Annotated in this window: 52 protein-coding genes and 1 tRNA gene (1 of these 53 cut by a window edge); 26 read left to right on the forward strand and 27 right to left on the reverse strand. The window is 64.3% G+C overall.

Annotated features, from left to right (window positions below):
- Positions 1-228: 228 nt before the first annotated feature.
- Positions 229-936: a queuosine precursor transporter gene (locus tag ACSVIE_RS17165; protein ID WP_426005921.1), complete on the forward strand. Its 708-nt coding sequence runs from the start codon at positions 229-231 to the stop codon at positions 934-936.
- A gap of 96 nt (positions 937-1,032) precedes the next feature.
- On the opposite strand, the gene tgt is transcribed toward ACSVIE_RS17165, so the two are convergent.
- From tgt to ACSVIE_RS17205, 8 genes are all read right to left on the reverse strand, one after another.
- Positions 1,033-2,340, reverse strand: a complete 1,308-nt coding sequence (gene tgt, locus ACSVIE_RS17170) for a tRNA guanosine(34) transglycosylase Tgt (RefSeq protein WP_442424633.1) — start codon at positions 2,338-2,340, stop codon at positions 1,033-1,035.
- A gap of 60 nt (positions 2,341-2,400) precedes the next feature.
- A complete protein-coding gene (locus ACSVIE_RS17175; protein WP_442424634.1) occupies positions 2,401-3,108 on the reverse strand; it encodes an SRPBCC family protein in 708 nt (235 codons plus the stop codon).
- A 72-nt stretch (positions 3,109-3,180) separates the two neighbouring features.
- Positions 3,181-4,248 carry a DUF6707 family protein gene (locus ACSVIE_RS17180; RefSeq protein ID WP_442424635.1) on the reverse strand — a complete coding sequence of 356 codons (1,068 nt, stop codon included), beginning with the start codon at positions 4,246-4,248 and terminating at the stop codon, positions 3,181-3,183.
- 75 nt (positions 4,249-4,323) lie between these two features.
- Complete coding sequence (locus ACSVIE_RS17185; protein ID WP_426005925.1) at positions 4,324-4,863, reverse strand: NUDIX hydrolase family protein; 540 nt, start codon at positions 4,861-4,863, stop codon at positions 4,324-4,326.
- 66 nt (positions 4,864-4,929) lie between these two features.
- Positions 4,930-5,538 carry an RraA family protein gene (locus ACSVIE_RS17190; RefSeq protein WP_426005926.1) on the reverse strand — a complete coding sequence of 203 codons (609 nt, stop codon included), beginning with the start codon at positions 5,536-5,538 and terminating at the stop codon, positions 4,930-4,932.
- Positions 5,535-5,957: a RidA family protein gene (locus ACSVIE_RS17195; RefSeq protein WP_426005928.1), complete on the reverse strand. Its 423-nt coding sequence runs from the start codon at positions 5,955-5,957 to the stop codon at positions 5,535-5,537. The genes ACSVIE_RS17190 and ACSVIE_RS17195 overlap by 4 nt, the downstream gene beginning before the upstream one ends.
- Complete coding sequence (locus ACSVIE_RS17200) at positions 5,954-7,303, reverse strand: MFS transporter (RefSeq protein WP_426005929.1); 1,350 nt, start codon at positions 7,301-7,303, stop codon at positions 5,954-5,956. Before ACSVIE_RS17200 ends, ACSVIE_RS17195 begins: the two co-directional genes overlap by 4 nt.
- A gap of 156 nt (positions 7,304-7,459) precedes the next feature.
- The gene (locus tag ACSVIE_RS17205) at positions 7,460-8,632 is read right to left on the reverse strand and encodes a PucR family transcriptional regulator (protein ID WP_442424636.1); all 1,173 of its coding nucleotides are present in this window, start codon (positions 8,630-8,632) and stop codon (positions 7,460-7,462) included.
- Between the two features lie 162 nt (positions 8,633-8,794).
- On the opposite strand from ACSVIE_RS17205, the gene ACSVIE_RS17210 reads away from it, so the two are divergent.
- The 5 genes from ACSVIE_RS17210 to ACSVIE_RS17230 are packed head-to-tail and all read left to right on the forward strand — an operon-like array spanning position 8,795 to position 16,142.
- Complete coding sequence (locus tag ACSVIE_RS17210; RefSeq protein WP_442424637.1) at positions 8,795-10,129, forward strand: MFS transporter; 1,335 nt, start codon at positions 8,795-8,797, stop codon at positions 10,127-10,129.
- Entirely contained in the window at positions 10,126-11,742 is a 1,617-nt protein-coding gene (locus ACSVIE_RS17215; RefSeq protein ID WP_442424638.1) for a thiamine pyrophosphate-dependent enzyme, read from the forward strand. The genes ACSVIE_RS17210 and ACSVIE_RS17215 overlap by 4 nt, the downstream gene beginning before the upstream one ends.
- Positions 11,743-11,758: 16 nt before the next feature.
- The gene (locus ACSVIE_RS17220) at positions 11,759-13,156 is read left to right on the forward strand and encodes an aldehyde dehydrogenase family protein (RefSeq protein ID WP_442424639.1); all 1,398 of its coding nucleotides are present in this window, start codon (positions 11,759-11,761) and stop codon (positions 13,154-13,156) included.
- 8 nt (positions 13,157-13,164) lie between these two features.
- Complete coding sequence (locus tag ACSVIE_RS17225) at positions 13,165-14,877, forward strand: amidohydrolase (RefSeq protein WP_442424640.1); 1,713 nt, start codon at positions 13,165-13,167, stop codon at positions 14,875-14,877.
- 8 nt (positions 14,878-14,885) lie between these two features.
- A complete protein-coding gene (locus ACSVIE_RS17230; RefSeq protein WP_442424641.1) occupies positions 14,886-16,142 on the forward strand; it encodes a M20 family metallo-hydrolase in 1,257 nt (418 codons plus the stop codon).
- A gap of 12 nt (positions 16,143-16,154) precedes the next feature.
- On the opposite strand, the gene ACSVIE_RS17235 is transcribed toward ACSVIE_RS17230, so the two are convergent.
- Positions 16,155-16,877, reverse strand: a complete 723-nt coding sequence (locus ACSVIE_RS17235; protein ID WP_442424642.1) for a hypothetical protein — start codon at positions 16,875-16,877, stop codon at positions 16,155-16,157.
- A 78-nt stretch (positions 16,878-16,955) separates the two neighbouring features.
- Between ACSVIE_RS17235 and ACSVIE_RS17240 the strand changes: the two genes are divergently transcribed.
- Positions 16,956-17,549: a YdeI/OmpD-associated family protein gene (locus tag ACSVIE_RS17240; RefSeq protein WP_442424643.1), complete on the forward strand. Its 594-nt coding sequence runs from the start codon at positions 16,956-16,958 to the stop codon at positions 17,547-17,549.
- 44 nt (positions 17,550-17,593) lie between these two features.
- Here ACSVIE_RS17240 and ACSVIE_RS17245 read toward each other — a convergent pair whose 3' ends face one another.
- Positions 17,594-18,796 (reverse strand): glycoside hydrolase family 76 protein, encoded by a 1,203-nt coding sequence (locus tag ACSVIE_RS17245; RefSeq protein ID WP_442424644.1) that lies wholly within the window; start codon positions 18,794-18,796, stop codon positions 17,594-17,596.
- A gap of 91 nt (positions 18,797-18,887) precedes the next feature.
- Between ACSVIE_RS17245 and ACSVIE_RS17250 the strand changes: the two genes are divergently transcribed.
- The gene (locus ACSVIE_RS17250) at positions 18,888-19,685 is read left to right on the forward strand and encodes an SDR family NAD(P)-dependent oxidoreductase (RefSeq protein WP_426005942.1); all 798 of its coding nucleotides are present in this window, start codon (positions 18,888-18,890) and stop codon (positions 19,683-19,685) included.
- Entirely contained in the window at positions 19,685-20,968 is a 1,284-nt protein-coding gene (locus ACSVIE_RS17255; protein WP_442424645.1) for an acyl-CoA dehydrogenase family protein, read from the forward strand. Before ACSVIE_RS17250 ends, ACSVIE_RS17255 begins: the two co-directional genes overlap by 1 nt.
- A gap of 4 nt (positions 20,969-20,972) precedes the next feature.
- On the opposite strand, the gene ACSVIE_RS17260 is transcribed toward ACSVIE_RS17255, so the two are convergent.
- The 3 genes from ACSVIE_RS17260 to ACSVIE_RS17270 form a co-directional block, all read right to left on the reverse strand.
- A complete protein-coding gene (locus ACSVIE_RS17260) occupies positions 20,973-21,809 on the reverse strand; it encodes a DUF1684 domain-containing protein (RefSeq protein ID WP_442424646.1) in 837 nt (278 codons plus the stop codon).
- A gap of 194 nt (positions 21,810-22,003) precedes the next feature.
- Positions 22,004-23,380 (reverse strand): Ig-like domain-containing protein, encoded by a 1,377-nt coding sequence (locus tag ACSVIE_RS17265; protein WP_442424647.1) that lies wholly within the window; start codon positions 23,378-23,380, stop codon positions 22,004-22,006.
- Positions 23,381-23,466: 86 nt separating this feature from the next.
- Positions 23,467-24,003 (reverse strand): hypothetical protein, encoded by a 537-nt coding sequence (locus tag ACSVIE_RS17270; RefSeq protein ID WP_442424648.1) that lies wholly within the window; start codon positions 24,001-24,003, stop codon positions 23,467-23,469.
- A 367-nt stretch (positions 24,004-24,370) separates the two neighbouring features.
- Here ACSVIE_RS17270 and ACSVIE_RS17275 point away from each other — a divergent pair, with 367 nt between their 5' ends.
- The 8 genes from ACSVIE_RS17275 (at position 24,371) to ACSVIE_RS17310 (ending at position 33,853) form a co-directional block, all read left to right on the forward strand.
- Positions 24,371-25,966: a sigma-70 family RNA polymerase sigma factor gene (locus tag ACSVIE_RS17275; RefSeq protein ID WP_426005948.1), complete on the forward strand. Its 1,596-nt coding sequence runs from the start codon at positions 24,371-24,373 to the stop codon at positions 25,964-25,966.
- 106 nt (positions 25,967-26,072) lie between these two features.
- Positions 26,073-26,987, forward strand: a complete 915-nt coding sequence (locus ACSVIE_RS17280; RefSeq protein WP_442424649.1) for a PIG-L family deacetylase — start codon at positions 26,073-26,075, stop codon at positions 26,985-26,987.
- Positions 26,987-27,901 (forward strand): ATP-grasp domain-containing protein, encoded by a 915-nt coding sequence (locus tag ACSVIE_RS17285; RefSeq protein WP_442424650.1) that lies wholly within the window; start codon positions 26,987-26,989, stop codon positions 27,899-27,901. The genes ACSVIE_RS17280 and ACSVIE_RS17285 overlap by 1 nt, the downstream gene beginning before the upstream one ends.
- Positions 27,898-29,172 carry a glycosyltransferase gene (locus ACSVIE_RS17290; RefSeq protein ID WP_426005952.1) on the forward strand — a complete coding sequence of 425 codons (1,275 nt, stop codon included), beginning with the start codon at positions 27,898-27,900 and terminating at the stop codon, positions 29,170-29,172. The genes ACSVIE_RS17285 and ACSVIE_RS17290 overlap by 4 nt, the downstream gene beginning before the upstream one ends.
- Positions 29,169-30,293 carry a hypothetical protein gene (locus ACSVIE_RS17295; protein ID WP_442424651.1) on the forward strand — a complete coding sequence of 375 codons (1,125 nt, stop codon included), beginning with the start codon at positions 29,169-29,171 and terminating at the stop codon, positions 30,291-30,293. The genes ACSVIE_RS17290 and ACSVIE_RS17295 overlap by 4 nt, the downstream gene beginning before the upstream one ends.
- A gap of 22 nt (positions 30,294-30,315) precedes the next feature.
- Complete coding sequence (locus tag ACSVIE_RS17300) at positions 30,316-30,603, forward strand: hypothetical protein (RefSeq protein ID WP_426005956.1); 288 nt, start codon at positions 30,316-30,318, stop codon at positions 30,601-30,603.
- A 116-nt stretch (positions 30,604-30,719) separates the two neighbouring features.
- The gene (gene ppc, locus ACSVIE_RS17305) at positions 30,720-33,518 is read left to right on the forward strand and encodes a phosphoenolpyruvate carboxylase (protein WP_426005957.1); all 2,799 of its coding nucleotides are present in this window, start codon (positions 30,720-30,722) and stop codon (positions 33,516-33,518) included.
- Between the two features lie 29 nt (positions 33,519-33,547).
- A complete protein-coding gene (locus ACSVIE_RS17310; protein WP_442424652.1) occupies positions 33,548-33,853 on the forward strand; it encodes a hypothetical protein in 306 nt (101 codons plus the stop codon).
- On the opposite strand, the gene ACSVIE_RS17315 is transcribed toward ACSVIE_RS17310, so the two are convergent.
- Complete coding sequence (locus ACSVIE_RS17315) at positions 33,850-34,509, reverse strand: DedA family protein (protein WP_426005959.1); 660 nt, start codon at positions 34,507-34,509, stop codon at positions 33,850-33,852. The genes ACSVIE_RS17310 and ACSVIE_RS17315 overlap by 4 nt on opposite strands.
- Positions 34,510-34,562: 53 nt before the next feature.
- On the opposite strand from ACSVIE_RS17315, the gene ACSVIE_RS17320 reads away from it, so the two are divergent.
- Positions 34,563-35,102 (forward strand): O-acetyl-ADP-ribose deacetylase, encoded by a 540-nt coding sequence (locus ACSVIE_RS17320; protein ID WP_442424653.1) that lies wholly within the window; start codon positions 34,563-34,565, stop codon positions 35,100-35,102.
- A gap of 27 nt (positions 35,103-35,129) precedes the next feature.
- Here ACSVIE_RS17320 and ACSVIE_RS17325 read toward each other — a convergent pair whose 3' ends face one another.
- Positions 35,130-36,059 (reverse strand): RluA family pseudouridine synthase, encoded by a 930-nt coding sequence (locus ACSVIE_RS17325; protein ID WP_442424683.1) that lies wholly within the window; start codon positions 36,057-36,059, stop codon positions 35,130-35,132.
- A 151-nt stretch (positions 36,060-36,210) separates the two neighbouring features.
- Between ACSVIE_RS17325 and ACSVIE_RS17330 the strand changes: the two genes are divergently transcribed.
- Both ACSVIE_RS17330 and ACSVIE_RS17335 read left to right on the forward strand, forming a co-directional pair.
- Positions 36,211-36,846 carry an ArsR/SmtB family transcription factor gene (locus tag ACSVIE_RS17330; protein WP_442424654.1) on the forward strand — a complete coding sequence of 212 codons (636 nt, stop codon included), beginning with the start codon at positions 36,211-36,213 and terminating at the stop codon, positions 36,844-36,846.
- Positions 36,836-37,525 (forward strand): SRPBCC family protein, encoded by a 690-nt coding sequence (locus tag ACSVIE_RS17335; RefSeq protein ID WP_426005964.1) that lies wholly within the window; start codon positions 36,836-36,838, stop codon positions 37,523-37,525. Before ACSVIE_RS17330 ends, ACSVIE_RS17335 begins: the two co-directional genes overlap by 11 nt.
- A 126-nt stretch (positions 37,526-37,651) precedes the next feature.
- Here ACSVIE_RS17335 and yczR read toward each other — a convergent pair whose 3' ends face one another.
- Positions 37,652-39,109 carry a MocR-like transcription factor YczR gene (gene yczR / locus ACSVIE_RS17340; RefSeq protein ID WP_442424655.1) on the reverse strand — a complete coding sequence of 486 codons (1,458 nt, stop codon included), beginning with the start codon at positions 39,107-39,109 and terminating at the stop codon, positions 37,652-37,654.
- 60 nt (positions 39,110-39,169) lie between these two features.
- Here yczR and yczE point away from each other — a divergent pair, with 60 nt between their 5' ends.
- Complete coding sequence (gene yczE / locus ACSVIE_RS17345; RefSeq protein WP_426005967.1) at positions 39,170-39,799, forward strand: membrane protein YczE; 630 nt, start codon at positions 39,170-39,172, stop codon at positions 39,797-39,799.
- A gap of 50 nt (positions 39,800-39,849) precedes the next feature.
- On the opposite strand, the gene ACSVIE_RS17350 is transcribed toward yczE, so the two are convergent.
- The 3 genes from ACSVIE_RS17350 to ACSVIE_RS17360 form a co-directional block, all read right to left on the reverse strand.
- Positions 39,850-40,791, reverse strand: coding sequence for a carbohydrate ABC transporter permease (locus tag ACSVIE_RS17350; protein WP_442424656.1), 942 nt, complete (start codon positions 40,789-40,791; stop codon positions 39,850-39,852).
- Positions 40,775-41,716, reverse strand: a complete 942-nt coding sequence (locus ACSVIE_RS17355) for a carbohydrate ABC transporter permease (protein ID WP_426005969.1) — start codon at positions 41,714-41,716, stop codon at positions 40,775-40,777. The genes ACSVIE_RS17350 and ACSVIE_RS17355 overlap by 17 nt, the downstream gene beginning before the upstream one ends.
- A gap of 78 nt (positions 41,717-41,794) precedes the next feature.
- The gene (locus tag ACSVIE_RS17360) at positions 41,795-43,108 is read right to left on the reverse strand and encodes an ABC transporter substrate-binding protein (protein ID WP_442424657.1); all 1,314 of its coding nucleotides are present in this window, start codon (positions 43,106-43,108) and stop codon (positions 41,795-41,797) included.
- Between the two features lie 354 nt (positions 43,109-43,462).
- On the opposite strand from ACSVIE_RS17360, the gene ACSVIE_RS17365 reads away from it, so the two are divergent.
- Positions 43,463-44,512 (forward strand): LacI family DNA-binding transcriptional regulator, encoded by a 1,050-nt coding sequence (locus tag ACSVIE_RS17365; protein WP_442424658.1) that lies wholly within the window; start codon positions 43,463-43,465, stop codon positions 44,510-44,512.
- Here the strand turns inward: ACSVIE_RS17365 and ACSVIE_RS17370 are convergent.
- The 6 genes from ACSVIE_RS17370 to ACSVIE_RS17395 all read right to left on the reverse strand — a co-directional run bounded on the left by ACSVIE_RS17370 (position 44,509) and on the right by ACSVIE_RS17395 (position 53,312).
- Entirely contained in the window at positions 44,509-45,339 is an 831-nt protein-coding gene (locus ACSVIE_RS17370; RefSeq protein WP_442424659.1) for a DNA-formamidopyrimidine glycosylase family protein, read from the reverse strand. The genes ACSVIE_RS17365 and ACSVIE_RS17370 overlap by 4 nt on opposite strands.
- Positions 45,332-50,311, reverse strand: coding sequence for an Lhr family ATP-dependent helicase (locus ACSVIE_RS17375; protein WP_442424660.1), 4,980 nt, complete (start codon positions 50,309-50,311; stop codon positions 45,332-45,334). Before ACSVIE_RS17375 ends, ACSVIE_RS17370 begins: the two co-directional genes overlap by 8 nt.
- Before the next feature lie 55 nt (positions 50,312-50,366).
- On the reverse strand, positions 50,367-51,002 hold the full coding sequence (locus ACSVIE_RS17380) for a DUF4232 domain-containing protein (protein WP_442424661.1): 636 nt from the start codon (positions 51,000-51,002) through the stop codon (positions 50,367-50,369).
- 107 nt (positions 51,003-51,109) lie between these two features.
- Positions 51,110-51,829, reverse strand: coding sequence for a YcnI family protein (locus ACSVIE_RS17385; RefSeq protein ID WP_426005977.1), 720 nt, complete (start codon positions 51,827-51,829; stop codon positions 51,110-51,112).
- A gap of 84 nt (positions 51,830-51,913) precedes the next feature.
- Positions 51,914-52,531, reverse strand: coding sequence for a hypothetical protein (locus tag ACSVIE_RS17390; protein ID WP_426005978.1), 618 nt, complete (start codon positions 52,529-52,531; stop codon positions 51,914-51,916).
- Between the two features lie 97 nt (positions 52,532-52,628).
- Positions 52,629-53,312 (reverse strand): hypothetical protein, encoded by a 684-nt coding sequence (locus ACSVIE_RS17395; RefSeq protein ID WP_442424662.1) that lies wholly within the window; start codon positions 53,310-53,312, stop codon positions 52,629-52,631.
- Between the two features lie 391 nt (positions 53,313-53,703).
- On the opposite strand from ACSVIE_RS17395, the gene ACSVIE_RS17400 reads away from it, so the two are divergent.
- Positions 53,704-54,114 (forward strand): peptidoglycan-binding domain-containing protein, encoded by a 411-nt coding sequence (locus ACSVIE_RS17400; RefSeq protein ID WP_442424663.1) that lies wholly within the window; start codon positions 53,704-53,706, stop codon positions 54,112-54,114.
- Between the two features lie 56 nt (positions 54,115-54,170).
- On the opposite strand, the gene ACSVIE_RS17405 is transcribed toward ACSVIE_RS17400, so the two are convergent.
- A tRNA-Ser gene (locus tag ACSVIE_RS17405) sits at positions 54,171-54,260 on the reverse strand.
- A 115-nt stretch (positions 54,261-54,375) separates the two neighbouring features.
- Here ACSVIE_RS17405 and ACSVIE_RS17410 point away from each other — a divergent pair.
- The 3 genes from ACSVIE_RS17410 to ACSVIE_RS17420 are packed head-to-tail and all read left to right on the forward strand — an operon-like array spanning position 54,376 to position 56,793.
- Positions 54,376-55,389, forward strand: a complete 1,014-nt coding sequence (locus tag ACSVIE_RS17410; RefSeq protein ID WP_426005983.1) for a zinc-dependent alcohol dehydrogenase — start codon at positions 54,376-54,378, stop codon at positions 55,387-55,389.
- Between the two features lie 3 nt (positions 55,390-55,392).
- The gene (locus tag ACSVIE_RS17415; RefSeq protein ID WP_426005984.1) at positions 55,393-55,791 is read left to right on the forward strand and encodes a 6-pyruvoyl trahydropterin synthase family protein; all 399 of its coding nucleotides are present in this window, start codon (positions 55,393-55,395) and stop codon (positions 55,789-55,791) included.
- Positions 55,792-56,793, forward strand: coding sequence for a glycosyltransferase family 4 protein (locus tag ACSVIE_RS17420; protein WP_442424664.1), 1,002 nt, complete (start codon positions 55,792-55,794; stop codon positions 56,791-56,793).
- Positions 56,794-56,796: 3 nt separating this feature from the next.
- Here the strand turns inward: ACSVIE_RS17420 and tadA are convergent, their stop codons facing one another.
- Positions 56,797-56,926: the 3' end of a tRNA adenosine(34) deaminase TadA gene (gene tadA / locus ACSVIE_RS17425; RefSeq protein ID WP_442424665.1), read on the reverse strand. 431 nt of this gene lie beyond the right edge of the window; the window shows 130 of its 561 coding nt (coding positions 432-561); its start codon lies off the right edge, out of view — the gene reads right to left on this strand; its stop codon occupies positions 56,797-56,799.

Here is a 56,926-nt window from a genome sequence, read left to right on the forward strand (position 1 = left end):
GTGAGAGAGGGTGGCGGGAAACCGGGCGGAAGGTGAGAGAGGGTGGCGGGAAACCGGGCGGAAGGTGAGAGAGGGTGGCGGGAAACCGGGCGGAAGGTGAGAGAGGGTGCGGAGGGTGGGACAATGTAGCTGGTGCCGGGCAGGATGCCCCCACTACCCCAGTGCTAATACAGCGGGGCGCCGCGAGTTGCAGAGCGCCTGCGCGAACCACTACGAAACGGATGACCCATGCCCTCGCCTTCCGGCAGTACTTTGAGCAAGCCCGCACCGCGTTTTGCGTCCATCGGCTCCCCCTACTTCGGCATCATGCTCGCGGTCATGGCCGTGGTGCTGATCCTCTCCAACATCGGCGCTTCCAAAGGCGTGGTGCTCGGGCCCATCATCACTGACGGCGGTTTCTTTCTTTTCCCGCTGGCCTACATCCTGGGCGACGTCATGAGCGAGGTCTACGGTTTCAAGGTGGCCCGCAAAGCCATCATCACCTCGTTCGCCCTGAGTGTCTTCGCGTCGCTCTGCTACTGGGTGATCATCATCCTCCCCGGCTTCGATGACGACTACGGAACCGCCAAACAAGCAGCCATCGAGGGCGCGCTCGGGCCCGTCCCGCAAATCGTCCTGGCGTCCCTGCTGGCGTTCCTTGCAGGCCAGACCATCAACTCCTGGATCCTGGTCAAGATGAAGGAGCGCACGGGAGAAAAGACCCTGTGGGCCCGGCTCATGGGCTCCTCCGTGGTGGGCGAGTTCGTGGATACCCTGATCTTCTGCAGCATCGCGGCGTCGGTGATCGGCATTTCCGACGTCGGCTCGTTCATCAATTACGTCCTGGTGGGCTTCCTGTACAAGACGGCGGTCGAGTTCATCTTCGTGCCCATTACCGTGCTGGTGGTGGGCTGGATCAAGAAGCGTGAGCCGAGCTACGGCGCAATCGCGGCCTAGCCTTTCGCCGGGTTCGCCGGAAAGGTTCCGGTTCGCTGGAAGCTTCCCAACGCCGTCGAACGTTTCCCGCGAACCCGGCACCGGCACCAAGGAAAGCTAGGAGTAGTACCGCCCCAGCGTCTCGGCCTTGAACTCGAAGAAATCCCCGGATTCAATGGCCAAGCGGGCGTCGTCCACCATCTTCACCACGAAGCGCTCGTTGTGGATGGAGATCAGGGTTGCGGAGAGCATCTCCTTGGCCTTGAACAGGTGGTGGATGTACGCCCGTGAGTAGTTGGCGCAGGCGTAGCAGTCGCAGCCTTCCTGGAGTGGCCCGAAGTCCTTCTTGTACCGTGCACCGGACAGGTTGAACCGGCCGGACGGCGTGTAGAACGCGGAGTTCCGGGCCACGCGGGTGGGGGAGACACAGTCGAAGGTATCGGCCCCGTTCTCGATGGCGTTAAAGATGTCGTCCGGTTCGGAGATGCCCAGCAGGTGGCGGGGCTTGTCCTCGGGCAGTTCCTCGTTGCACCAGCGGACAATCGTCCCGAGGTTCTCCTTCTCCAACGCCCCACCGATGCCGTACCCATCGAAGGGCATCGCGCCAAGATCGCGGCATGCCTTGCGCCGCAGGTCCTCGTACTGGGCGCCCTGGATCACCCCGAACAGGGCTTGGTACGGCTTGCCTGCCCGGGACGCAGTCAACGAGAAATGCTCCTCCAAGCAGCGCAACGCCCAGAGCCGCGTCCGTTCCAGCGACTCTTCCTGGTAGGCGCGGGAGTTCTGCAGGGTAGTCAGCTCGTCGAAAGCGAACATGATGTCCGCCCCGATCTGGTGCTGGACCTGCATGGAGATTTCGGGGGAGAAACGGTGCTTGTCGCCGTTGAGGTGGGACTTGAACCAGACCCCGTCGTCATCGATGTGCGCCAGCCGTTCCTTCCCCGGGGCGACGGCGTCGTCGGGCCCGGACGTGTCGACGTTCTTCATGTCGATCACCTTCTTGAACCCGGAGCCCAAGCTCATTACCTGGAACCCACCGGAGTCCGTGAAGGTCGGGCCGGACCAGTTCATGAAGGCGCCGAGCCCACCTGCGGCGTCGAGGATTTCGGGCCCGGGCTGGAGGTAGAGGTGGTAGGCGTTGGCCAGCACAGCTTGTGCACCAAGTTCGGCGACGGACTCCGGGAGCACGGCTTTGACGGTGGCTTTGGTCCCGACGGCGATGAACGCCGGCGTCTGGATGGTTCCGTGCGGCGTGGTGATGGTTCCGGTGCGGCCCAGGAACCCGCCCCCGTTCGCCTCCACAAGCGAGGACGACGGCGGGCACGTTTCCGTCAGGCGCCGGCCCACCTCGAAGGAAAATCCGGCCGTGGCCACGGAGGGCGCGGTGGTTGAATCAGGCGAAGGCAAAGAAGCGGAAGCTGGCACGCTACCAAGTGTGCCAGCTTTACCGAAGGTCACCCTGCCGGAGGTCCGATGGGCGCCGTCTCAGGAGCTGTAGTTCGCTTCCTTCCACTTGTCCCAGGAGGCACGGATGTCGTTGAACGTGTGGGCCCCGAGCTCGTAGGTCGAGGCAATCACTATCGCGCCGCCGTCGGGCCTTTTGTCCGGAATCGGCAACTGTTCTGCGACGATCAGCAGCCCGTCGCCGTGCGCGGCGTAGCTGTGCACGGTCAGGCCGACCTGGTGCCGGCTCTTGAACCAGACCTTGCCGGAGATCTTCTCGCCGGTTTTCAGGGTGAGCGAATATTCCTCGCCTACGGGCGGAAGGTCGCCAAGCCCCAGCTTTTCTATGGCTGAGCCGTCACCTGAGACGGACAGGAAGTGCGTCCGGCGCTTACCGTGCGGATGCCGCTCCAAGGCAAACCGAAGCTGGTGGAGGAAGGTAAGCCATCCCTGCGTGATGTCTTCATCCCACTCCGCCCACTCCGAATTGTGGTCCAGCGCGGCCCTGGTCACCTTGACTTCGGTGCCGCCGGACACGGGATGCAGCTCAAAGATGTCGCCGCCGTTGACGGTAAGGCTGGTGTGGTCAGGTCCTTCCACTACATCGGTGTTGAAGTAGATCTGTTTGATTTCGTCGGCGAGGTCATCGGCTTCCCAACCATGCCATTGGGCCACGAGCGACGGTTCACGCAGCATTGTCCAAACCTGCTGCGCGTCGGCATTAATCACAACGCTCAGATTGTTCGTCATGGCCCAGAATCTACCGCCGTTCGGGCACATAAAACAGGGCTTGATCTTCCCGTGCCGGGCGGTCCGGCGGCCCTAAGCGCGGACCGACTCGAGTTCGTTGGCGATCCGGCGTGTCAGTTCGTCTCCGGCGAGGGTTTTGGAGCCGCCGTGCGCGCGGAGGAACAGCAGCGCTTCGAGCCGCAGGAACCGCCATTCACGTTCGGCTTCGCGGTTGCCGTTGTCGATCGCGCGGAAGATCTCCTTGTCGTAAAGGTTGGGTTCGTTGAGGGCGCGCTGCCTGACCCTGGCATTGATACGGGCCTTGAACGGGTCCTCTTCCTGCGATTCGGGAGCCCGCAGGAGTTTTTCGTACACAGCCGCCCGGTCCGTTTGTCCGGATTCGCGGCAGATGAAGCTGGACAGCGCCAGGGCGCGTTCAATCGACGCCCAGCGGTCAAGGTTCCCGTCGAAGGGCAGGACGTTCAGGAGATCGGCCACTTCAAGCGCCTTGTCCGGATCCCGCAACACCACGCACAGGTCGAAGGCCAGGTCGCTGAGATCCCGGAGGCAGCTTCCCGACTTGGTGTTGATGCCTTTGGCCAGCCGGTCGGCCAGTACCTGAACACCGTTCTTGCCCTTGTGTCCGGCTGCGGCGCCCACCACCACTGACTCCGGAGTACCGTGCGGCTCGGGGATGAGGGCCAGTTCTTCCGGACCCGGACCGGTGGCCACTGGCGGCGTTTCCGGGCGTGGAGGTACGACGACGGCCGGAGCGGCGGGTGCCTCATGGTCCGTTTCCGCCGGGGTGCTGAGCGAGGGGTCTTCGGTGGGGCCGCCTTCGGCCCCGCCGCCGGAGGCGGCACCGGCGCTGTCGCCGGAGTCGCCGGCACTGGTGCCGGTGCTGTCGCCGGAACCGGACCCGACGCCGCTGCCCGGGACTCCGCTGCCAACCGGCACACTGGAGCCCGCAGCGATCCGCACCGAACCGCCGTCGAACGTTGTGACCAGCAGCAGCGCAGCGACACCGTAGTCATCGTGCTGGGTCTCGACGCTGCGGATTTCCTGGGCAGGACCGTCGCCCGGCGGGTACACAAAGTCTCCCGGTTGCAGGTCCCCAGCCTGCTTCTCGCGGTACTGCTCTGAGGCTGGGCTGTGAGTCATCGGAAGTCCTTTGGTTCTCTTGCGGTCCGCCGTCCAGTCTACAAAGTCCGGCCGCGGCAGGCGCCGGGACCCGCCCTAGACGACGATGCCCGAGTAGGCCAAGGCCTGCCGCACGAGGTTGCCGCGGCCGCCTTCGAATTCCTGCTGAACGTCTTCGCTGAGGACTTCCTGCGGAGTCATCCAGGTCAGTTCCAGTGCGTCCTGGCGGGGCTCGCATTCACCTGTGACCGGGATGATGAACACCAGCGAGACCGCGTGCTGGCGGTCATCGGTGAAGCCGGTCTGGGACGGGGCCGGGAAGTATTCGGCCACCGTGAACGGGACCGGGCTGATGGGCAGCTGGGGGAAAGCCAGGGGACCGAGGTCCTTTTCCATGTGCCGCAGGAGTGCTGCCCGGATGGTTTCGCGGTAGAGGACGCGGCCGGAGACGAGGTAGCGGACCATGTTGCCGTCGGCGTCGCCCTGCAGCAGGGAGCCGACTTCATTGACGTACCCGAGGGGATCCAGGCGGACGGGAACAGCCTCCACGTAGACCATGGGAAGGCGCCCTCGCGCCTCGAAAAGGTCCTCGTCGGAAAGCCAGCCGGGATATGGGTCGGGTGTACGTACGCTCATGGTTAAGTTCTACCGCATCCCCGGCCGAAGTCTGTTGGTGCCACAGCGGGGTTACGGGTGGCGGAGTTACAGGGCCAGGACCGTGTGGAGCGGTTCGCCGGCCGCGATCCTGGCCAGGATCGCGGGTTCGGCCGCATCCGAGGCAAGGGCTTGACCCATGACGTTCCGGGCTGCGTGCGGCTCCAGGATGATCAAGCCGTTGTCATCCCCGAGGACCAAATCGCCGGGGTTCACTGCAATGCCGCCGCAGTGAACCGGCACATTGACGGCGGAGCCAGTACTGTACGCGCGCTTGGTGGTGAGGCAGGTGGTACCACGCGCGAAGACGGGCAGCCCGGCCTGCCGCAGTTCCAGCAGGTCCGTTGCCATGCCGTCGATCAGGACGGCGGCTGCGCCTTGGGCGATCGCCGTGGCTGCAGTGACGGCACCAACTGGCGCATGGCGGTGGTCGCCGAGCATGTCCACCACCAGGACGTCGCCGGGGTGCAGCGCCAGGAGGGCGCGGTTCATGGCTATCGCGTCATGGTCGGCGATCCGCACCGTGACAGCGGGCCCGGCGACCTTGACGTTGGGCAGGAGGGATTGAATGGCCGGGTCAACAAAGCCATCTTCCAGGAAGTGGCCGATCGTGGGGTAGCTGACCCTTGTCAGATCCTCAAGGAGCGCCCGGATCACTGCGCGGCCCCTGTGGTTCCGGTCGAGGCGGTTCCGGCCAGGACGGCAACGCACTCGATCTCCAGCGACACGCCCCACAGACTGACGCACACGGTGGTTCGCGCCGGTTTGGCCGCGCCGAAGTACTCGACGTACACGCGGTTGTAGTCCTCCAATTGCTCCTCGCTGGTCAGGTACGTGTTGACCTTGACCACGTGCTGCAAGCTGGACCCGGCCGCCTCCAGGACTCCGGCCAGGTTGTCGATGGTTTGGCGGACCTGGCCTTCAAAAGTCCCGGGTTGATCGTTAAGTCCGGTGATGGCGGGGATCTGGCCGGAGGTGAACACGAAACCGTTGGCAATGACCGCTGGCGGGAAAGGGCCGACGGCGGGCGCCTGGCCGGGGATGCCGGCCAGGCGCACGATGGGGGTTGCGTTCACTTCGCTGCCGCTTCAGCCGGTGCAACATCGACGGCGTCGATGTTGCCGTGGCGCGTTTCGGTCAGGACAAACAGGGCCACAAGGGACAGGATGGCTGCCGCCATGATGTACCAGGCGATCGAGGAGCTCTGGCCGGTCAGTCCCAGCAGCCACGTGGTGATGAACGGGGTGGCGGCGCTGCCCAGCAGGCCGGACAGCATGTAAGCCACGGAAAGGCCGGAGTAGCGGACCTTGGACCCGAAGAGCTCTGCCAGGAAGGTGGCGATGGGGCCGTAGTTGGCAGCGAAGGCCGTCATCATGGCGAGGTAGGCGACGAACAGGAGCGCCACGGACTTGGTGTCCATGAGCCAGAACATCGGGAAAGCGAGGACGGCTTCAGCGGCAACGCCTGCGTAGATGATGGGCTTGCGGCCGTGCTTGTCGGAGAGCTTGCCGAAGAACGGGATCAGGACGAAGCAGAGCGCGCAGGCGGCCAGGACAACCCAGAGCATGAGGCTTTCCGAGTGACCCAGTTCTTTCTTGCCGTAGGCGACGCCGGACGCCACTAGGAGCGTGAAGGTGCTGCCTGTGGAAAGGGTGGCGACGCCGCCCAGGACAACCTGCTTCCAGTACTTGGCCATGAGCGAGGCGAACGGCATCTTTGCCTTGGCGCCGGCGGTCTTGACGGCCTGGAAGGATGGGGTCTCCTCAATGTTCAAGCGGATGTAGATGCCCACGGCCACCAGCAGCACGGAGGCCAGGAACGGGATGCGCCAGCCCCAGGAGTGCAGGGCGTCGGTGCTCATGCTGGAAGCCACGATGAGGAACGCGACGTTGGCAATGAGGGTGCCGGCCGGGACGCCAACCTGGACCAACGAGCCAAAGAAGCCACGGCGGTTGGCGGGGGCGTGCTCCACAGTCATGAGCACGGCGCCGCCCCATTCGCCGCCAAGGGCCAAGCCCTGGATGACACGGAGCAGGAGGAGCAGGAGTGGCGCCATGATGCCGATGCTCTGGTAGTCGGGCAGCAGGCCGATCGCGAACGTGGCTGCGCCCATGGTCAGCAGCGAGACGAGCAACATGGATTTGCGGCCCAGGCGGTCGCCGAAGTGCCCGAAAATTATGGCGCCGACCATGCGGGCGATGTACGCCGAGGCAAAGGTTCCGAAGGCGAGCATGGTGCCCACGATGGGATCGAAGCTGGGGAAGAAGATCTTGTTGAAGACGAGTGCGGACGCCGTTCCGAACACGAAAAGGTCGTACCACTCGACGGTGGTGCCAATAACGCTGGCGAGGGCAATTTTGCGCATTTTCGTCAGGTCGAGCCTGGCTGTGGATGCGGAATCGGTATCTACCGTTTGGGCCATCAGAATCTCCGGATGGGGTGCGGGGACGAGTGTCCGTTGCAAGGTAGCTACAACTATTCTGTGTTGCCGATCACAGCTTCAATGGCATAAATCCCAGCAAAAGGCGATACGGAATGTGAAAACACACATCGCCCGTGCCCTTGCCCGTGACCCGAACTAGGCCCAGGCAACCACCAGGCGCGCTGCCTGCACGGGAACGGCCAGGTCGATCCCGGTCAGTTCCTGGAAGCGGTTGAGCCGGTTGAGGATGGTGTTGCGGTGGCAGAACAACTGCTCCGAGGTCAGAGTGACATTGCCGGTGGTCAGGTAGTTTCGCACAGTTTCCAGAAGACGGTCGCGCTCGCCGCCCTTGCACTCGGCGAGGGCTTCCTCCAGTTCCGCGGCGAGGTCCAGCCCTGCGTCCTGGAGGTTTTGCCGGGCCAATCTGGCCCAGGCTGCATCGGCCGAGAGCGGACCGGCGTCGCGGGGACGGAGCAAAGCGGCGAGCGTTTCGGCTGTCCGGGCCGCCGCGGGCAAGGCGCGCAGTCCGAGGACGTCTGATACGTAGCCGCAGGGGACTGTCGAGAGCGCGGCTGGAAGGGTGTTGTTGGATGCGGCGCCGCGGGTTCGGACCGACGGAAGCGGCCAGAAGACGTAGGTGTTGCCGCCGGATTCGTGAAGGAACAGCCGGGGCCGTGCCGTGCCGGCGTGGGTGACGGCGGACCGCAGCTGCGCTCCGGGCTCACCACTGGCCGCCACCAGGGCGAAGCGTGAGTCCGGATTGAGGCCCAGCGCTGAGGCAACTTGGGCCGAAGTCTCCAGTGACGGCGTGCTCTGGTTGAAGAGTCTGGCGATGAACTCGCGCTGGATGCTGGACTCTTCCTGGGCCATGCGAACCCGTTCGGTGAGGTAGCTGGTGTGGGTCCGGGTGGCGAATTCGTCAACTACCTTCCAAACCTGGTCCACCCTGGAAGCGAGCAGCATGGCGTCCTCGGGCTTCGCGATTTCCAGCAACTCGGCCCACAGGATGCTGAAGTCCAGCCGAACAGCGGAGGTCAGCGATTCCGGAGGAATGCCGGCCCGTGCGCGCTTGGACCCCAGGTCGGAAGCGAAGTCCAGCAGTCCGTCCTGGCTGGTGGGATCCCCGCCCTTGAGTCCACGGATCAGGCGCCGGAAGGTTTCGCGTGCCGTCTCGGTGATCTCCTGGACGGTAACTTGGCTTTCGCCGTACTCGGGGATTTCCCGGACACGGGTGGTGAACGCGCGCGCCAGCCCGTCCAGGCGGCCTTCCAGCTGTTCCACCAGCGCACTCCAGCGAACGTTGTGCCCCGAGGTCTCGACATTGTGCATTCACACATCCTAACGCCCTGTTTGCGTGATGTATCGCTAGTTATTTTGGGAAAAACTACTGGCACTATGGAATAAGTCACTGTGGAGTGAACCCCCTCACAAGCTATCCACACCATCGTCCCGGATCCCAATATCCGGTCCGTTCGCACTTTTGGAGCATCAATGGCAAGCACCGTCAGCGGAGCCACGGGCGTCAGCCCCTCGGCAGATCGCGTCATCGACGAAAGCGTCACCAAGAAGGTGGCTTTGGCCGCCCTGGTTGGCACGGCGCTGGAATGGTACGACTTCTTCCTTTTCACCACGGCTGCTGCGTTGGTGTTCAACGCCCAGTTCTTCGTCTCGCAGGATCCGTTCGTCGCCGCCATGGGTTCCTTCGCCACTTTGGCTGTGGGCTTCGTTGCCCGCCCCATAGGTGGCTTCATCTTCGGTGCCTTGGGAGACAAGGTGGGCCGCAAGAAGATCCTGATGGTCACCATCGTCGGGATCGGCATTGTCACCGGCATGATCGGCCTCCTGCCCAACTACATGAGCATCGGCATGGCCGCTCCGGTTCTCCTGGTACTCCTGCGCATCATCCAAGGCCTTGCCGTGGGCGGTGAGTGGAGCGGCGCGGTGATTATCGCCGTCGAGAATGCTCCCGTGGCAAAGCGTGCGCGCTATGCCGCGCTCCCGCAGGTCGGTTCCCCAATCGGCACCATCCTGTCCTCCGGCGGCTTCTTCGGCATGCTCTACCTGGTGGGGCAGACCAACTTTGACGCCTGGGGCTGGCGTATCCCGTTCATCGCCGCCATCCCCCTGCTGGCCGTCTCCCTGTGGATCCGCAGCAAGCTCAGTGAATCACCCGAGTTCGAGGCCCTCATGGAATCCGGCGAAACCGAGCACGCCCCCATCCGCGGAGTGCTGAAGAACAGCTGGCGCCAAATCCTGGTGGGCATGTGCTCGGCCCTCCTGGGTATCGGCGGCTTCTACCTCATCACCAGCTTTGTGGTGTTCTACGGCACCAAGGTCCTCAAGCTGCCCTCTGAGCTCCTGCTGCTCGGCAGCCTCCTGGCCGCTGCCCTGGAGATCGGCGCCCTCATCTGGGCCGGCCGTTTGGGCGAGAAATTCGGTGCCAGCAAGGTCATCCTCTGGGGTGGCGTGGCCTCGGCTGCCATTGCGGTTCCCGTCTTCCTGGCCATCGACAGCCGCAACCCGTTCCTTGTGGTCATCGGCATGATGATCGGCGTGGCCGTCCTCTCCATTCCGTACGCGGTGTCCGGCACGGCACTGACTGCCCTCTTCGCCACCAAGGTGCGCTACACCGGCGTCGCCATCACGTCCAACACCGCGGGCGTCATCTCCGGTTTCGTTCCGCTGATCGCCACCGCGCTGGTCGCGGCCACTGGCAACTCCTACTGGCCCGGCGCCATCATCCTGCTCGTGGTCTCGGCGCTGACTGCGTTGTCCGGCCTGTTCCTCCCGGGCCTCTCCATCAAGGAAGAAGGAATGAAGCATTGAGCACCACCACCGCCGGCCACCTCATTGTCGGCCAACTGGAACGGGCCGGCGTCAAGCGCGTCTACACCGTTCCTGGCGAAAGTTTCCTTGATGTCCTCGACGGCCTGCACGGTTCGCCCATCACCAACGTGGTGGCACGCCAGGAAGGCGGCGCCGGCTTCATGGCCCTCGCGGAGGGCCGTTTGACCGAGCTTCCCGGAGTGGCCATGGTGACCCGTGGACCGGGTGCCGCCAACGCCTTCATCGCCGTCCACACCGCGCACCAGGACGCCACTCCGCTGATCCTGTTCGTCGGCTTGATTCCGGTGGCCGACCGTGGCCGCGAGTCGTTCCAGGAATTCGACATCAATGCCTGGTTCGGCAGCACCGCCAAGAAGGTGGTGACCCTCGACGACGCCGCTTCCGCTGCCCGTGTGGTGGACGATGCTATCTTCACCGCTCTCAGCGGCCGCCCCGGTCCCGTGGTTATCGGCCTCCCGGAGGATGTGCTGGTGCACGTGGTGGAAGACGCCACTGTGGAACCCCGCACCGTTTCCCGACCCGCCCCAGCGGCCACGGACCTTGCCATCTTGAAGCAGAAGCTGGACAAGGCACGCAAGCCCCTGATGGTCGTCGGCGGCGAAGGCTGGACGCAGGAGTCCGGTGGGCAGTTGGCCGCTTGGGCCAGCCGCCACAACGTTCCGGTGATGGCGGACTTCCGCGCGTACGACGCCGTTCCGCACCGCAGTGACGCCTACGCCGGCTTCCTGGGGTACGGACGCAGCGACGCCAATGCCCAGCGGTTGGACGACGCGGACCTCCTGGTCTTCGTGGGCTGCGTCCGCGGCGATGTCCTCTCCGATGGCTACAAGCGCGGGCTCGACGCCGAAACCGTGGTGGTGAACGCGGATGCCAACCTGTTGGGGCACTTCGGCCGCGTGGACCAACACATCGTTGCCGACGTCACCGCATTTGCCACAGCGCTGCCAAGTGATGCGGGCAGCGACCGTGAGGATGGCTGGTTCGCCACCGCCCGCGCCGACCACCTCGCCTTCTCCACACCCCGGCCCGACGGCGGCATCGGCGTTGACTTGGGCGTCGCCATGGAAGTCCTCAAGAAAGAGATGGACGACGACGCCGTCCTCACTTTCGGTGCGGGGAACCACGCCCTGTGGCCCGCACGGTACCTGAAGCACAACTCCGCTAATTCCCTTGCAGCACCGCGCAACGGAGCCATGGGCATGGGCATTCCGGCGGCAGTTGCAGCCTCCCTCGCGTTCCCGGGCCGCCAAGTCATCTCCGTTGCCGGCGACGGGTGCTTCATGATGAACGGCCAGGAAATCGCAACGGCCATGGGCTACGGAGCGCAGTTCATTGTGTTGGTGGTGGACAACGGCATCTTCGCCACCATCCGCGAGCACCAGGAAGCGCACTACCCGGACCGCCCGTCCGGAACCCACATGACCAACCCGGACTTCGCTGCGCTGGCCCGTTCCTACGGCGGCTACGGGGAGCGGGTGGAACGCACCGAAGACTTCGCAGGCGCGTTCCGCCGTGCCGCAGAATCGGGCTTGCCCGCGTTGCTGCATCTCCCGCAGGACCCCTCAACACGTTCGCCTAAGACGTCCAACTAAAGAGTCAGGACCCCACGTGATCCAGCTTCAGAACATCATCAATGGCGAGTCCGTGTCCGCGGCGGATACTTTGCCATTTTTCGACCCCACCACCGGTGAACAGATCGGCACCGCCCCGGACAGCGACGCCGCCACGGTCGATTCCGCCTTCCAGGCTGCTGCCGCGGCGTTCAAGAGCTACAAGCGCACGACGCCGGGCACGCGGCAGTCGCTGCTGTTGCAGCTCGCGGACCTCATCGAAGCCAACGTTGACCGCCTGCTCGAGGCCGAGGTGGCCTGCACGGGGAAGCCGGCAGCCCTCACCAGGGAGCTGGAAATCCTGCGTGGCGCCGACCAGTTGCGTTTCTTTGCCGGGGCCTGCCGCGTTGTTTCGGGCACGGCCCAGACGGAGTACGTCGAGGGATTCTCCTCCACCATCCGTCGTGAGCCGATTGGCGTGGTGGCACAGATTACGCCGTGGAACTACCCGTTCATGATGGCCATCTGGAAGATCGGTCCCGCGTTGGCCGCAGGAAATACCTTGGTCCTCAAGCCAGCGGACACCACCCCGTGGTCCACCGTGATCCTGGCCGAGCTGGCTCAACAGGTCTACCCGGTTGGCGTGGTCAACGTGGTGTGCGGCGGCCGTGAAGCCGGCGCTGCGATGGTGAACCACGACATCCCGGAAATGGTGTCCATCACGGGCTCCACCCGGGCCGGGGCGCAGGTCATGTCCGCGGCCTCCAAGACGCTCAAGGACGTCCACCTGGAGCTCGGCGGCAAGGCGCCCGCCGTGGTGTTTGCCGACGTCGATATCCAACGGGCCGCCCGGGAAATCGCACTGGCAGCCTTCTTCAACGCCGGCCAGGACTGCACAGCCGTTACCCGCGTGCTGGTCCAGGAAGAGATCCACACGGAGTTTGCTGCGGCTTTGGCCGATGCTGCCTTGGCGCTGAAGGTCGGAACGGACCTCGGCCCGCTCAACAGTGCTGCCCAGCTGGAACGCGTGGAGGGCTTTATGTCCCGGCTCCCTGCCAACGCGCAGGTCCTGGCCGGCGGCAAGCGCACCGGTACCGGGTACTTCTTTGAACCCACGGTGATCGACGGCGTTTTCCAGACCGACGAGGTGGTGAGCGAGGAGATCTTTGGCCCCGTGCTCACGGTCCAGCCTTTCACCACCGAAGAGGAAGCGCTTGAACTGGCCAATGGCACCAAGTATGCCCTGGCCTCCAGCGTGTGGTCCGAGAATCACGGGGTGGTGACGCGCGTTTCCACAGAACTCGACTTCGGCGCTGTATGGATCAACTGCCACCAGGTCATCCCTGCCGAAGCTCCACACGGCGGTTTCAAACACTCGGGCACGGGCAAGGACCTCTCCGTTTATGGCCTCGAGGATTACACCCGCATCAAGTCCGTCACCACGTCGCACCGCTAGAACGCGCCATGAAACTCGATCTTCTCCTGCGCAACGCAGACATCATCACCATGGATCCCGACCGCCCATCGGCCAGCTCGCTGGGCATCTGGAAGGGCCGAATAGTTGGCCTGGACGAGGAGCTTTCCGGGCTCGACGCCGCTGACGTACTGGACCTCGGCGGCGCGACGGTAACCCCCGGGTTCATCGACGCGCACTGCCACACCACCTGGTTCGGGCTGGGCCTGGCGGAGCTGGATGTGTCCGGGGCACGCGGTTTGGAAGATCTTTATGGTCTTCTCCGCGGCGCTGTTGCCGACGCGGGTGACGAAGGCGATGGCTGGCTCTTCGCCACCGGCTTCAGCCAGACCCAGCACGGCGGTTCCTTCCCGGATATCGCCGAGCTGGACCGCATCACAGGGGAACGGCCGCTGTTCATGCGCCACAACTCCGGGCATATGGCCGTGGTCAACACCGCCGCACTGCGGCTGGCAGGTGCCGAATCGCCGTCGTTCCCCGATCCCGACGGCGGAGCGATAGTCCGCGACGCAGCGGGACGTCCCACGGGACTCGTCCAGGAGACGGCCCAGGAATTGATCCAGCAGCTGATCCTGCCGTACTCGCTGGAAGACATAGAGGCCGCCTTGGAGCGGGCAACCCTCTACTACGCCTCCGAAGGGATCACGAGTTTCACCGAGGCCGGGGTGGGCGGCGGGTGGATCGGGCACAGCCCGGCCGAACTCGCCGCGTACCAGCGGGCTGCTGCCACCGGCCGCCTGCACGCACGGGCGCAGGTCATGCCGGTGCTGGATGTGCTGCACGGCCTGGATGGGCATAGCGCCGACAGCGCCGGGGTGGCTCCTGCTGGATTGGACCTTGGGGTCTTCAGCGGATTCGGGGATGAGTACTTGTCCCTCGGGCCAGCCAAGGTCTTCCTTGATGGATCATTGTTGGGCGAGACCGCGGCTGTGACCCATGAGTTCTGCAGCCACGGCCAGAAGGACAACCGCGGCAACGTCGGTTACTTCCAAGCGGACCCGGCCCAGTTGCGGGAACGCATCGAGGCAGCGTACGCCGCGGGGTGGTCCATCGCGGCGCATGCCATTGGGGACAGGGCCATCGATTTAGCGCTGGACATCATCGCCGAATGTCAAGCCACCTACGGTCCGCGACGCGTGCCCAACAGGATCGAGCACGCGTCCATGACCCGGCCCGAGCAGCTCTCCAGGCTTGCGGAAGCCGGGATCGCCGTCACTCCGCAGGCGAGCTTCTTCCGCGACGGCGGCGATGGCATGACGGCTTCCCTTGGTCCCGAGCGCCTTTCCTGGGCCTATCGGGCGGCCAGCTTCCTCGATGCCGGGGTTGTCCTGGCAGGCAGTTCCGACCGGCCCGTGGCCGACGGGAACGTCCTGCGCGGGATGCAGGCGTTCGTGGACCGGAAGACAGCTTCAGGCGCGGTGTTCGGCAATCCGGACGAGCGGCTCACCGCGCTGCAGGCGTTGGCCGCCTACACCAGCGGAGCGGCCTCAGCCACGGGCACGCTGGCGGACAAGGGGTCGCTCACGCAGGGCAAGCTCGCGGACTTCACCGTCCTCTCCGCCTCTCCCTTGGATGCGCCGGACATCAGCCAACTGCGTGTCCTGGCCACCGCCGTCGGAGGCCACTTCACGTACCAAACGACAGACCTCCACGCTGCGCCGGCGGCCCTCGTTCCTGCCGGCCAATCCCACAAGAGCAATTAGGGGAGACCATGATAAACACCACCAGCTTCACGGCCCAGGACAACGCCTTCGTCCAGGATTTCCGCACCATGAGCGCCTTCGGGGCCACGGACAACGGCGGCGTGGACCGCCAGGCCGCCACGATCCCCGACGGCGAACAACGCCGCTGGCTCACCGGTCTCCTTGAGGAACACGGCTTTTCGGTCAGGTTCGACCGCGCCGGCAACCAGTGGGGCCTCTACGAAGCCGTTCCCGGTGCTCCGTTCGTCGTGGTCGGCTCGCACATGGACTCCCAGCCGACCGCGGGACGTTACGACGGCGCTTACGGCGTCCTCGCTGCCGCCCACGCCGCGTTCCGCCTGGTTGAGCGCTGGGCAGCCGGCGCCGAGGCACCCAAGTTCAACCTCGCCGTCGTCAATTGGTTCAACGAAGAAGGCAGCCGCTTCAAGCCGTCCATGATGGGCTCGTCCGTCTATACGGGGAAGCTGGACTTGGAAGAGGCGCTTAACACCAAGGATGCCGACGGTGTTTCCGTACGTGAGGCGCTGGACGCCATTGGCTGCCGAGGTGACTTTGAAGGGCCGGAAGCTGCTTTCTGCGCCGAGATCCACATTGAGCAGGGCCGCAGCATGGAGCGCGAAGGCGTCACCATTGGCTTGGTCCACTCGAACTGGGCGGCCAACAAGTACGAATTCGTGGTGCACGGCGAGCAGGCCCACACCGGCTCGACCGTCATCGCCGACCGCAAGGATGCCCTCCTCGGGGCGTCCATGCTGGTGGTCGCGGCCCGCGAACTCGCTGATAAGTTCCCGGGTGTCCTGCACACTTCGGTGGGCCAGCTCAACGTCTACCCGAACTCGCCGGTTGTGGTGCCGTCCCGCGTGAACTTGCTGCTGGACCTGCGCAGCGCCGACGAGGCGGTGCTGGCCGAAGCGGATGCCCTGCTGCACTCGCGCATCAGGGAGATCGAGCGACTGGCCAACGTTTCCGTGGAGCAGCACCATTCGCACTCCTGGGCTGTCACGCCGTACCAGCCCGAGGGAGTGGAGCTCGCCGCCAAGGTGGCCGCAGACCTTGGCTTGAGCAACAAGGAAGTCATGACCCTGGCCGGGCACGACTCCACCAACATGAAGGACCTTGTTCCCACGGTGATGCTGTTCGTGCCCAGCGTCGACGGAATTTCACATAACGAGCACGAATACACCACGGATGAGGACATCGTGGCCGGGCTCGCCATGCTCACCGAGGTGGTCAGCCGGCTGTGCAACGGAGCTTTGGCGGACTGAAGCAATGACTTTTTATTGCCCCGTCAGCCCGGGTTTCCGCTCCACGACGATCGAAGCCGGTGCCGAGCCACCCACGGCATCCGGGTTGGCGACATAGAGCACTCCGTCGCCCATCCTCGCGTCGATTCCCGCATCGGTGAGCCGGTCAAGCAGCGGTTCCAGCCCGCCGTCGTACTCAAAAGCCAGTTCCCCGGATCCGGCGGTTGCTCCGTGAACAACCCGCAGGATGCCGCCGTTCTTGGTGGTGAAGGTCACTGAGTCGTCATCTGCGGTCCGTGGCCGCGCGCCAATATTGCGCAGTTCCTGCGCGGAATCGTCGACGGCGGGACTCACCCAGGTGGCTACTACCGTGATGGCGGGGTCGGCTTTGTCCGACGTGGCCCATGTACCGTCCTCGGCGCGCTTGGCCGGATCAGCCAGGAAGGAGAAGCCGTCGCGCGCAGTGACTTGCACGGTTTCTCCGTGCGCGGCTTCCGTCATATCGGCGATGGTCCCGTCTTCCCGGGTACGTCGGGCGAACTCGGCCAGCACTCCGACCTCCACGCCAAACCGGGTGGTTCCGTCCTGTGGCTCCGGCTGCTGGTGCGCCACGCGGTGCAGCGCAAGGCGGCCGGAGCCGGCGTCGAACTCCCACCAGTCACGGTCCGCAACGGTGTTCGCCAGGCCCAGTGCCGTCAACAACTGGGTCCACTTCTCCGGCCGGGACGTGAAATGGATGGGGCGTGCTCGCAGCATGGGTCCTCCTGGGTGGTTCCGAGGCGTGCTTGCGCACAAGCCTATGCCGTGGGGGCCGATTCACAGCAGAATGGGGCCATGCCTGTTGAGCTTGAAGAATTGACGGTCAAGGACGCTGCGGAGTGGCGGCAATGGTTGTCCAACAATGCTGCGGTCAGCCCCGGGGTTTGGCTTGTCCTCCACAAGAAGGGCGGCAACGTCACGGAGCTGGACTACGCCGCTGCCCTGGATGAGGCCCTGTGCTTTGGGTGGATCGATGGCCAGACGAAAAGCCGCGACGCCCAGTGCTACGTGCAGCGCATGACGCCGCGAGGCCCCCGCAGCATGTGGTCGCTGCGGAACGTCGGCCACGTAGCCCGGCTGGAGGAGGCTGGAAAGATGACTGAGGCGGGGCGCGCCGTCGTGGAGGCTGCCAAAGCCGACGGCCGCTGGGAAGCCGCTTACGCCGGGCCTGCCGATTCCGTGGTTCCCGACGACCTCGCCGCCGCTATCGCCGCCGTGCCCGAGGCGCAGGCCATGTTCGATGTCCTGACATCCCAGAACCGCTTCGCCCTCATCCTCCGCACCAACGCGGTGAAGGGTGCCGACACCCGCGCACGCAAGATCGCCGGCTTTGTGGAGATGCTGGCCAGGCATGAGGCACCGTACCCCCAGCGCAAAAAACCCAACTAAGTCGCATTAGTGCGCGTTTTGAGCCCTCAAAACGCGCACAGCTGCTACTTAGTTGGGATCGGCGCGTTACTTGGGATCGTCGCGGCCGCCTCAAGGATCATCCACGCCTGGAGTTGGGTGGAAAGTTCGACGGCGGCACCTGCCGGATACGTCTCAGCCGCCGGCCGTAGGGGATCGTAGGAGAAAACATGCCGCGGACGGGATGCCGGTCCGTGGCCGGCGTCGGTGCGGCCGGACCACAGCGCGTCCGCAGTAGCTGCCACGAGGTTGCGGGCGGTAGCGCGGGTGTCCTCCGGCAGGCGTTCGTCGCGTGCGGCAAGGGCCAGGTACCGGACGAGGATGCCGGTGAAAAGACCGCCGTCGCCGGTACCGTCACCCCGGATGATGCCGGTCCCTGGCACAGTCAGCTCGCGGGCGGTTGCGCTTATGAGCCGGGCAGCGCGTTCCAGGTTGCCTGTTCCGCCCAGCTCGAGCAGGGCACCAAGGACCGGTCCCTGGTTGTAGGTGTATACGGCTTCCTCAAGGAATGCCTGGCCGTCGCGGATACGCAGCCCGTCCATGTAGAGGCCGCGTTCTGCATGCAGCAGCCTGGTGTTCAGCCATTCCACCAGGGCCTGGCTTTTGGCCACGTTCCCGGTCCTGGCGTAGTAGAGGGCCACCGGGGCCGTTGCCGGGGTGTTCTTGAAGTCCCGTGCGGTGCTCCAGAACGTGCCACCGCCAAGCTCGTCCGTGGACGCCGAGTCAAACTGCGCGGTGAGGGACTTCCGCACGTACGCGTTGCGCCTGCGGCCGGGCTTTTTCGCCTCCCTTGCGAGCGACTCCAGGCGTAGGGTCGCGAGCGCCAGCCAGGCCATGTCGTCGTAGTAGTGATTGATGAAGCGGAAAAGGTTGCGGATCCGGATGGTGGTGACCAGCCGGGAAGCCAGCCTTCCTGCGCTGGGGCGGGAGCCGCCGTCGAACTTCACACCCGAGGCCAGTTCCCTGCGGCCTGCATCCACCAGGCAGTCAACATAGTGCGCCTGCCACCAGTAATGCCAGGGAGCTGCCAGGCTGCGGAGGCTACCGGCGGAGGGGAGCGTGACGGTGCCGAGGTGGGTTCCGGGGATGAACAACAGCCGCCTGCCGAAAGCCCGGGTAACTGAGCGGGCGGCCTGGTTGGCGCGGTCGGCGGCGTCCGTCGCCGGCAGGTTCGATGCTGGCAGGTTCGATGCCGCGAGCTGGTCTGCAGGGTTCTGGTCGGCAGGCATGGGACCAGCCTATCGGGACGTTCAGGGTGCGCTGGATCACAATTCCAGTTAACATGCATTAACGAATTTGAGCCGGCATCGAGGAGGATGGATGGACATCAGGGGGACGGTGGCGCTTGTCACCGGTGGCGCGTCGGGTTTGGGAGCGGCAACCGTCGAACGGCTCCACCATGCGGGCGCATCGGTGGTGATCGTGGACCTGCCGCAATCAGCAGGGGAATCCTATGCCGCCCAACTCAATGAAGCTGGTGGGGATCACGGAGCCAAGGCTGTCTTCGCTCCGGCAGATGTGACCAACGAAGCCAAGGTCCAGGCGGCCGTCGATGCCGCAATGGCCCTTGGGCCGCTCCGCATCGCGGTCAACTGTGCCGGCGTGGCCACCCCCGGCAAAGTCCTGGGGCGCGACGGCGTACTGCCCTTGGAAACGTTCAACAAAGTCATCCAGATCAACCTGGTGGGAACCTTCAATGTGGTCAGATTGGCTGCCGCAGCCATGGCCGGGACGGAACCCGTTGCCACAGAACTGGGCGGCCCGGAGCGTGGAGTCATCATCAACACGGCATCCGTGGCTGCCTTCGAAGGGCAGATCGGCCAGCCAGCGTATGCAGCATCCAAAGGCGCAGTGGCGGCCATGACCTTGCCCTTGGCCCGTGAATTCGCCCGTTCACTGATCCGTGTGGTGACCATCGCGCCGGGCATCTTCGAGACGCCTATGATGGCGGGTCTGCCCCAGGCGGCCCAGGATTCGCTCGGCCAGCAGGTACCCCACCCCGCCCGGTTGGGCAGGGCCGCGGAATACGCAAACCTCGCCGCGCATATCGTGGAAAACGCCATGCTCAACGGCGAGACCATCCGCCTGGACGGGGCCATCAGGATGGGGCTCAAATGATGGGTGACTACACTGCGAGTCCGCTCCCGGCACCCGCGTCAGGGCCGCCGTCGAACGTCACCGAAGCAGCCGTCAACGGGTTGCCAACCGCCGACTTCTTCGATTTCGAGTCGCTCCTGAGCGTGCAGGAGCAGCGGAAACTCAACGAACTGCGGGCATTCCTGGCCACCGAAATCGCCCCGTACGCCGGTGAGTGGTGGGAGAAGGCCGAATTCCCCGCACACATCCTCCCAAAGCTCGCCGCGTTACGCCTCAGCGCTCCGGCCCAACGCGGCTATACGCACCTGTTCGCGGGACTCGTCATCGCGGAATTGACGCGGGTGGACACATCGATCGCAACGTTCTTCATGGTCCACCACGATCTCTTTGTCGAGTCCCTTTACGACTTCGGCAGCGACGCGCAGCAGGACAAATACCTCGACGACGCTTCCAACCTTCGGACCACTGGCGCGTTCGCACTCACTGAACCGGCCCATGGGTCCGATGTCGCCGGAGGCATGCAAACCACCGCCCGCAGGGTGGACAGGGACGACGTCGACGGCGGCACGTACTGGGTGATCAACGGCGCCAAACGCTGGATCGGCAACGGGACGTTCTGTGACTACATGCTGGTCTGGGCCAAAGATGAGGCCGACGGATCGGTCCGGGGCTTCATTGTGGACGCTTCTTTGCCTGGAATCACCAGGACACGCATCGAAAACAAGATCGCGCTCCGAACTGTACAGAATGCCGACATCCTGTTTGAGGACGTGCATGTGGCCGAGTCCGACAGGTTTGCCGGCATCGGCAGCTTTGTCGACACCAACCACCTCTTGCGCGGCTCCAGGATCATGGTGGCCTGGCAGGCCGTTGGCCAGCAGTTGGCTGCCTTTGACGTGGCGCGGCAATACGCTGTGGAGCGCCTGCAATTCGGCAAACCACTGGCCCGGTTCCAGCTCATCCAACAGCACTTGGTGGAGATGCTGGGCAACGCCGTGGCCAGCATGGGAATGATGGTGAGGATCGCCCAACTCCAAGAGGACACCTACACAGATGCACAGGGCGTCCGCCACGGTGGCGCGGACATGGCGCAAGTGGCACTGGCCAAGGCGTACTGCTCTGCCCGGATGCGGGAAACGGTGGCACGTGGCCGGTCCATCCTGGGCGGGAACGGAATTGTCACGGACTACAGGATGGCCAAGATCTTCGCCGATGCCGAAGCCATCTTCACCTACGAGGGATCATATGAAATCAATTCGTTGATCGTTGGACGGGCAGTGACCGGGGTGTCCGCGATCGTCTAGCCGGTCAGTCCAGGTCTTCCTCCGGGAGCTTCTCGCCGGCCTCCACTTTTACATCGACCGAGTTGCCACGCACGGGCATGGGGCAGGTCCCATAAGGAGTAAAAGCGCTGGGATAGTTGATGGCACGGTTGAAGTCGATCACCACTGAACCGTCAGGGCGTGGCCGGGGAATGAACACCTTCCGCCATTCGTCCGTGGTGTCGCCGTTGGTTTCATCATGGAACGTGACATTCAGGGCGCCCAGCTTTTCCGCCTCGGCGTGCAGCCGGATCTCATGGTCCACACCGGGAATACGGAACACAATCTCGCCCACGGAGCGGTGAACGCCGTCCACCAGCGGGTTTGCCGTTCCGATCGGGACGTCCACGGGCTCGGGATAGGCCTCGTACCGGCCTTCGATGACCCAGGCTGGGTTGTACTCAAACGTGGGCACACCATGGAACCCGGTGAAGACGGGCGAGCCGGCATCCCTGGTCCTGATTGCGTACCTGTTGGCACGCATCGCGAGTTCGACCACCACTTGGTTGCCTGCCGGTCCGCCGTACTGAACCCACATAAGCGATTCTTCGTCCTGCAACACCGCCGTCACGGTGCCTTCCACCGGATGCCCGCCGTCAATCAAGGTCAACCCGTCCGCCGCGGTGGCAGTCAGGCGTGCCGTGTCACCTTCAACAGACCAGAGCCCCGGAACGAGTTCCAGTTCGCTGGGCTCCTTCTCCAGCCATTGGAAGGATGTCAATGTCAGCCAGCCGTGGTCCGCAGCCAGGGCAGCGTTCCTCCCTGTACGGAACCGTTCCCACCGGGCACGTTGGGCGTCAATGGACGTGGCTGGGGCGTTCATGGTTCTCCTCCGCTGGTTGGCCGCACGGGTGGCGCGGCCCGCAATCACCTCAACCCCGGGTGGAGGGCCGGCATTCCCGAGCATAACCACAGGATGCGGCAGTCTGGCGCATCCTGTGGTCGTCCTGCTGGAAGCGGCTCGCGCTGGCCCCCAATACATGCCAGCGCGAGCCGGGTCTCATGGCCCCGGGTGGATTAGTGCCTGCGCGCCCGGCGTGCACCCAGGAAGGCCAGCACCGATCCCACAGCCAGCAGGGCGGCAGCCGCGAAGATGAACGCCGCGCTGTGGGCGCCGGTCGTGGCCAGCGGTTCCGGTGTGCCCGAAGCCGGTGGGGCGTCGGAGGGCACGATGCCGATGCCCGGGGAGGTGGTACTGGGGCTTGGCTCCGCGGTGGGCGTTGCGCTCGGCGTCACGCTGGCGGAGGGGGTTGCCGTGGGCGTTGCGCTCGGCGTGGGGGTCGCGGTCGCCGTAGGGGTGGGCGTTGCGCTCGGCGTCACGCTGGCGGAGGGGGTGGGTGTTGCGCTCGGCGTCACGCTGGCGGAGGGGGTGGGTGTTGCGCTCGGAGTTGGGGTCGAGGTGGCGCTGGGTGTGGGAGACGGCGTCGCCGTGCCATTGCCCGTCCCACCGGCGCTGGTCCTTTTGGTCTCCGCACCCACAGTGGTTTCTTCGCCGGAAATGACCACGGTTCCATTGTTCTGGTAGACATCCAGAGCCGGGTCCGTGACCTTGGTGACCACGAACAACTCAACCCGTTCCCCTTCCGGCAAGCCCGTCCAGGAGGCGGTCAAGCGCTCGGGGCTGCAATCGATGACTGCCGGGTAAAGCTCGTTGTCCAGCGGTTCAACGAGGTTGCCGTCGTCGTTAACGGATCGTCCAACCCGGGGTGTCACAGCACTGCAATCAATCTCCATGCCCTCGGCAGGAACGTCAGTGACCACTACGTCATTGCTGTCGGAAGCCATGGGTGGCATGTAGAAGATGGACTCGAGCTGCGTCTGTGCAGAATCAGCCCACCACATGGCCTTCCCGGCGGAGGTTGGCGGAGTGGGTTCGCAATCGGAGGTGCACTCGCCGGCATCGGGAAGCGGAACCCGAACAACACCGGAGCCCACGGTGAAGACCAGTTCGTCCACGCTGCCGTTGCCCGGATCCAGAGCATACTGTGTGGTGAAGTTACAGGTGCCGCCAACGTTCAGCGGGTGGGACGCCACAAAGTCGGTGAGCGTGAACACCACCCGGCCTTCATCGTCGGCCACCGCAGTGGCGACAGTCTCGCCGTCGTCGTTCTTCAGGTCGAAGGAAGCGGTACCGAACCATCGCAGTTCGGAAGGAAGCTGAAGGCTGAAAGTGTCTCCAGGTTGGGAATGGTCGGGTACGGACCACTCACAGGTCAGGTCGACCTGGTCCCATTGTGAGTTGACAACTGACTCCGTGTGAAGCGAAACGCTGGCTTCCGGTATGTCCGCGGCGGAGGCCGGGAGGGCCGACCAACTCAGTCCGATAAGGGTCATGGCCGCAGCCAGGATGGCGGCCACCAGCGAAGTGGTGGTGAGATGGATCTGCTTAATCATGTACGGGATGGTCCTTTGGCCGATTGGAATTGTTCGTCAAGGACTGAGTGATTGCAGCACTGTTTTCGTGACGCCCCCGTGGTGGTTCAACACGTGTCGGGTGGGCCTTCCTGCAGTGCGGTCAGGGACACCGACATCGAGAGCGGATAGAACTTCAGCCTCGCGGGGCTTAGCGTTTCCAGGGCCAGGGCCTCTACGGACTTCCTGCAGTCGATGAGGCGCAGGAGGCTTACGTCGTTAACGGGAAACAGGACATGGATCGCGGAGCTCTGATACATCGCCATGGCACCGGTTCCCTTCAGCGTCCGCTGGACGGTATCGCCCACCAAGGCCAGGAGAGTCCACCGGTGGCTGCGACCCTCCCGGGGAGGCGGCAAAGAGATGACTGCCAGGGCATGCCCGCCGGAAGCGTCGGGCACTTCCGCTGAAAGTTCGTGGATCCGGCGCTGGAAGTGGGCGCGTGTGGCCAGTCCTGTATAGACATCGGTGCACGAGATGGGCGGGGCAGTTTCCGCCACTTCCGCCCATCCCTCTGCCAGTGACTGGAGAGCGTCGATATCCACCCGCTGTTCCGCGGCCTCGAAGAGTGCCCGGAAGTCGCTGATGGTTTCGGTGATGCTCACCCCGTTCCTTGCGCGGGCCGCGCCGAGTGACTTGGCCGTGGGAGCGGGAACCGTGGAACGGGTGGCAAGGGATGTCACCACCGTCCGGACCTCAGGGAGAAACCAGTCCGCTCTGAACCGCCAACCCCTCTGATAGCTGGCTGTCTGCCATCTGCGCAGCAAGAGATGCCGCGAGAACGTGCACTCGGCGGTGGTCTTTGTCCGGAACGATGTCATATCCCAACAGTGCGGGCGAAGCAGCATTCGTGACGTTGTACCACTCGTCGCGAATTGTTCAAAGCTTTGTACTTATTGGCGTCATGACTCGTGCCCTCGAGCCACTTCGACTATATGGGCACGAATTTATTGGTCATGGGGGTGCCTTAAAGTGGCACAAGGAACATCGTCGGGCAGCAACTCCCACAACAGTGTGGAGAGCGATGGCGACCTGGTGAAGCTGGTCCGTGGTGGAGACGTGTCAGCCTTCGCCGGCTTGTACGAGCGCCACGTATCCATAGCCTCCGCTGTTGCGCGCCGCAACGTGGATAACCCCAGCGATGCCGAGGACGTTGTGGCAGAGGCATTCCAGTCCGTTCTGCAAAGCCTGGTGGCGGGGCGCGGGCCGGACAACTTCTTCCGGGCATACCTCCTTTCCACGGTGACCAGGTTGTCGCACCACAGGAACCGCCGTGCCGGCAAAACCGTGCCCAGCGGGGACGAAGCGGTTCTCGACACTCCGCTTGCCGAGCCCGATTCAGCTGTCGCAGCGTTCGAGTCCCAAACTGTCGCCAAAGCATTCCGTTCCCTGCCGGAAAGGTGGCAGGCTGTGCTCTGGTATCTGGATGTTGAACGGATGAAGCCCGCGGCCGTTGCTCCGATCCTGGGCTTGTCGCCGAATGCCGTGTCAGCCCTGGCATTGCGGGCACGGGAGGGCCTGCGCAGGCAGTACCTTCAAGCCCATGTCGCTGAGCACCCGGACAAGGGCTGTGCCGATTTCGCGTCCAAACTGGGCAGTTATCTTCGCGGCGGGCTATCCAGTGGAGCTGAGCGCAAGGTCCGGGAGCACCTCAATGGGTGCACTGGGTGCACCGTGGCCCTGGCCGAACTCAAGGACGTCCAGGGAACCATGAGGAGTGTCCTCCTTCCCCTGATCACTGGCGTTCCGCTGGCTGCCTGGGCTGGAAAGGGAGCCGGACTGGGAGTCCTCGGAGGCGTTGTACCGGCCAAGGTTGTTTTGGGCATGCCGGTTTTGGCCCAGCCTGCCGTCATGGCTGTTGTGTCGGCTGCTGGACTGGGCCTGGTGCTTGGTGGACTGGGATTGATGGATCACCTGGACCAGGGTCCCCTGCCGGAGCGGCGGTCCGTCCAGACCATGGCCGATCCCCAGGTGACCGTGCAGGCCCCGTCGCCTTCCACCTCACCCGCTGCAATACCCAGCCCCCTCCCTTCCGTGCCTCCGCAGGCCTCGGATCCGGCTCCGCCGGTCCCTGAACCAGCGCAGCCCGCCGTTTCAGCGCAGCCCGCCGTTCCGGAACAGTCCGCCGTTCCCGAACAGCCCGCCGTTGAAACCCCGCCACCAGTTCCTCCTTCACCTTCGGTTCCACCTGCCGAACCAACGCGAGTGGATGCCCCTGCAGCAGTCACCACCTACGTTTGGTCGGCGAAGGACCGTGAGGCGGGTCTTACTGCCATGCAGGTTGACTTTGCTGCCGATGGCACCGAGCCGTTGGGCCCCGGCATGGCCGTCTTCGCCGTGGAACAGGGCTCCAAGATTCAGGAAAGCTCACTGAAAGCTCCGGAAGGCTGGTCCTGTTCGCTACAGGAAGGAAGACGGGTGCTGAGGTGCGTCACCAAGTGGGTTGAGCGTGGCGAGCTTCATTTCCATGTGACGGCCGAATCGAAGCGGCAAAGGGACCCGGAAGTCCTGACGTACTCGCTGAGCGGGACCGGCCTGGCCACAGGTGAGTTTGCCTACAAGTACTGACCTTGTCCCACCCAACAGCGTCATGAAAATTCGCCTTCCGCCACTGATTCATCGGCAGTATCCACGGACCGGTACTGCGCATGTATCGAGGGAACATAGGGGAAGAATGAGAGCAACGTTGTTTGCCGTTGCCGGCGTTTTAGGGGCAGTGGCCCTCGTGGGAGCCCTGCTTCCCGCAAGCCAAGGCTGGTACGTTCGCAGATTCAGCACACCGCACCGGCTGCGCTGGATCACTGCGGTGCTGGGTGGCTTGCTGATGGTTGCCGTGGCAGGGTGGGCAATGGTCCCGGAGTTGCGTCCTTGGATGGAAATCGTGATCCTCCTGGCGGCCACGGGGCTCGTGGTTGGCTTCCTGGTGGCGCCGGCGCTCAGGATCGATCACGCGACCGCCACCGAACCCCGAAAGGTGTTGGCTATCGGGGCACATCCGGATGACCTTGAACTCGCCTGTGGGGCAACGCTGGCGAAGCTGGCAGATGCCGGACACGAGGTGCGGACCATGGTGATGAGTTCGGGATGCAAAGGCGGCGACAGCGCCGTCCGCGCCGGCGAGGCCCAGTCAGGGTCCGGATTCATGGGAGCTTCCGCCGTCCAGGTGCACGACTTCAGGGATACCCTGCTGTCCGACCATGGCCAGGAGATGGTCCAGGCCATCGAGGCATACATCAATGACTTCAAGCCCGACGTCGTGATGACCCACTCCGGAAACGACTACCACCAGGACCATCAGGCTGTTCACAGCGCCACCATGAGGGCCGCCCGGAAGCACTCGTCCATTCTGTGCTTTGAGAGCCCGTCTTCCACCCGGCAGTTCAACCCCAGCGTCTTTGTGGACATCGCCGGATATGTCGACGTCAAGATCCATGCGGTTTCCATGCACCGGGACCAAAAAGGCAAGCCGTACATGAGCGCCGAAAGGGTCCGCAGTCTCGCGGCCTTCCGGGGTTCGCAGGTGAAAACCGCCTACGCGGAAGGCTTTGAACCAGTCCGTCTGCTGGGCTCGGCCGTAGGGGAGTTCTGATGGTGCGGATTATGGTGACCGGCGTGGGCGGGCCGGCAGGTGCTTCCCTCGCCACGCAACTGCGACTGCGGGGGCACTGGGTCCTGGGTGTGGACATGCGGGACGTCAATCCCCGCACGGCAGACGCCGTTGCCCGGGTGTCCAGCTCAGACGCCCCCGCTTACCTTTGGGAGCTAAGGGGGCTGGCTGCCAAGCATGGAATCGAACTGGTGGTGCCTACGGTCAGCGACGAACTGGTTTTGATGGCTGACGCACGGCTTGATTTTGCTCCGGGAGTGGAGGTGCTGGTGGCTGACCCTGCCCCGGTGCGCATAGCCAACGACAAATTCCACACCATGCGATGCCTCGATACCGCGGGTCTCGGTGTTCCGGACTTCGGCCTCCCGGGCACCTTCGGCTCGGCCGAAGAAGCCATGGATCTTCTGGGCGGCCCCGTGGTGGTGAAACCACGGGTATCGCGCGGCGGGCGGAACGTTCAGCTGCTGGAACGCCTGTCCGATCGTGGACGGAACGCAAACCGCATCTGGGCCACGCTGAATGACAGGTGGATCGTGCAGCGGTTCGCCCCGGGAACCGAGTACGCGCCGGTCGTCCACAGAAGCAGCCATTCGCAGGATATCGTGGTGGTCCTTGAGAAGACGGCGCTCAAGGACGGCAACCTCGGAAACGCTGTGTCCGTGCGCCGGAGCGAACCTCCTGCCGACCGGGACGTGGCAGAGCTGGCCCTGTCAACGGTGGAAGCCCTCGGACTGACGGGGCCCGTGGATATTGACATCAGGCGGATGGCCGACGGCAGCCCCGTGGTCCTTGAGGTCAACGCAAGGTTCGGGGCAAACAGCGTCCACGCCCCGGAACTCGTGGACACCGTCCTTGGACGATTGGCCCCGGACGCCATGGTGGGACGGCCGGGTTGATCATCATCGATGCCGCGCTCGCGTTTGTGCAGATTTGCGGGACCATCATCCTGGGCTTCGGAGCAATCAAGATCGTGTATGTCCCATTGGCCCTGTACTTCAACCGCGTGCACCGGCCACCGACGGTCAAGCACAGGTACTCCGTCATCAGTGGAAAACCCTTGGTCTCGGTGATCGTTCCTGCCTACAACGAGGCCGTGGTGATCACCAACTGCGTGGAGTCGATCCTCAGGAGCCGCTATCTGCTGCTCGAAGTCCTGTTGGTGGACGATGGCTCTACCGACTCGACGGCGGAGATCATGGCCGGTCTCGCAGCCCAGTACGATCGCGTCAGGTTTCTCTCACAGGCCAATGCCGGCAAAGGAGCCGCCCTTAACACCGGCATCGCGGCGGCACAAGGCGAGATCCTGATGTTCGTCGACGCCGACGGCATCTTCGCCCCGGACACATTGATACACATGCTGGAGGGCTTCGACCATCCGAAAATCGGAGCCGTGTGCGGCGACGACCGTCCGGTCAACCTCAACCGGATACAAACCATGATGCTGGCGGTCCTCAGCCACGTGGGCACCGGATTGGTGCGCAGGGCGCTCTCGCTGACCCACTGCCTTCCGATAGTTTCGGGCAATATCGGTGCCTTCCGGGCAGACCTGGTCCGCAGCGTCGGGGGTTTCCACGAGGACACCTTGGGGGAGGACCTGGAGCTCACCTGGAGGGTCTACGCGGCCGGGTACCGGGTACGGTTCCAGCCAAAGGCCCTGGTGTATGCGGAATCGCCCTCCACCATCGGCGGACTGTGGCGGCAACGGGTGCGTTGGTCGCGTGGACTCCTGCAGACACTCCGCCTGCATTTGGGCATGCTGGGCAGGGCCCGGTATGGACCGTTCGGGCTGTTCCTGGTCTTCAATGCGATCACCATGGTGGTGATCCCCATCCTGCAACTGGCGGTCCTGGCGATACTGCCGTTCCTCTATGTGGCGGGCAAGGGCCCCATCCCCGGGGAGATCCTGGCCATCCTGGGATGGCTGGGCCTCTTCATCTCGGTTCTGCTGATCGTGTTTTCCCTCGGGCTGAACCACTCCTGGCGCGATCTGCGGTATGTCTGGACGGTTCCGCTCTGGCCGTTCTACTCCGTTTTTGTGGGCCTTGCCCTGGCAAACGCCATCGTCAAGGAACTGCGGGGGAGCCCGGCGCGGTGGAACAAACTGCAACGGACCGGTGTGGTGTCCGTGACGGCCCTGGAAGGCGACGCAGCGGGGAACCCGGCATGAAGCGGACCGTGCGTTCAATGATCCTGATGCTGGCCACCGCCTTGGCATCCACCGTAGTGGTGACCGCCTCCTCCGCAGAGGAACGCGACCGGCCCTCCGATCGCATGGTCAACCTCGGCTTCGAGGACATCGTCGGCACCGCTCCGGAGTATCTGGATAGCCTGGCCGCACGGCTCGATGCCGTGGACGCCACTGCGGTGTCCATCTCCGTGGGCCGGACTGATTGGACAGCTTTTCCGTGGCCCGGCGACCTTGGTGCTGCCTCCAGCAGCGTTGCGGACACCGGCCGGGATTACGTCGCTGAGGCCATGGCGGCGCTGGGTACGGCAGGCGATGGCACCAAGCGGGACGTCGTCCTGACCGTGGATGTCCTGCTGGACCGGGCCCTTCAGGAAACACCCTCCTTGGCGGGGCGCGATGTCACCGGCACCAATTCCACTGCGTTTGCCAGCGTGTCCGCCCTGCGTCACGGCGGGGCCGGGACACGGTTGGTCAGGCTTGCAGCCTTCGTCGCGGAAAGGTACCGGCCGGACGCTGTGGATCTTACGGAGCTGATGTTTGACGGCTTCACGTTCGGCAGCGAAGACCTCCGGGACTTTACGGCGACAACGGGGCAACAGGATTGGCCCCGCAAGTCCAACGGTGCAATCGACCAAACCAACCCCTACATCAAGACCTGGCGCAGCGAGGCAGTGGCGGACATCGTCCGCAAGGTGGCTGCCGCCGTCGCGCCCTTTGGCGTCAGGGCAGAGATGGACGTGCGGTCGCCAAAGAAGTCAGCCACCGGTGACCGTGCAGACAGCGGCCATGATTATGACCTCCTGCTCAAGCAGTTGGACCGGCTCCACGTCTGGCAGTATGTGGGACTCAACGACGAGCGGGCACCACGGACCGAAGAGCTTGCCAGGGCCATGAACCGCCGGGCGGGGCCGCGCATGTCGCTGTCGCTGGGGTTGTGGTCACAGGACGGCATCATCTCCGCAGAGACGTTCGCCGCTGCGCTTGAGGACGCGGTCCGCGGTGGCGCAACCTCGGTGTCCGTGACGCCGGCAAGCCTGATGACGGAGGACCACTGGGACGTGCTGGAGGCCGCGTGGGCGGACCAGGGTTCCCCGCCCTGACTGGCGGGCGTACCCTGAGCGCATGGGGATGGACGGGTTGTTTTCGGCGCTGGTCAGCATCGGTCTGATCGTTGCCGCAGTCTGGGGCGGTACGCGGTTGATCCAGCGGGGTGTGCCCGGCAAGGGCGCTACCGGCACCCTGGGCAGCGTGTTGTCCATGATCGATCCCGCCACGGGTGCGCCCACCAAGCAGGAATCAGCGGCGGCGGCAGAGGAACTGCGCCAACGTCGGCATGAACGCTACGCAGCCGGGCCACGGACCCCGGGTATCGATTCTGCACGTTCCGATCCAGGTGACGCCAGGATCTGAGACACATTCCCGCGGTTAACTTTGGGGCGGGTAAGATCCTTGGGAAACATAAGTAATCCGGCTCACAGTATCCAGCGCAGTGTACGGGCCACACCAGATCCCGAAGGTAAGTATCTATGGTTCACACTGCCCATCAAGACACCGATCTCGCCGCCGAGCTGCGCGCCGACGTGCGCCGCGTCTCCACTCTCCTGGGCGAATCCCTCGTGCGGCAGCACGGTCCGGAATTGCTGGAACTGGTGGAACAGGTCCGCCTGCTGACCAAGGAATCCAAGGAAGCCGCGCGCGGCGGCGCCGATGCGACCGGCCCTTGGAGCGCGCACGACGTCGTAGCCCAGGTCCGCGAGTTGCTCGCCTCCCTGCCCCTCGACCAGGCGACCGACCTGGTGCGGGCTTTTGCGTTCTACTTCCACCTCAGCAACGCGGCCGAACAGGTGCACCGCGTCCGTGGACTCCGCACGCGGCAGGAAAAGGACGGGTGGCTGGCGAAGGCCGTCGCCGAGATCGCTGGCCAGGCAGGTCCGGAGGTATTGCAGGACGTCGTCAACGAACTCGATGTCCGCCCGATTTTCACGGCGCACCCCACTGAGGCTTCCCGTCGTTCGGTGCTGGACAAGATCCGGAAGCTTTCGGATGTCCTGGCGCAGCCCACCGAGGAAGGCACGTCCGCCCGCCGCAGGCAGGACCGTCAGCTGGCCGAAATCATCGACCAGATGTGGCAAACGGATGAGCTGCGCCAGGTGCGCCCCACGCCCGTGGATGAGGCCCGGAATGCCATCTACTACCTGAACAGCATCCTCACCGATGCCATGCCGGAGATGCTGACGGAGCTTTCCGAGCTCCTCGCCGAGCACGGCGTTGCCCTTCCGTCCGGCGGGGCTCCCTTGAGGTTTGGTTCGTGGATCGGCGGCGACCGCGATGGCAACCCGAATGTCACGGCAGGTGTCACGAGGGAAATCCTGCAGTTGCAGAACCAGAACGCCGTGCGTATCAGCATTGCCCTGATTGACGAGTTGATCTCCGTGCTTTCCAACTCGACCGCACTCTTTGGGGCGGACCAGGAGTTGCTTGACTCAATCGACGTGGACCTCAAGAACCTTCCCGGTTTGGACAAGCGGATCCTGGAGCTCAACGCGCAGGAGCCGTACCGCCTCAAGCTGACCTGCATCAAGGCGAAGCTCATCAACACAGGCCGCAGGGTCGCCGCTTCGTCCTACCATGAGCCCGGACGCGACTACGCCACCACCTCCGAATTGCTGGCCGAATTCGGTTTGCTGGAGTCGTCCCTCCGGAACCACTCGGCAGCACTGGTGGCCGATGGAGCACTTGCCCGGGTACGGCGTGCCATTGCAGCGTTCGGGTTGCATCTGGCAACCCTGGACATCCGGGAGCACGCCGATTACCACCACGATGCCGTGGGTCAGTTGGTTGACCGCCTGGGCACCGAGAAGCCGTACGGTTCCCTGACGCGCGCGGAGCGCTTCGAATTCCTGGGGGCCGAACTGGCATCGCGCCGCCCGCTGTCCGGGCACCCGATCAAGCTCGAGGGAACCGCCGACGGCACCTACGATGTCTTCCGCAGCATCCGCCAGGCCCTGCACACCTACGGCCCTGACGTTGTGGAGACGTACATCATCTCCATGACGCGTGGCGCAGACGATGTCCTCGCCGCCGCCGTCCTTGCGCGGGAAGCCGGCTTGATCGACCTGTATGGTTCCAAGCCGCACGCCAAGATCGGTTTTGCCCCGCTGCTGGAAACCGTGGAGGAACTGAGGGCTTCCGCCGAAATCGTGGACCAGTTGCTGTCCGATCCGTCCTACCGCGAACTGGTTCGCCTGCGGGGCGACATCCAGGAAATCATGCTGGGCTACTCCGACTCCAACAAGGAGTCCGGCGTGATGACCAGTCAATGGGAGATTCACAAGACCCAGCGCAAGCTGCGCGATGTTGCTGCCAAGCACGGCGTCCGCGTCCGTTTGTTCCATGGTCGTGGCGGTTCCGTGGGCCGTGGCGGCGGGCCCACGTATGACGCGATCATGGCCCAGCCCAACGGCGTCCTTGAAGGTGAAATCAAGTTCACGGAGCAGGGCGAGGTCATCTCCGACAAGTACTCGCTGCCCGACCTTGCCCGGGAAAACCTGGAGCTGTCGCTGGCCGCAGTCATGCAGGGCTCGGCGTTGCACCGGACCCCGCGAACGTCGGAGGATGAGCGGGAACGCTATGCCAACGTCATGGAGATCATCTCCGACGGCGCTTTCGCCCGCTACCGTTCGCTGATTGACGATCCCGATCTTCCGGCGTACTTCCTGGCCTCCACGCCAGTGGAACAGCTGGGCTCGCTGAACATCGGCTCCCGTCCGTCCAAACGTCCCGACTCGGGGGCCGGGCTCGGCGGCTTGCGCGCCATTCCCTGGGTTTTCGGGTGGACGCAGTCACGGCAGATCGTGCCCGGTTGGTTTGGTGTGGGTTCGGGTTTGAAGGCAGCCCGCGAGGCCGGCAACACGGACCAGCTCATGGAAATGATGGACCGCTGGCACTTCTTCCGTTCGGTGATCTCCAACGTCGAAATGACGCTGGCCAAGACGGACATGGAAATCGCCGGCCACTACGTCTCATCGCTGGTACCTGAAGAACTGCACCGCCTGTTCCACATGATCCGTGATGAGTATGAGCTCACCGTGGCCGAGATTGAGCGGCTGACCGGTGAGATCGAGCTTCTGGATGCCCAGCCCACGCTCAAGAGGTCCCTTGAAATCCGCGACCAGTACCTTGACCCCATCAGCTACCTGCAGGTGGAGTTGCTGCGTCGTGTCCGGGAAGCTTCGGTTTCCGGAGCGGAGATCGACGAGCGCCTCCAGCGTGCCATGCTGATCACGGTCAATGGTGTAGCGGCAGGGCTGCGCAACACCGGATAGCATCGGATGGGGGACGTTAGGGTGGTGGGATGCCGTCGTTCCAGACCAAGTTGAAGATCACCGGGCTCAAGCCAGGGAATCCGCCTGAGTCCGTGATGGCCGCCGCCGTCGAAGCCTTGGAAACCCGGCATCACGTGGAGTCCAACCAGTTGGATATCGTGGGCGGCGTTCCCCAGATCAGCCTGCGGTTCATGGTGGACGCCCGCGACTACGCTGGTGAGAACAACGAAGCCCGCACGTCGGCAGCCATGATGCGTGACGCCGTCGAACGCGTTGCCCTGACAGGGAACCTGTATGTCCTGCGGCGCAGCCGGGGACGCTGGTCGCCGGTTTAGTCGGGTTGCGGGACTGCGCCGGGCCCGCCGTCGTACGGTTCGTCGCCGTCGTAGGGTTCATCCACTGGAGAAGGGTCGCCCCGGCGCCGGGTCACGATGAACCCGACCACCACGCCGATGACAAGCCCGACCCCGACGCCTATCAGCGAGCTCGCCCAGAAGGGCAGTTTGGTGGTGGAGCCTGTGAAGTAGCCCAGGCCCACCTGCCATACTGCCCACAAGACTGCTCCTAAACCGGCGCAGAGACTGAATCCCCGGACTGAGACATTGGCAATGCCGGCAGCAGCGGACGTGGCGAGCCTGCCGCCGGGAATGAATCGTGCTCCGATGATCGTCCCGTAGGTGGAGGAACGCCCGGCTTTGGCGATGGCTTCGTGGATGCCTTTGTGCACTTTCCTGCCCCAGGCCCAGCGGTCCAGCACATGGCTGATCCTGCGTTTGAAGAGCAGGTAGACGGCCACGTCACCCAGCCAGGAAGCGGAAGCGGCCAACATCAGGACCAGCCAGAAGTTCGCATGTCCGTCCGCCGCCAGCGCACCTCCGGTGATGACCACCATCTCGGACGGAATGGGCGGGAAGATGGCATCGCCCAGCACGATCGGCACAATCCAGAGGTAGATTGCCGATCCCCACAACTCCGGGGCGATGAAGTCCATGGGCACAACGTACCGCACTTGCTGCGGTCACAGCACGGCGGAAGACTGTCCCCATGCGCACTGAGATCCTGCAGGGAGACATCACCACCCGCCGCGTCGATGCGATTGTGAACGCCGCGAATTCCTCACTGTTCGGTGGAGGGGGAGTGGATGGTGCCATCCACCGGGCTGCGGGGCCGGAGTTGCTGGCCGCCTGCCGTGAACTGCGGCGTACCCGGCTTCCCGACGGGCTCCCGACAGGTAGTGCCGTAGCAACGCCGGGTTTCAGGCTTCCTGCGCAGTGGGTGATCCACACCGTCGGACCCAACCGGCATGCGGGCCAGACCGACCCGGACCTTCTTGCCTCCTGTTTCAGGGAAAGCCTTCGTGTGGCCGGGGAGGTCGGCGCACGCAGCGTGGCGTTCCCCGCCGTCAGTGCGGGAATCTACGGGTGGGACGCCCGCCAAGTGGCGGAAACAGCCCGCGACGCCGTGAATGAGTTGGCAGCAGTTGCTGCCGGAAGCGGTTCCGGGGTCACCAGCCTTGAGGTGGTTGAGTTCGTGCTCTTCTCCGAGGAGACGACGGCGGTCTTCCGCACTGTGTTCGGCGCGTGACCCACGCTCAAAGCGCGAACGGAATGCTCAGGGCCGGGCTTCGCTGAGCTCCAGGCCGCTGCGGTATTCGACCGGTTGTTTGCTGATGGGGTCCACGAAGCGGATGCCACGCGCCAGGAGTTGCAGTGGTTTGCCGTAGTCGTCCGGCGCCTTGTCCAGGAGGTCAGGATAAAACGCATCGTTCACAATCCCCAGGCCCAGCGAGGCCATATGCACGCGGAGCTGATGCGTTTTTCCGGTGTGCGGTTCCAGCCGGTACAGCGCACGCTGGTGCGTCCCGGCGTCGAACGTCCTTACCTGCTCGATGCGCGTCTCGGCGTTCGGCTCGCCGTCCACCACTTCGGCCAACAGGTAGCTGCGCGACTTGGTCATGCGGTTGCGGACCACCGTGGGGAATTCGACGGCGGGATAGCCGGCGGCGGGTGCCGCGGCGGACACGCACTCGTATTCTTTTTGGACCTGTCGCTTCTCGAACAGGACCTGGTACCTGCCCCGGGTTTCCGGGTTGGTGGAGAGCAGCAGGATGCCGGCCGTCATGCGGTCCAGCCGGTGCATGGGAATGAGATCCGGGAGATCGAGCTGGTTCCGAAGCCGGACCAGCGCCGATTCCTGGATGTATGTGCCCCCGGGAGTGGTCGGGAGGAAGTGCGGCTTGTCCACCACCAGGATGTGCTCGTCCTGGTGCAGAATGTTGATTTCCACGGGCAGTCGCGTCTCCGGCGGGAGGGTCCTGTAGTACCAAATGAAGGTGTGGTCCTCCAGTTTGGTACTGCGGTCCAAAGGCACGCCGCCCTCGCCTACGATCTCCCCGGCGTCGAAGCGGTCCTCGATGCCTTGGGGGTCAATGTGTCCCCATCGATGCATCATGTAGTCCATCGCGGTGTCCCATGGGCCCTCGTCCGGCAGGCGGAGGCGGGTTGCGTTCACGCCATCGCGCACAGGGAGGGGGGATTGCATCACCGGACAATTCTACTTTGCCTGAGCTGTGCGGCCCGCTTTGCGTGCTCGGGGCCTGGTTTGGCTTGTTCAGAGGGCTCCACCACGGACTCAGGTTCCGAACATAAAAAAGTTCTTGACAAAAAAAATTGTCGGTAAGCATACTGGAACCATGTTGGACATCGAAGTGATCGAGGACCCGGCGGCAGCGGAAGTATCGCTGGACCCGATCCGAACTCGTATCCTGCGGGAACTGGCCGAGCCCGCCTCGGCCACGCAGCTCGCGGTCAAGGTGGGAATGCCGCGCCAGAAGGTCAACTACCACCTCAAAGCACTTGAGCACCACGGTTTGGTGGAGCTGGTCGAGGAACGGCGCAAAGGCAACGTCACCGAGCGCGTCCTGCGGGCCACCGCGGGCTCCTACCTGATCTCGCCGGTGGCGTTGGCCTCCGTGGCGCCGGACCCTCGGCGCTTCGCGGACAGGTTCTCCGCGTTCTGGCTGTTGTCGCTCGCCTCCCGCACCGTACAAGAGATGGGCAAGCTCATTTCCGGGGCAGCCGCTGCCAGGAAGAAGCTCGCCAGTTTCGCCATCGACGGTGAGATTACCTTCCGTTCCGCCGCCGATCGCGCGGCCTTCGCGGAAGAGCTCGGCGTTGCGGTCACACGGCTCGTCGACAAATACCACGACGGCGGTACCGCGGTGGCGGGCGGCGGACGCAAGCATCGCCTCGTCGTCGTACTTCATCCCGCACTCAAGACCCCCTTAACAGAAGTCACAGTAGAAAAGGACCAGGACAATGACCAGTAACCGTGAATTTGAAATCGTGGCCGATACCGAACTGCCCGGAACCCCCGAGCGGGTCTGGCAGGCGGTCACAGCGGACACCTCCGCCTGGATGTTCCCCACGGACCAGTGGCCGGCCGTCCGGACCGTGGATGAATACCCAGGCCACCTCGTCACGCGGATGGACGGTCCCGATGGTTGGTTCAACCAGTTGGAGCACGTCCTGGAGCCGGTGGAGGGCGGCCGGGCCAGGCTGCACTACGTCCACAGCGGAATCTTCGCCGACAACTGGGATGAGCAGTACGACGGCGCCAGCAAGCACACCGAGTTCTACCTGCACACCCTGGGGCAGTACCTGAAGTACTTCGACGGACAGCCGGTGGTGTTTACGGACGTTCAGGCTCCGGCGTCGTCGCAATCGCCCGATGGATTTGTGCAGCTCAAGAAGGCGCTCGGAGTGGAGGACCTCGCCGCGGGCTCGGCATTCGAGGTAGACGTCGACGGCGTGGGGCGGCTGAGCGGTGAGGTGGACTTCGCCAATGAGAACTTCCTGGGACTGCGCACCGGCGATGCTTTGTACCGGTTCTTTGGGCGCAATGCCTTTGGGGCGCCGGTAGGTATGACCGTCCACCAATTTGGCGCGGGTGATTCCGAGCTGACGGCCAAGAAGTGGGGTGCCTTCCTGGAGAAGGTCTACGCGTAGCCACCCGCCCCGCCCCTGCACGGCGCCCGGGACCCAACTGGGTCGCACTTGTGCGCGTTTTGAAGCCTGAAAACGCGCTTAACTGCGACCTAGTTGGGGTGCCCGGGTGGACCCGGCGGGCGGCAGTTAGGCGACTCCGACGGCGGCCGGCCGCTCGGTCTTGAGGCTGCGGCGGAGTTGGGGCGAGGCGTCGAGCTTGTCCTGGGCGGCCCGCAGTGCCCGGACGGCCACCTCCAGTTGGGCAGGTGGCAAGGTGTAAGGGACACGCATGTAGTGCTCAAAGGCACCGCCCACCCCGAACCTCGGCCCGGCGGCCAGCCGGACTCCAAATTCCGGAGCGAGCACCGTCAGGGCCGTGCTGCAGGGGCTGGGCAGTCTGCACCACACTGTGAGCCCGCCCTGGGGTCGCTCAGGATCCCACGACGGCAAATGTTCAGCCAGCAATTCCATCAACGAATCCCGGTTGTTGCGGAGTTCTGCCAGCCGTGCATCGAGGGGCTCGGAGTAGGCGCTGACCAGCCGGGCAGCAGCCAGTTGCTCCACCATGGGGGCGCCCAGATCCATGGTGGTCCGTGTGGTGACCATGCGGTTGACCAAGGCTTCGTCGGCCCGGATCCAGCCGGTGCGGAGGCCGGCCCAGTGGGATTTGCTGAGCGAGCCGATGGAAACCACGGTGGGACTGAACGCCGCCATCGGTGCGGCACTGACGCCGTCGAGGTTCAACCCCCGGAGTGTCTCATCCACCACCAGGACCGTCCCCGCGGACGCCGCTGCCCGCGCCAGTCGCCGGCGCTGCAGCCCGGACATGATACGGCCCGTGGGGTTGTGGAAGTCCGGAACAAGGTAGGCCATGGCAGGTCGATGATGGTGCATCGCGGCCTCCATCGCGTCAATGTCCCAGGCCGGCGCGGAACCCGCGGCAGGGAGGGCGACGGGAAAGGGGCGGCAGCCGGCGGCCCGGATGGCGTCGAGGGCGTTCGGGTAGGAGGGGTGTTCCACCAGCACTTTGTCCTGCTTTCCGGCCAGGGTCTTCAGGACGATGTTCAACGCGTGCTGCGCTCCGGAGGTCACCAGGATCTGTTGGGCGTTTGTTGGGACGCCGTCGGCTGTGTATTTGTCCGCTATGGCCTGCCGCAGTGCGGGGACACCCACCGCGTCGTAGCCAAATCCGGGCAGGAGGGCCGGGAGTTCGGTCAGGGCATCGGCGAACGCGCGGTGGACCACCTCGCCCGCTGCCGGCAGGGATGCGTAGGCCAGGTCCAGCAATCCCTCCGGCGCCGCCAGCCCCGGCATGGTCACCGGAGAGGTGCGTTGCGGAATGCAGGTCCGTCCCCGGCTGCCCTGGCCGGTGGTCAGGAAGCCCTGCTCGCGCAGGCTTGAATACGCGGCGGTGACCGTGGTTCGGCTCAGTCCCAGCGTCTGGGCCAGCGCCCTTTCGCTGGGGAGCGCGACGTCAAGCGGAATGCGTCCGTCCATCACCAGCAAGCGTACGACGTCGGCAAGCTCGCGGTATGCGGGCAGGGTACCGGAATTCCAGGAGCCAAGAAGACGGGTCAATGCGATCGGGTTCAGTAAGCCTGACATCAGTCCAGTATTCCAAACTGGCTATGGAAAACAAGGCCAGTTTCTCGCAAAGATGGGTTCATGATGACCCGAAGAATCACCCAGCTCCTGATCGGCCTCGCGATGTACGGCATATCACTGGCCATGTTCATCCGCGCCGGACTTGGCTTGGATCCCTGGGACGTGTTCCACCAAGGCGTGTCCCAAAAGACCGGCTTCAGCATTGGAGTGGTGGTCATCGCCGTTAGTTTCCTGGTCCTGCTCCTCTGGATCCCACTGCGGCAGATGCCCGGGATCGGAACGCTCGCGAACGCAGTGCTGGTAGGTCTTTTCGCGGACCTGGGTTTATGGCTGATTCCCGTGTTCTCCCACCTTGGCGGCCAGATCGCCATGCTGGCCGGCGCCGTGATCCTCAACGGCATCGCATCCGCCTGCTATATCGGGGCGCGGCTTGGCCCCGGCGCACGTGACGGCCTGATGACCGGACTCGTGCGCCGTACCGGGTGGTCGGTTCGGTTGGTCCGCACAGGCATCGAGGTTGTGGTGCTGGCTGTGGGCTGGTTGCTGGGTGGGTCCGTGGGCGTGGGAACAGTGGTTTACGCGCTGGCTATCGGGCCGATCGTGCAGTTGCTGCTGCCAAGGTTCATGGTGCCCGAGCGCGGCACGGTGACGGCCCCCACGGAATCCGTGGAGGCCGCCCGGGCTGCCTGATGACGAACTGCAGATCAGGGGCCCGGCATGGAGCTCGGACCCGTGCGCGTCTAATCCTTGACGGCCCCCAGTGACAGGCCGGACTGCCAGTATCTTTGCAGGCTGAGGAACGCGATGATCAGCGGAATGATCATCAACAGCGAACCGGTGATGACCAGGTTCTGGATCAATTCGCCGTTGCCCGCGGTGGAGCCGAGCTTGTTCCACTGGTTGATTCCGATGGTCAACGGGTACCACGCGGGATCCTTGAGCATGATGAGCGGCAGGAAGTAGTTGTTCCAGATGGAAACAAAGGAGAACAGCAGGACTGTCACGGTGGCAGGTGCCAGCATGGGCATGGCGATCTGCAGGAAGATCCGGAATTCACCCGCACCGTCGATCCGCGCAGCCTCGATCAATGCGTTGGGCACGGCTTGGTCTGCAAACACCCACATGAGGTAGAGACCAAAGGGATTGATAAAGGATGGAATGAGCACCGCCCAAGGGGTGTTGGTGATTCCCAGCTGGGCGAAGAGCAGAAACTGGGGGATGGCCAACGCGATGCCCGGTACCGAGATCGAACCCAGGACGACGAGCAGGAAAGAGCGCCGACCCACGAAGTCATGTTTGGCCAAGGCATAGCCGCCCAGCGCAGCCAGGAACGTTGACACCACGGCGCCAACGGTCACGTAAAGGACCGTGTTCAGGAGCCATCGCGTGAAGATGCCTTCCTGGAAGGTGAACACCTGCACCACATTGTCCCAGAGGGCAAACTCCCGGCCGAAGCCAAGCCCGAATGATGAAACGAAATCGCCTTGGGTCTTGGTGGCGTTGATAACGAGCCACACCATCGGCACCAGGCAGTACAGTGCGAAAATTCCCGTCAGGACAGTAATGCCCGTGCTCTTCTTCGGGTTCATCATCGTGTACAGCTTCCGGCGCGGCCCTTGGGCCGGCGTTGGTGATTGCCGGGGAGGCGCGGGGGTGGCGACCTGGCTACTTGTTGAGGACATTCTTCATTCCCTTGATTTGCACGATGTACGCGATGGCGATGGTGAAGACCGCCATGACCAAGGCCAGTGCGGCAGCGTACCCTTGCTGCGACCCGTTGAAAGCAAGGCTGTAGGCGTACATGTTTGGTGTGTAATACGAGGTGATGCCGCTGTTGGAGACCAGCGTGGCCAGGATGTTCGGCTCGTTGAACAACTGGAAGGTTCCAATGATCGAGAAGATGATCGTGACCACCAGGGAGGAGCGCAAGGCAGGCAATTTGATGTGCCGGACGATTTGCCACTCGGACGCTCCGTCAATGGCAGCGGCCTCGTAGAGTTCCCTGGGCACAGCGCGGAGTGCCGCATAGAAGATCAGCATGTTATATCCCGTGAAACCCCACGTGACCATGATTCCTATGGACGTCATCGTGGTCTCAGGCGCGAAGGGGTTGAAGGAAGTGCCCGCGGCCTGGTTCAGGCTCCCCAACAGCCCGTACTTGATTCCCAGCATGAAACCCCACATGAGCGTGGAGACGATGGCGGGGATGGCGTAGGGCAGAAAAACGACGATGCGGAAGAACCGGGCACCGTGCAACTTGAGCGAATCCAAGGCCAGGGCCAGTGCAATGGCGCAAAAGAGCATGATGGGCACCTGAATAGCGGTGAACAACACAACCCGGATGGCGCCGTCGTAGAACTGGCTGTCCTGGAACAGCTTGACGTAATTGTCCAGACCGATGAACACCTTCCCGCCGATCAGCTTGTTCTGGAACAGGCTGGTGTAGGCGGAATAGCAGATCGGGATGATGAAGACGAAGAGGAACAGCACACCGAAGGGGGCGATAAAGAACAAGCCGGCCTTGGGTCGCCTGGGCCGTCGGAAGACGGCGGGTTCAGGTGACAAGGCTGGTTCCGATCTGCTGCTCGCGAGCAAGTGGCGACTCATGGGAATCCTACTTTCATGATTCATCGACATAACAGGAACCGTTGCCGTGCGGTTGCGTGCCGCACGGCAACGGTGCTGCTATCGGACGGTGAATCCCTGTTCGTTGCCGTAGGCGATGCTGCGCTGCTTCCACGTTTCGAGCACCTCGGCGAGGGTGCCGGTCTTGCTGTCATACAGCGGCGCCGCCACATCTTCGTAGTTGGAACGGGCCCAGCCGAAGAAGGGTGGGTACTGCCATCCGGTGCCCACATTCTTGGAGGCTTCGGCAAGGACCTGGTTGTATTTCTGGTCCCCGAAGAATGTGTTGGTGGTATTCAGGAACTCTTCGTTGTTGAGGTTGGAGAGGTTGGGAACAAAGGCTCCGGCATCGATCCGGGACTGTAGCCCGTCTCCGTGCGTGAAGTACTCAAGGAAGGCGTACGCGGCTTCCTTGTTCTGGGCGGCGGCCGGTATGGCCATGGCGCTCCCACCGTTCTCCGCGCCGGACGTTTCCCCGGCCTTCCACTGGGGCAGCGGAGCAATGCGGAAGTTCCCTGCCGCGTCCGGAGCCCTCTCCGGGAGCGTGGAGGTGAACCAGCCACCAATGAGCTGGGTTGCCAGCGTCCCTTCGTTGAGGCCGCGGTTCCAGTCATCGGACCAGCCGGTCACCTTCGTGTTGACCAGGTCTTCGTCGATAAGCTTTTGCCAGTATTCGACTGCCCGGCTGCTTCCGGCGTCCTTGAAGTCAATGGTGACGTCCGTTCCATCCACCTTGAAAGGACGGCCGCCGCCTTCCCACATGAGTGACATCAGCAGGAAGATGTCGGCCGAGTCGTTGGTGATGTAGTGATCGCCGCCCAGAGCGCGGACCTTCTTGGCGGCGTCGTAATACTCGTCCCACGTGGCCGGCGGCGTCGAAACGCCCGCTCGTGTGAGTACTTCCTGGTTGTAGAACATGGCGGCGGGGCCGTAGTCAGAGGGAAGGCCATACGGTTTTCCGTCGATCGTTACGTTGCCCCAGGCGGCGTCGACGTAATCCTTGGCCAGGTCCTTGGCGCCGAATTCCGAAAGGTCGGTGAGCTTCCCGGGGATGGCGAAAAGCGGCAGGGAGAAGTACTCGAACATGGCAATGTCAGGCACGCCGGATCCTGCCTGGATGGCATTGTCCAAGGCGGTGTACTCATCGGTGGATGAGCCTGCATTCACTACTTTGACGGTGATATTCGGGTGGAGCTTTTGGAATCCGGGCACTGCTTCCTTGACTGTTCCGTCCCAGCTCCACACGGTGAGCGTGATGGGCTTGTCCGTGGGGACAGCCTTGTCAGCCGCTGGTGCCGTCCCTCCTGAGCACCCACTAAGGGCGAGGGCTGAGGCGATGATGGTCGCTGCAGCCACAAGACTCTGTTTCAGCATTGTTTACTCCTTCGTCGTCGATGAGCGTCTCTTCCGGAATCGGGGGATGTCCCCTGCTCGGCCATTTACAACGTTGTATAAATAGGGCAGAACCGTATCTGTGAGCCATGGGAATGGGAGAGGTCTCCGATTCTTGTGGGCGGAGACGGTGGCGCGGGGTTTGAGCCGCACGCGGAGGGTCAATGCTCCGGCGTGAGCTCAAGAAACTCCAACCAAATGGCCGGGTACAACGTTGAACCTAATGCTAGGACCGCGGGGAGAGGGGCGTCAAGGAAATCTCCGGGAGTCCGGATTGTGAAGTTATGATCTACGCAATGCCCTGATCGGAGATCCTGCCGGGGATGGAAAGGCCACATGACTACGAACCCGACGCTTCACGATGTAGCGCGGGCAGCGGGCGTTTCCATCAAGACGGTGTCAAACGTCCTGAACGATAACCCCAAGGTGGGAGCTGTCACCCGCGAGCGGGTGCAACGCCTGATGTCGGAGCTGGGATACCGTCCCAACCTGTCAGCGCGCGGTCTGCGATCCGGCAAGACCGGGGTGATCGGCCTGGCTGTTCCATCCCTCCGTGAGTCCTACTTCGCCGAACTCGCTGACGCCGTCATCCGCGCAGCCGCCAAACGCGGGCTCCGGGTCTTGATCGAGCAGACAAACGGTGATCGACAAAAGGAGCTCTCTGTCCTTTCGGGCGGCCAGCTTCGGTTTATCGACGGCCTGCTGTTCAGCCCGGCGGCCCTGGGTCAGCAGGACGTCCATGTCCTGAATACCGCCGATCCTCTGGTTCTTCTCGGCGAACGCATCTTCCATGGCCCCACGGATCACGTAACCATGCACAACACCTCATCTGCCCGGGCCGCCGTTGATCATTTGTTGGGCATCGGCCGGACGAGGATTGCCTTGGTGGGCGCCGCGGCCGCTACGGAAGACGACGCCAGTTCAGCGAGCCTAAGGGAGCGCGGGTACGCGCAGGCCTTGGAACAGTACGGCATCAAACCTGATCCGGCCTTGATAGTGCGGGGCGGAGTCTGGGGCAGGGAAACGGGTGTGCATGCCGTGCAGCATCTTCTCGCCACCGGCGTCGGTTTCGACGCGATCTTTGCCCTCAACGACACCTTGGCCCTCGGCGCTCTAAGGGCCCTGGCGCAGGCAGGCATACGCATTCCGGACGACGTGGCCCTGATGGGTTTCGACAATCTGGACGAGGGCCGATACTCCCTGCCTTCATTGAGCAGCGTTGATCCGGGCAGGACGGAGATCGCAGAGACAGCCGTTGGACTGCTGGTGGACCGCATCCAAGAAAGCGAGGAGGGATCCGCACCCAAAACGGTCAAAGCCGGATTCAGGATTGTCCGTCGTGAGTCAACGGGCTTCGCCGGCCAGGACGCGGGGCCTGGGCACTAGGAGCCGGGCTGGCACCGCGGACAGAAGTAGATGTCCCTTTCCTCGGTGCCATCAGGGGCGGCAAGGAGGCCGTGCTGCACAGGAGTACCGCACCGCCGGCACGGCTGCCGGGTCCTTCCGTACACCCAGTAGCCGGGACGCATGGCGCGGGGGCCCAAGGTTGATCGCCGCCCCGGACCGAGGTTTTCGCCCAGGAGGCGCTTTGCGTCATTGACGATCTTTGCAAGGTCCGGGACCTGGCCGACCGGTACCGCCGGGTGGATGCCTGACAAAAAGCAGGAGTCACAGCGGTAGATGTTGCCGATCCCGGCAAGCTTGCGCTGGTCCAGCAACGCGTAGCCCACAGGAACCTCGGGTTCGGCCCGGAGCCTCCGCAGGGCTTCTTCCTCATCCCAGTCCGGCCCCAGGAGGTCCGGGCCAAGGTGTCCAACCACCTTTTCTTCCTCTCCGGTGGGTATCACCTCAAGGATGCCAAGCGAGAATCCGACGGCGTCCGCCACGGCGGTCCGCAGCACGCACCGGGCTGTGTGGCCTGGCTTGGTCCAGCGCCCACCGGGGGCGTAGACCATCCAGGCCCCCTCCATCTTCAAATGCGAGTGGATGGTGAGGGCGCGGGGTGTCCGGCTGGCTCCGGGTTCCTTGTCTTCAGGGCCCACAAGGCGCATCAGCAGGTGCTTTCCCCGCGGCACCACCTCGGTCATGGTCCACCCTGCCAGGTTCAGCGTTGCGAAGCGGGGAACGCGGAAGTCCGACGCCGTGATCACCTCGCCGGCCAGCGCCTGGTTCAGTTTGTGGGCGGCCCGCCAAATGGAGTCCCCTTCAGGCACGGATCCGCAATCCCTTCGGCGTAGAGTAAGCTCCCGCAGCGGCAAGGGCCACGGCAACCGGGGTTTCCAGGAGGTCGTGTCCGTTGACCTTTTCCATGAACAGCTTGTCTACGGCGCCCCGCCGGACCACTCCCACCAGCGCCTCTGCGGCGACTGCCAGGGCGGCCTCGTCGTGGCTGAACGTCAGCAACGTCTTCCCGCCGCGTTCTACGTAAAGGACCAACGCGCCGTCGACCATTACCACCAAGGCGCCGGCCTTCCTGCCCGGACGGTGGCCCGAACCCGCGTCGCCGGCTACTGACGGCCAGGGGAGGGCCGCGCCGTATGGATTGGCGGGGTCGGTGGCGGCCAAGGCCAGCGCCGACGGTTCCGCTGCGGCGATCCGCGCGTCCTCGGTGAAGGAACGCAACCGGTCAACAGTGGCGGGTACGGCGAACTGGGCAGCACCGAGGTGCTCAATGAAGTATCCGCGGCGGCAGCGTCCGGTTTCCTCAAGCCGTGCGAGCACTTTGTACATAAGGCCGAACCCGCCCAGGATGTTTTCGGCCTTCACCGAACCGCGGGTGACCACTCCGTAGCGGTCCAGGAGGAGTTCGGCGGTGCCGCGCGCATGGATGGTCGGGTCCAGTTCCGGCAGGGGCAGCGCTGACCAGCGCCCGACGGCGAGTGGCGGCGTAGGTGCCTGCGCGGCCACGGATCCGTAGCGGCCTCCGGTCAGGCCGGGTGTTCCCAGGAGTCCGGCGCCGTGCCGGCCGAGCCTGCTCATCCGCGGCGCCCGCGCCCGTGGCGCCTTGGCGACCTGGCGGTGTGCCGTTCGTCCGCCCGCGATCATGGCCCGCACCGGGGCGAAGGTGTCTCCTGTGACCCGGCCCGCCCATACGAGATCCCACAGGGCGGAAACCACGGCGTCGTCGCTGAGTACGGAGTCCATGCCGCCGGCGACGTCGGTGAGCTGCCGGAAGAAGTAGCCGCCTCCCGCGCCCAGGTATTCGAGCAGGCGTTGCTGGGCGTCACCGGGTTCGAACTCCGGGGACGGGTTGAGGGTGAGCTCGGCGGAATCAGCCACGTGGAGGCTGATCCATCCGTCGTTTCCCGGCAGGGACCCGGCACCGGACCAGAGAAGTTCGCCCGCTGCCATGAGTTCGTCCAGCATGGCGGGTTTGTAGTCGGCAACGCGGCTCGCGAGGACCAAGGGCTCCCACGCTGACGCCGGAACCGGAACCCCCGATAGCTGATCAACAGCGGTGATGATGCCGTCCAGCCCGCGCAGTGCCTGGCTGCGCGACTTACCGGGAGCAGCGACGTTCTGCCACGCCGGAAGGAAACGGCCATACGCCGCGGCGTCGACCGGCTCCACTTCGGCCCGCAACGCCGCAAGGGAACGGCGCCGGAGCTTTCGCAGGACCTCGGCATCGCACCATTCGCTGGAAGGCGGGGCTTCGAGGGACTCCGTGCCTGCGTCGGGCGTGGTGGCCACAGCGTGCGGCCGGAACTCCCCCTCGACAACACGGCCGTCACCCGCCAACCGTTTCAGGGCCGTAGTGACGACCGCGACGCCCAGTCCCAGGCGGGTGGCCGCTTCTGCTGCCGTGAATGGCCCATGAGTCCTGGCATACCTCGAGACGAGGTCGCCAAGGGGATCGTTGACCGGTTCGATGAAGGCCAGCGGAACGCCCATGGGCAGGGGGACACCGATGGCGTCGCGCAGACGGGCGGCATCTTCCACCGCAGCGAAACGTTCGACGCCGCCAATGGTCACCTTGAGCGCACGGTTGGCTTTCTGGAGTGCCAGGAGATGCAATTCAGCCTCAGCCGGCGTGGCCGGTGGCGCGCTGATTTGCTCGGATACGTCGTCCGTCTCGGGCATGGTCAGGCTGTCCGGGCCTTGCAAACGTTCGGCCACTTCCTCCACCGCCAGCGGACCCAGCAACCGCAGCAGGTCTGCAACCCCTTCCATGCCGCGTACGCGCCGATCCGGCACCAGCCGTTGCAGCTCGTGCTCCGTGGTGTCGATAACCTTGGCGTCCAGGAGCTCGCGCAGCTCCACCCGGCCCAGGAGTTCATTGAGGAGCGTGGAGTCCAACGCAAGGGCGGCGGCACGACGCTCGGCCAGGGGAGAGTCGCCCTCGTAGAGGAATTGCGCCACGTACCCGAACAACAACGACTTGGCGAAGGGAGACGGCTGCTGCGTGGTGGTTTGGACAATGCGCAGTTCCCGGCGCTCAACCGATGCCGCGATGTCCTTCAAAGCAGGGAGGTCGTAGACGTCCTGCAGGCACTCCCGGACTGTTTCGAGCACGATGGGAAAAGCAGGGTACTTCTTGGCGACGTCCAGCAATTGGGCAGAACGCTGGCGCTGCTGCCACAAGGGTTGGCGCTTGGTGGGATTTTGGCGTGGCAGGAGCAGGGCGCGGGCTGCGCATTCCCTGAAACGCGAAGCGAAGAGGGCGCTGCCACCGACCTCGGCGGTGACGATCTGCTCGAGTTCCTCGGGGTCGAAGAGGAAAAGCTCAGCGCCCGGCGGCTCATCCTCCATCATGGGGACGCGCAGGACTATGCCGTCGTCTGCCGCCATCGCCGAACCGTCCAGGCCATAGCGTTGCTGCAGCCTTTGTCCGACTGCCAGGGCCCAGGGAGCGTGGACGGGCATGCCGAACGGGCTGTGCAACACCACCCGCCAGTCGCCCAGCTCATCATGGAATCGTTCCACGACCAAGGTCCGGTCACTCGGAACGACTTCCGTGGCCTGTTTCTGCTCGTCCAGATACTGCAGCAGGTTACTGGCGGCAAATGCATCCAGGCCGCTTGCCTGGCAGCGTTCCATGGCTGGCTCGGGATCGGCCGCGGAGAGTTCCCGGATGAAGGCGCCGAGGGCGCGGCCCAGATCCACCGGGCGGCCCAGTGAATCACCCTTCCAGAAGGGCAGCTTTCCAGGTTGGCCGAACGCGGGGGATACCAGCACACGGTCGTGGGTGATGTCTTCGATCTTCCAGCTGGTGGCCCCCAGTGCGAAGATGTCTCCCACCCGTGATTCGTAGACCATTTCCTCGTCGAGTTCGCCGACGCGGCGGCCGCCTTTCGCTGCCCGCGCTGAAGCGCCGGAACCGTCACCCTCGCCGGAAGAACCGGTTCCTTCAACTTCAGTACCGATGATGTAGACGCCGAACAGGCCCCGGTCCGGAATGGTTCCGCCCGAGGTCACCGCCAGGCGCTGGGAGCCGGGCCTGCCTTCGATGGTTCCTGCATGCCGGTCCCAGACAATGCGTGGCCGGAGCTCGGCGAACTCATCGGAGGGGTACCGGCCTGCCAACAAGTCCAGGGTCGCCTCGAAAGCCGATCGGGGGAGGCTGGCGAAGGGCGCTGAGCGCCGGACCGTGCTGAACCATTCCTCCACATCGATGCTGCCCAACGCCGTGGCTGCCACCGTCTGCTGGGCGAGGATGTCCAACGGGTTGGCGGGGATGCTGAGCCGCTCGATCTGGCCATTGAGCATGCGCTCCACAGTGACGCTGGTGTGGAGCAGGTCCGCGCGGTGCTTGGGAAAGAGCACGCCCTCGGAGATCTCGCCCACCTGGTGGCCCGCACGGCCCACGCGCTGCAGTCCACTGGCCACCGACGGGGGTGATTCCACCTGGATGACCAAGTCCACGGCACCCATGTCGATGCCAAGCTCCAGCGAAGACGTAGCCACAACGCACCGAAGCCGGCCCGACTTCAAGTCGTCCTCGATCAGCGCACGTTGGTCCTTGGACACGGAGCCGTGATGGGCGCGGGCAAGGACAGGATCAGCGCCTGTGGTGCTTCCGGCCTGGGCCATCATGTGGGCCGGAGTCGCAGTGGAGACGGGTACCTTGGCCGTAGTGGCCGCGCCACCGCCACCAGCATCAGAAGGTGCGGAGGGCGCGGGCCCTGTACCCCGGTTGCCGGCACCTTCGGCTTGGGCAGGCGCCTCCCAAACCGACCCGGCTTCAGCCATCAGCTGGCGTTCCGCGTAGATCTCGTTGAGCCGGGCGGTCAGGCGTTCGGCCAAACGGCGGGAGTTGGCGAACACGATGGTGGATTGCTTGGAGAGGACAAGATCCACGATCTTTTCCTCCACATGGGGCCAGATGGAGGCCTGCGGCTGCAGTCCGGAGGCAGGGCCGGAGTCGAAGGCTCCGGAAGCACCTTGGAGGTCGGACATGTCCTCAACAGGGACCGTGACTGTGAGGTTCCAATTCTTCTTGGACGGCGGAGCGACAATCTCCACCGGAGCCTGCCCTGCCAGGAATTGTGCCACTAGCTCGCGCGGCTGCACCGTGGCCGAGAGGCCAATGCGCTGGGCGGGTTTTGGCAGGAGGGCATCGAGCCGCTCCAAGGACACAGCCAGGTGGGCGCCGCGCTTGGTCCCCGCAACGGCATGGACTTCGTCGATGATCACCGTATCGACTTCGCTGAGTGTCTCCCGTGCCCGGGAGGTCAGCATGAGGAACAGGGATTCCGGAGTGGTGATGAGGATATCCGGAGGGTTGGACAACAGCGAACGGCGGTCCGCCGCCGTCGTATCCCCGGAGCGGACGCCGACCGTCACCAGCGGCGCGGGGAGCCCCAAACGTTTGGCTGTCTGCGTGATTCCGATCAGCGGCGAGCGAAGGTTGCGTTCCACGTCTACGCCGAGGGCCTTCAACGGCGAAATATAGAGGACCCGGGTTTTGGTCTTGGGTTTTTTGGCACGCTTGCCCGGGGCTGCGTCTTCAAGGCCGGGCAGGGTGTCCGTTGGCGAGGAATGCAATCGGTCCAGGGCCCACAGGAAGGCAGCAAGCGTTTTTCCGGAGCCCGTCGGAGCCACCACCAAGGCATGCGAACCGGAGGAAATGGCATTCCACGCGCCATCCTGCGCAGGCGTAGGCACGGAAAATGCGCCGAGGAACCATTCCCTGGTTGCCTGGCTGAAACGGCTGATGGCGCCTGCGGACGCCTGCTGCTCCTGCATTCCTCCATCATGCCCCACGGCCCCGACAGAATAAGCCGGGGCCGCGGGGTCGGCCTCAGACGGCCTGGAAAGCTGTGATGGTCAGGAGTTTGATGCCCGGATTGCTGCAGGCATCGTGCGGTTCTGCGACGAAGAGCGAGGCCGTGTCCTCCGGTGGATAGATACGGAACCCGGCGGCAGGAACCCGCGTGCAGTCCCCGTAGTTGCCGGCCTGCGTGTACTTCAGCTCAGCCCAGGCAGCCTTTCCCGGCGCAAGTTCGATCCGCGTAACAGGCGTGGTGGTTTCGCGGGTGGCGGGCTCCCCGATCGGCTCGCCGTTGGCATCGGCCGTCAGTGAGACACCGGCGAAGCCTTCCAGGACACAGGGGGCCGTGCCGGAGTTGGTCAGAATCAGTTTTTCGTAGATGCTGCCCGCAGCACCGCCGCCGGTGGAGTCTGTTGAGGCCGTCAGCGAAGCCGCTTTGCACAAGGCGGGCCCCGCGGGAGCGGCGGACGTTGCTGAGCCCGTCGCAGAAGGCGAGGGGGAAACCGTGGGCGATGCCGACGTCGTACTTGGCGACTGCGACTGGGTGGGTGAGGCGCTGGTGGTGCCCGAGGGGCTGGGGCTTGGCCCGCAGCCGGCAAGAAGGAGCGCCGTGCTGGCCGCCGTCGTCGTCAGTACAAGTCCGGTTTTGATGCGCTGAGTCCACATGGGCACCAGCCTTGCGGCGGCCGTGGCGCGAGTCAATCGAGCCACGGCGTCCACTACGGAAATGGCGTCCGGATCGTGATGTTCCGGACGCCATCACCGTGACAGACCTACTTGGCGGACTTGGCCGGACGGCTGCGGAAGAATGCCACGCCGCCCAGAACCAGGCCGGCAAGCCCGGCAACCAGACCTGCCCAACCCATGGCCTGGGATCCGTCGTCCCTCACCGACGAGGCCTGTTCCGTGGACACCGTGGCGGCGGCGTGGTGGTCGCCTTCAGCCTCGGCCGCCGTGATGGTCACCGACGGCGCGGGGGACTTCAGGTCGTGCTCATTCTGGCCGTCCTTGGGGATCTCAGCCCAGTCGGTCTGGCCCTGCTCGCACGTCTGGAGGGTGGGGAAGTAGATGGTCTTACCGGCGGCGTCGGGCAGCTTGACCGACAGGACCAGGGCGTCGCGCAGGTGCGGATCCAGCGGTGCCTTGGCCGTGTAGACGATCTGACTGGTGCGCTTGGTGATGCTCGTGCCGTCGTCCAGTTTCTTGGGCTCGGCCAGCGTTTCCGTCACCTTTTCCACCGTCCAGTTGGGGTTGACTGTGGGCTGCGCATCGTTGAGTTCCTCCGGCAGCGTGATGGCAACCTTGGTGGTCCCGAAGGTGTCGCAACCGTGCGGGATGCCGAAGGTCACCAGCGCGTAGGAGTTGGCTGCGGTCTTGTTGGGGTCGGCGCCGACGTGGGCTGATGCTCCGGCAAGGCCGGCCATCATCAGGGCGGCGGTTCCACCCGCGACGGCGGTTGCGGACAGGGTACGGCGGAGGGCGGAGTTCTTCATGGGATTGCCTTTCAAGGTGCGCCAAAGACGGGCGCGGGTACGGGTTTGGAGCCCGTCACCAGGAAGAGGCGGTGCCGGGCGGAATTAAGGAAGTACGACGGCGGCGGGCGGGCCGCGGCGGCTGTCTTGCCTTAGGTTCCGCCAGGGGCGGGGGAGGAAAACGTCAGGTGCGCCGACAGAGACAGGCGTGGCACCGGCGTCGGGCCTGAACAGCAACGACGGCAGCGTGACCAAAGGACGCAACCACGCTGCCAGCTGCCACAGCGCGTCCTCGCCCTTTGCCAGCGCCGCTGCCGAAACGATGGTGGCAACCACGTGTGCCGCGAACATCAGGGCACCCGCTGTGGTGCCCGGTTCGTGGAGGTGGGTTGCCGGGTCCAACGCCGGAGTCAACAATTCAGTGCCGGCATGGTGGCTGCCGGTGCGCACGGTGGTGTCAAGTGGAGCCAAGGCGGTGAAGGCCTCGTGCAGCAAGAGTTGCCCGGTGCCCAGCAGGGCCGCCATGCCCGCGAAGTTCAGTTTGAACCGCGTTGCGAGCGTTGCCGCAAGACCGGTCAGCGTGATAAGTGCCGCGAGTACGGGCGCCGTTGGCAGGGAGCCTCCGCCGAGGACGTGTGCACCGGCCGCCAAAAGGACGATCACCAGCGCCATGGCTACCGACCGCAGGGCATGGAAGGGCGACCGGGGCTGCGATGTCCGCACGGAGTCCTCCCTTGGTTTTGGCCTGGCGTTTTGGCTTGGCTGCGGCTTCGATTCTATCCGGACTTCGTTGCCGGCCCCTCCTTGGATGGGAAGCCGCCTATTGGCCTGCGTTTTCCCGGGAGGTAATGGCGAACGGTGGCGACTGCAACTCAGTAAAGTTCCCAACGCTGGCCCGCACCGTGCATTGGGGCGTGATCTGCAGTGCTGTAACCGTAAGCCCCGAGCTGTCCACCGCCAACGCGCCGCCACAGCCGTCGGCGAAGCGCAGGCCTTTCTCCCCGCCGGTCACAGCCTCGAACATCCGGGACGGTTTGCCGGATGCGGGACTGACATAGAGCGGGTTGAGTTCATCGGCTCCACCAGCCCACACCGGGACCAAGGTGATGTTGAGCGGGCTGGGAGTCACTACACGCGCTGCCGTTCGCACCTCCACGTTCTTCAGGCGTTGCACGGGATAGGCTGTTCCCTTCACGGCAGGATCCTGCAGTGCGGCTGTGGTGGCCGTGGCTCCGGCGCGCAGCCACTCGTCCATTGCCTTCTGGTCCGCGATGTCGGCCGTCACCCTGGCCGTGGCCTGTACGGAGCCCCCGGCGGGAATTTCCAGGCCGGAGAGTTTCCAGCCGCATTCGACATCCAAGCCCGTGACGGAGCCCTGATTCCGGCTTGCCCCGGCGCCATCCCAGACGACGGCGGGGCAAGCATCGCTGTTACCGAAACCCGGGAGGACCTCCAGGAAATCACCTGATAATGGCGCCTTTTGGGCAGCGTAGGTAACCGTCAAACGCACCTGGCGGGAGGACGGTATTGTTTTCGTTGTACTTTTCTTGTTCTGGCGTTCGGGGAGGAAGCCGGATGCGCATCGTATGCGGAAAGGTTCGCGCGTGGGAACATACATTCTCGGAACTGGCATGATCGCGGCGTGTGTCGCTGGGCAGTGGGTCATGGGTCAGGCCGTCCTTACTGCAGGCGGCTACTTCGGAAGTTAGAATTCCTTTCCGTTCTGTCGTGGGGTGAGTGTCTAAGTCTTAGGTGGAGTTGGCGACCTTCAACCTGGGATCGCTTTCCGGCTTTTTCGCTGGGCGCGTTGCTGAGTCATGGGCAGTGCTGCCCATGCCCACTACCCGAGCGCACGGGTTAGCATGGACCGAAATTCTCCATCGAAAGGATTTACCGTGCGCAAATCAACCCGACGCGTCAGTCTGGCGCTCACATCAGTGGCGGCCAGCCTTGTCCTCGGCGGCACGCTCAGCGTCGCCGCTCCGGCACCGGCTGAGGCGGCTGGACGCTGCGTCGATTACAACTACAGCTACGGCGGCTACTCCAGTTGCGTAGGCAACATTCAGATCCTGCTCAACGCCTTCCGGACGCGCATAGGATCGCCGTACGGAACTCTGGCTGTCGACAACTCCTTCGGACCTGCTACACGCAACGCTGTGATCGGATTCCAGCGCTACTGGGGCCTGCAGGCTGACGGTATCGTCGGCCCACGGACGTGGAACATTCTTTGCGCTCCTCAGATGGGGCCCGGCCCGGTCAGCTGGTACCCGTATTCGACTGCCCGTGCATCGGGCTGCAACATCTGAGCGAAGCAAAAGGCCCCGGTTCCCTTATAAACAACGGGAACCGGGGCCTTTCTACATGGCGGTGACGGTGGGATTTGAACCCACGTTGGCTTTTACACCAAACAACATTTCGAGTGTTGCACCTTCGGCCGCTCGGACACGTCACCAACTGAAATAGGGTACCGGAGATGGGCGCGGTTCCCCAAAACGAGGCATCACGTAGGTGCGGAAACCAGTGCCAACTTCCGTCCGGAGCACCCCAACGATAGATTCATAAGTATCATGACGATCTCTCAAGAACAGGGCGCCCAGGAGCCCATTAGGGCCGAGGCGTATTGGGTCACCGAGTCCGGCCAGGGTGAGCTGCGCTCCGAAGACCTTCCTGCCTTGGAAAACAAAGAAGCCCTGGTCAGGACGCTCTACTCCGGGGTCAGCCGGGGTACCGAACGCGTTGTCCACGAAGGGCGTGTCCCTGAACGCGTCGCAGACCTCATGCAGGCGCCGCACCAGAAGGGGGAATTCCCAGGGCCGGTCAAGTACGGCTACCTGAACGTTGGCGTCGTGGAACAAGGGCCGCAGGAGTGGCTGGGTAAAACGGTTTTCAGCCTGCACCCACACCAGGACTACTACGTGGTCCCAACGTGCCAACTCACCCAGATTCCAGAGGATGTTCCTGCCAAGCGCGCCGTCCTCACCGGCATCGTCGAGGTGGCAGTCAACGCGCTCTGGGAAGCCGGGCCGCGCCTGGGTGACCGGGTCGCCGTCGTCGGTGGTGGCTTGGTGGGTGGCGCCTTGGCGACGCTCCTGCGGAAGTACCCGCTGGGTCGCCTGCAGCTTGTGGACGCTGATCCGGAGAAGGAAAAGCTCGCCCAAACACTCGGCATCGACTTTGCCCTCCCGGAAAACGCCAAGGATGACTGCGACATCGTTTTCCATTGCTCAGCCTCCAACGAAGGCCTCAAACTGAGCCTCCAGCTGGCTGGGGACGACTCGGACATCATCGAGCTCTCGTGGTTCGCGGACAAGGAAGTAACCCTGCCGCTCGGGGAGGACTTCCACGCCCGCCGGCTGAACATCCGCTCCAGCCAAGTGGGCGCCGTCGCCCTCCCCAGAAGGCACCGGCGCAGCAACGCCCAACGCCTGGAAACGGCTGCGGCTGCCCTGAAGGATCCATTGTTCGACACGTTCCTCACCAGTGAGTGCCTGTTCCGGAACCTGCCCGACACCCTTGTTAAGTTGTTCGAACGGCCCGGTGGTTTTTGCCACCTGGTCGCCTATCCCAAGCCGGAGGAATAAGACATGTTCAGCCTGACCGTCCGACGCCATTTCATGATCGCCCACAGCCTTCCCCGCGAAGCCTTCGGCCCGGCCCAAGGACTGCACGGGGCAACTTTTGTCGCGGAAGTCAGCTTCCGCCGTCGTGATCTTAACGATGACGCGATCGTCCTGGACATCGGCGCCGCCGGAGGCATCCTTGAGGACGTGCTGGAGGACCTGAACTACAAGAACCTGGACGAGCACCCGGCCTTCAAGGGCAAGCTCTCCACCACCGAGGCACTCGCCAAGCACATCGCCGAGGCTGTAGCGGGACAGATCACCGACACCGCCGATGGTAAAGCGCTCGTGGGCATCGACGTCGTCCTCCGCGAAAACCCCGACGCCTGGGCCGGTTACTCACTGGAGCTTCCGGCCAAGTAAGTGGACATCCGCTTCATCGTCCCCGGCAACGTCCGCCACGGCTCGGGCGGCAACAAGTACAACGCGGCACTCGCTGAGCAATTGGCGGCCTTGGGCGCCGAGGTTGAGACAGTAACCGTCGACGGCGATTGGCCCGTGGGCAGCCCGGCGGATCGGCAGCGGTTCGCGGACGCGCTCGACGGCGGTACAACGGTGATTGCCGACGGCCTGGTGGCGAGCGGGGCACCGGATGAGGTGGCGGCCGCCGTTGGTGGCGGAGCGAAGGTGTGGATCCTCTCGCATATGCCGCTGGCGGATCACCCACTGCTGGAGGGTAAGGCGCTGGCCGCGGCTGCGGGCGTGATCTGCCCGAGCAACCATGCGGCAGCGGAATTGCAAGCCAAGCACGGCCCACTCAACGTTGTGGTGGCACGGCCCGGAGCGGAAGCCGCCAACGTAGCCGCTGGTTCGGAGCCTCCTTGTATCGTGTCCGTCGCTGCACTGCTGCCGAATAAGCAGCAGACGTTGCTCGTGGAAGCGCTGAGCCAACTCAAAGACCTGGCATGGAGTGCGGCCTTCATCGGCTCGTCCGACGCAGACCCGGCGTACGCCGCAGAGGTGCGTGCCGCCGTCGAACATCACGGACTGGAACGCCGCCTCACCCTCACCGGCGAACTCGGCGGGCAGGACCTTGCGGAGCAATGGCACGCCGCTGACCTGAGCATCCTCGCTTCGAAGTCGGAGGCGTTCGGAATGGTCGTGGTCGAGTCGCTGGCTCATGGCGTACCCGTCATCGTGCGGGAGGGGACCGGGGCTGTGGAAGCGCTGGGAACCTCCGGTGCGGGACGGGCCGTGGCCGTCGAGGGCCCGAACGACCTGGCAAACGCCCTCCGTGCCTGGCTCACCGACCCTGCGACCCGGGAGTCCTGGCGCCGGGCAGTCGTCTACGCCCGAAACGGTCTCCCGGGCTGGGAGCACACGGCGGCGACAGTGCTGGCAGCCCTCGCTCGTCCGCCGAGATGACAGTTAATGGCGATCCCGCGGCGTCGGATTGCCATTAACTGCCATCTCGCGGGGGGTAGAGCGGTGCGCGGCGAAGAACTCCTTCAGCAGCGCAGCGCATTCGTCCTCACGAACGCCCGCATAGACCTCTACC

Source organism: Paenarthrobacter sp. NCHU4564 (genome assembly GCF_052156435.1).
Taxonomy (GTDB): Bacteria; Actinomycetota; Actinomycetes; order Actinomycetales; family Micrococcaceae; genus Arthrobacter.

Coding starts and splice junctions, on each gene's coding strand:
- ACSVIE_RS17415 (WP_426005984.1), top strand. CDS start 55,393: ATGTTCAGCCTGACCGTCCGACGCCATTTCATGATCGCCCACAGCCTT.
- ACSVIE_RS17365 (WP_442424658.1), top strand. CDS start 43,463: ATGACTACGAACCCGACGCTTCACGATGTAGCGCGGGCAGCGGGCGTT.
- ACSVIE_RS17175 (WP_442424634.1), bottom strand. CDS start 3,108: ATGACGAACAATCTGAGCGTTGTGATTAATGCCGACGCGCAGCAGGTT.
- ACSVIE_RS17315 (WP_426005959.1), bottom strand. CDS start 34,509: ATGGACTTCATCGCCCCGGAGTTGTGGGGATCGGCAATCTACCTCTGG.
- ACSVIE_RS17300 (WP_426005956.1), top strand. CDS start 30,316: ATGGGGATGGACGGGTTGTTTTCGGCGCTGGTCAGCATCGGTCTGATC.
- ppc (WP_426005957.1), top strand. CDS start 30,720: ATGGTTCACACTGCCCATCAAGACACCGATCTCGCCGCCGAGCTGCGC.
- ACSVIE_RS17280 (WP_442424649.1), top strand. CDS start 26,073: ATGAGAGCAACGTTGTTTGCCGTTGCCGGCGTTTTAGGGGCAGTGGCC.
- ACSVIE_RS17310 (WP_442424652.1), top strand. CDS start 33,548: ATGCCGTCGTTCCAGACCAAGTTGAAGATCACCGGGCTCAAGCCAGGG.
- ACSVIE_RS17335 (WP_426005964.1), top strand. CDS start 36,836: ATGACCAGTAACCGTGAATTTGAAATCGTGGCCGATACCGAACTGCCC.
- ACSVIE_RS17265 (WP_442424647.1), bottom strand. CDS start 23,380: ATGATTAAGCAGATCCATCTCACCACCACTTCGCTGGTGGCCGCCATC.
- ACSVIE_RS17380 (WP_442424661.1), bottom strand. CDS start 51,002: ATGTGGACTCAGCGCATCAAAACCGGACTTGTACTGACGACGACGGCG.
- ACSVIE_RS17180 (WP_442424635.1), bottom strand. CDS start 4,248: ATGACTCACAGCCCAGCCTCAGAGCAGTACCGCGAGAAGCAGGCTGGG.
- ACSVIE_RS17240 (WP_442424643.1), top strand. CDS start 16,956: ATGCCTGTTGAGCTTGAAGAATTGACGGTCAAGGACGCTGCGGAGTGG.
- ACSVIE_RS17205 (WP_442424636.1), bottom strand. CDS start 8,632: ATGCACAATGTCGAGACCTCGGGGCACAACGTTCGCTGGAGTGCGCTG.
- ACSVIE_RS17320 (WP_442424653.1), top strand. CDS start 34,563: ATGCGCACTGAGATCCTGCAGGGAGACATCACCACCCGCCGCGTCGAT.
- ACSVIE_RS17355 (WP_426005969.1), bottom strand. CDS start 41,716: ATGAGTCGCCACTTGCTCGCGAGCAGCAGATCGGAACCAGCCTTGTCA.
- ACSVIE_RS17185 (WP_426005925.1), bottom strand. CDS start 4,863: ATGAGCGTACGTACACCCGACCCATATCCCGGCTGGCTTTCCGACGAG.
- ACSVIE_RS17375 (WP_442424660.1), bottom strand. CDS start 50,311: ATGCAGGAGCAGCAGGCGTCCGCAGGCGCCATCAGCCGTTTCAGCCAG.
- ACSVIE_RS17245 (WP_442424644.1), bottom strand. CDS start 18,796: ATGCCTGCCGACCAGAACCCTGCAGACCAGCTCGCGGCATCGAACCTG.
- ACSVIE_RS17410 (WP_426005983.1), top strand. CDS start 54,376: ATGACGATCTCTCAAGAACAGGGCGCCCAGGAGCCCATTAGGGCCGAG.
- ACSVIE_RS17260 (WP_442424646.1), bottom strand. CDS start 21,809: ATGAACGCCCCAGCCACGTCCATTGACGCCCAACGTGCCCGGTGGGAA.
- ACSVIE_RS17325 (WP_442424683.1), bottom strand. CDS start 36,059: ATGCAATCCCCCCTCCCTGTGCGCGATGGCGTGAACGCAACCCGCCTC.
- ACSVIE_RS17230 (WP_442424641.1), top strand. CDS start 14,886: ATGATAAACACCACCAGCTTCACGGCCCAGGACAACGCCTTCGTCCAG.
- ACSVIE_RS17200 (WP_426005929.1), bottom strand. CDS start 7,303: ATGGCCCAAACGGTAGATACCGATTCCGCATCCACAGCCAGGCTCGAC.
- ACSVIE_RS17255 (WP_442424645.1), top strand. CDS start 19,685: ATGGGTGACTACACTGCGAGTCCGCTCCCGGCACCCGCGTCAGGGCCG.
- ACSVIE_RS17250 (WP_426005942.1), top strand. CDS start 18,888: ATGGACATCAGGGGGACGGTGGCGCTTGTCACCGGTGGCGCGTCGGGT.
- ACSVIE_RS17235 (WP_442424642.1), bottom strand. CDS start 16,877: ATGCTGCGAGCACGCCCCATCCATTTCACGTCCCGGCCGGAGAAGTGG.
- ACSVIE_RS17330 (WP_442424654.1), top strand. CDS start 36,211: ATGTTGGACATCGAAGTGATCGAGGACCCGGCGGCAGCGGAAGTATCG.
- ACSVIE_RS17225 (WP_442424640.1), top strand. CDS start 13,165: ATGAAACTCGATCTTCTCCTGCGCAACGCAGACATCATCACCATGGAT.
- ACSVIE_RS17350 (WP_442424656.1), bottom strand. CDS start 40,791: ATGTCCTCAACAAGTAGCCAGGTCGCCACCCCCGCGCCTCCCCGGCAA.
- ACSVIE_RS17285 (WP_442424650.1), top strand. CDS start 26,987: ATGGTGCGGATTATGGTGACCGGCGTGGGCGGGCCGGCAGGTGCTTCC.
- yczR (WP_442424655.1), bottom strand. CDS start 39,109: ATGTCAGGCTTACTGAACCCGATCGCATTGACCCGTCTTCTTGGCTCC.
- ACSVIE_RS17360 (WP_442424657.1), bottom strand. CDS start 43,108: ATGCTGAAACAGAGTCTTGTGGCTGCAGCGACCATCATCGCCTCAGCC.
- yczE (WP_426005967.1), top strand. CDS start 39,170: ATGATGACCCGAAGAATCACCCAGCTCCTGATCGGCCTCGCGATGTAC.
- ACSVIE_RS17165 (WP_426005921.1), top strand. CDS start 229: ATGCCCTCGCCTTCCGGCAGTACTTTGAGCAAGCCCGCACCGCGTTTT.
- ACSVIE_RS17295 (WP_442424651.1), top strand. CDS start 29,169: ATGAAGCGGACCGTGCGTTCAATGATCCTGATGCTGGCCACCGCCTTG.
- ACSVIE_RS17385 (WP_426005977.1), bottom strand. CDS start 51,829: ATGAAGAACTCCGCCCTCCGCCGTACCCTGTCCGCAACCGCCGTCGCG.
- ACSVIE_RS17210 (WP_442424637.1), top strand. CDS start 8,795: ATGGCAAGCACCGTCAGCGGAGCCACGGGCGTCAGCCCCTCGGCAGAT.